Here is a 56,455-nt window from a genome sequence, read left to right on the forward strand (position 1 = left end):
GCCGTCCTGCGGTGGGGCGGGGCGGGGGGGGGGGGGCGCCGTCGGGGGGGGGGGGGGGGGGGCGGCCGCCCCCCCCCACCGCCGCCACCGGGCCGTCCGCCACGCAGATCCACACCGGTGTTCTCGACTCCACGGCCCTGTACTTCGTCTCCTACAACGGCCTGGTCAACAACAACGCCTTCCAGAAGAACGGCCTGCTCACCCACAACGGCTACCAGTACGCCGTCTGGTACGCCGCCGACCGCAACGCCACCGTCGCCCGCCGCGCCCTGGGCTCCACGACCTGGTCGAAGGTCACCGTCGGCCACACCCTCAGCACCGACGACTCCCACAACGTCATCTCGGCCGGCATCTCGCCGGGCGACGGCCGCCTCCACCTGCTGATGGACTCGCACAGCAGCGGCTACTCCTACGTCAAGTCGGTGGCGGGCCTGGTCACTTCACCGGCCTCCCACGCCTGGACCGCCGCACAGTTCGGCTCCGTACAGACCAGCCTCGACGGCGTCGCGCTCACCTCGACCTTCACCTACCCCCAGTTCATCGTCTCCCCGGCGAACAAGCTCCAGCTCAGCTACCGCACCGGCGTCTCCGGCAACGGCCAGGCCGCCCTCGCCGAGTACGACGGCAGCTCCTGGACCAACCTCGGCAACTGGACCAGCGCGACCGGCACCTACACCGACACCCACGGCTCCAGCACCGCCCGCAACCTCTACCTCCACGGCCTGGACTACGGCGCCGACGGCACGCTGCACATCTTCGGCACCTGGCGCGAGAACGCCGGCGCCGTCATGTGCAGCAGCGGCGGTCTCACCAACCACGACACCGTCTACGTCTCCAGCACCGACTACGGCCGCACCTGGAAGAACTCCGCCGGGACCACGGTCGGCACCACCGGCTCCGCGTTGGTCTCCGTCACCTCCACCGGCCTGGTCGTCGACTCCCTCAACCCCGACCACGCGCTGATGAACCAGGAGAGCCAGGCGGTCGACTCCGACAACCTTCCGCACGCACTGATCTCCTACGTACCCGGCCGCTTCACCCAGTGCGTCACCGACTACGTCGCCGGCCGCACCGCCTACGCCCGCCCCTTCCACGTCTGGAAGGACTCCGCCGGCACCTGGCACAAGACCGAGGTCCCGGTCGCCATGAGCTCCAGCCAGCGCTCCCAACTGGTCCTCGACGCCTACGACAACGCCTACGTCGTGATGCCCTACGGCCGCATCGTCGCCGCCTCGGCATCCTCCGCCTGGACCGACTGGACGGTGCTCTACGACGGCACCAGCACCCTCAACGCCTTCGGCGAGGTCGTCGTCGACCACACCCGGGTCGCCCAGGACGGCGTGCTGTCCTTCATGTACCAGGAGACCTCCACCGGGACGACCACACCCTCGCCCCTCCATGTCATCGACTTCCAACTGCCCGTCTGAGTGGAGGAAACCGCCATGACCCGCACCCCCGCCACCGCCCGCAAGCCGAAGATCGGCCTTGTGGCGGGGGGACTCGGGGCCTACTGGCCCCAGTTCCCCGACCTCCTCCCGCAACTCCAGCGCTCGGCGGCCCGCGTCACCGAGCGGATGCGGGAGTTCGACGCCGAGGTCGTCGACGTCGGCTTCATCTCCGACGCCCAGGAGGGCGCGGCCGCCGCCGAGAAGCTGCGCGCCGCCGGCTGCGACCTGATCGTCGGCTTCCTCACCACGTACATGACCGCCACCATGCTGGTCCCGATCGCCCAGCGTTCCGGCGCGCCCGTCCTGCTGATCAACCTCCAGCCCACCGAGGCGATGGACCACGCCACCTTCGACACCGGCCAGTGGCTCGCCTACTGCGGCGCCTGCCCGTTGCCCGAGATGGCCAACGCCTTCGAGCGCAGCGGCATCCCCTTCCGCTCCGTTTCCGGCCACCTGGAGGACGAGCGGGCCTGGGCCCGTATCGGCCGCTGGATCCGCGCCGCCGGAGTGCGGTCCGTGCTCCGGCACGGCAGGCACGGGCTGATGGGTCACCTCTACCCCGGGATGTACGACGTCTCCACCGACCTCACCATGGTCAGCGGCAACCTCGGCGGCCATGTCGAGGTCCTGGAGTTCGACGACCTGCGGGTACGGGTCGAGAAGGTCACCGACGCCGAGGTCGCGGGCAAGCTCGCCGACACCCGCAAGACCTTCGACATCGCCGACACCGTCGTTCCGGACGACCTGGAATGGGCGGCCAGGGTCTCCGTCGGCCTCGACCGGCTCGCCACCGACTTCGACCTCGATTCCCTCGCCTACTACCACCGCGGCCTGGACGGCGAGACCCACGAGCGGCTCGGCGCGGGCATGATCCTGGGCGCCTCGCTGCTCACCGCCCGCGGCATTCCGGCGGCCGGTGAGTACGAGCTGCGTACCTCGCTCGCCATGCTGATCACCGACCGGCTCGGTGCGGGCGGTTCCTTCACCGAGCTGCAGGCGCTCAACTTCCGTGACGGCGTGGTGGAGATGGGCCACGACGGGCCGGCCCACCTCGGCATCAGCGAACGCCGCCCGCTGCTGCGCGGCCTCGGGGTCTACCACGGCAAGCGCGGCTGGGGCGTGTCCGTCGAATTCGACGTGAAGCACGGCCCCGTCACGTTGGTCGGCCTCGGCCAGACGCGTGACGGCCGCTACAAGCTGGTCGCCTCCCAGGGCGAGGTGGTCGGCGGACCGCTCCTGGAGATCGGCAACACCACCTCCCGCGTCGACTTCCGAGCCGACCCGGGGGAGTGGACCGACGCCTGGAGCGCCACCGGCGTCGCCCACCACTGGGCCCTCGCCACCGGCCACGTCATCCCCGAACTGCGCGCGGTCGCGCAGCTGACGGGCCTGGAACTCGTCGAGGTCGGACCCTGAACAGACGCGGCCCGCACATCGGCATCAAGGACGTGGCCGAACAGGCGGGTGTCTCCCTCGGCACGGTCTCCAACGTCCTCAACCGTCCCGACACCGTGTCGGACCACACCCGCCAGCGCGTCCTCACCGTCATCGAACGGCTCGGTTACGTACGGCAGGAGTCGGCCCGCCATCTGCGGGCCGGCCGCAGCCGCATCATCGCGCTGCTCGTCCTCGACATGGCCAACCCCTTCTTCGTCGAGATGGCCCGCGGCGCCCAGCAGGCCGCCCGCGCCGCGGGACTGGCCGTCATGGTCTGCAACAGCGCCGCCGACCCGGCCGAAGAGGCCGACTACCTGGCGATGTTCGCCGAGCAGCAGGTGCGCGGCGTCCTGGTCACCCCCACCGACGGCGCCGGCGGGAACCTCCAGGCCGTACGACGCCGGGGCATTCCCTGCGTCTTCGCCGACCTCGCCCGGCCCGGCGCCGAGGCCTGCTCGGTCTCCGTCGACGACGTCGCCGGCGGCCAGCTCGCCGTGCGCCACCTCCTCGCCGAAGGCCACCGCCGGGTCGTCTACCTCAGCGGCCCCGCCCACCTCGCCCAGTCCCGCGACCGCCACCGCGGCGCCCTGACCGCCTTCGCCGAGGCCGGCCTGTCCCACGACCGGCTCACCGTCATCGCCGCCGCCCGCTTCGACGTCACCGCGGGCCGCGACGCCGCCGCCCTGCTGCTCGGCCTGCCGGACCGGCCCACGGCCGTCTTCTGCGCCAACGACCTGCTGGCGCTCGGCGTGCTCCAGGCGCTGTACGCGGCAGGCGTCCGGGTACCGGAGGAGATGGCCATCGTGGGCTACGACGACATCGACTTCGCGTCGGCCGCCGCCGTGCCGCTCACCTCCGTACGACAGCCCGCGCACCGCATCGGGCGTACGGCGGCAGAACTGCTCATCGCGGAAACGGGAGAGGAGGCGGCCACCCACGAACACCAGCGGATCGTGTACCAGCCCGAGCTGGTCGTCCGGGCCTCGTCGCTGACCACTCACGGCAGGCGCTGATCACACGCGGTATGCGTAGCATGTGGCTGCGGCCGCAGGAGCCGCGAAAGGCGGTGCAGCAGAGCTCGTGGCACGCATGGTGGGCATCAAGGATGTCGCACGACAGGCAGGCGTGTCGGTCGGCACGGTGTCGAACGTGATCAACCGTCCCGACATGGTCTCCGAGGACACACGCACCCGCGTGCTCAACGTCATCGACCAACTCGGTTACGTACGCAGCGAGTCGGCCCGCCAGCTGCGGGCCGGGCAGAGCCGCATCATCGCGCTGCTCGTCCTCGACATGGCCAACCCCTTCTTCGTCGAGGTCGCTTCCGGAGCCGAGCGCGCCGCCCGCGAGGCCGGCCTCGGCGTCATGCTCTGCAACAGCGCCGAGAGCCCCGCCGAAGAGGCCGACTACCTCGGCCTCTTCGCCGAACAGCGCGTACGCGGCGTCCTCGTCACCCCCGCCGACACCACCGGGCGCAACCTCGAGTCCTTCCGCCGGCACGGCATCCCCTACGTCTTCGTCGACCGCGTCGTCCCCAGCGCCGAGGCCTGCTCGGTCTCCGTCGACGACATCGCCGGCGGCACCCTCGCCGCCGAGCACCTCATCGAGCAGGGCCACGACCGCATCGCCTACATCAGCGGCCCCATGCACCTCACCCAATGCCTGGACCGCCGCACCGGCGCCCTCGCCGCCCTCGCCGCGGCCGGGCTCCCGCCCGAATCCCTCTCCCACATAGAGGCCGACCGTCTCGACGTCCCCTCCGGCCGCGACGCCGGCGCCCGCCTTCTCGGCATGTCCCGCCGCCCCACCGCCGTCTTCTGCGCCAACGACCTCCTCGCCCTCGGCGTCCTCCAGTCCCTCTACGCCGCCGGCGTCGCCGTCCCCCACGAGATCGCCCTCGTCGGCTACGACGACATCGAATTCGCCGCCGCCGCCGCCGTCCCCCTCACCTCCGTCCGCCAGCCCGCCTACCGCATGGGCCGCGCCGCCGCCGACCTCCTCATCGAGGAAACCGGCAACTCCGCGGACGACCACCACCACCGCCGCATCGTCTTCCAGCCCGAACTCGTGGTCCGCGGCTCCACGCTCAAGTCCCGCTAGGGGCGCCCCATCCTTCGGGGGTCCAGGGGGCCTGCCCCGTGGTTTTCGGGAAGGGGCGGGGTGGGGGACAGTCAGCCGACGGCCACAGCCCCGGCGGGCGCGCGCAGCAGTTGCCGCACTTCCCGGACCGCGCTGCGCCCCGCGCGGTTGGCTCCGACCGTGCTGGCCGAAGGCCCGTACCCGATCAGGTGCACCCGATGGTCCCGCGCCACGCGTGTGAGGCTGTCCAGCCGAACCCCACCCCCGGGCTCGCGCAGCCGAAGCGGTGACAGATGGTCGAGCGCGGCCCGAAAGCCGGTCGCCCAGAGCACGACGTCGGCGTCCACGCGCCGCCTGTCGTTCCAGACGGCGCCGCCGGGCGTCAGGCGGTCGAACATCGGCAACCGCTCCAGCACGCCGCGCGCCCGCGCGGCGGCCATGGCCTCGGTCATGGGCAACCCGGTCACGCTCACGACGCTCTGCGGGGGCAGCCCCTGCCGGACCCGCTCTTCCACGAGGGCGACGGCGGCGCGGCCCTGGTCCTCGCCGAACGGCCCGGTGTGGAAGACGGGGGGCCGCCGGGTCACCCAGGTCGTCGCGGCCGCCACGTCGGCGATCTCCAGCAGCAGCTGCACCGCCGAGGTGCCGCCGCCGACCACGATGACGCGCTTGCCGGCGAACTCCTCGCGCCCCCGGTATCCGGCGGTGTGCAACTGCCGCCCCGCAAACAGCTCCTGGCCAGGGTAGCGCGGCACGAAGGGCCGGTCCCACGTCCCGGTGGCGTTGACGAGCGCCCGGGCGGACCAGTCGCCGTCGTCCGTCCCGACGAGCAGCCGGTCGCCGTCGGCGGCGTCCCGTACGGCCGATACGTTCACCGGCCGGCGCACCCGCAGGTCGAACGCGCGCTCGTAGCGGTCGAAGTACTCCGCCACGACGTCCGCCGACGGCCGGTCCGGATCCGCATCCTCCAGGGGCATCCCGGGAAGTTCGTGGACGCGGTGCGCCCGGCCGTAGGTCAGGGAGGGCCAGCGGAACTGCCAGGCGCCGCCGGGGCCGGGGGAGTGGTCGAGTACGACGAAGTCCTGGCCCGGCAGCAGGCCGGCCCGCCGCAGGAAGTACGCCGCCGAGAGTCCGGCCTGGCCGGCTCCGACGACGGCGACGTCGATCTCGCGCGCTGCGTCCACATGGTTCACGGTTCTACCAACCGTGTCGTACGCCGTAACCTTCCCGGCTCAGCCGGCCGGGGTCGCCGGCCCAGCGGCGCAGCCGGGCGACGCGGTCGGCGGCCTCGGCGAGGCGTGCGACGGACAGGTCGCCGTCGGCCACCGCGCGGGCGGCGGCGGTGTGGACGGCCTGGTGGACGCCGGGACCGCAGCCGGGGCCGAGCTGGAGCAGGTCGAGCCCGGCGATCCAGGCGAGCACGGCCGCGCCGGGGATGCCCCAGCGGTCGACCACCGCGGGGGCGTCCAGTGGCTCGCTCACCGCCACGCCCTCGTAGCCCAGCTCCCCGCGCAGTACCTCCGGTACGCAGCCGCCGGCCAGCGCGGCGAGCGGGTCGACGGCGACCGCCATCACCCCCGCCGCGACGCCCTCCGCGAAGGGCCGTAGCGCGCCGTCCCCCGTGAAGGGGCCCAGCGCGGCCGCCACCCCGTGGCCCTGAAGTTCGGCGACGTACGAACCGGTGTCGCCGGCAGCCGCCCGTGGCCGTACGCCGAGATGCACATTGGCGCCCGCCGCCATCAGCTCCGCCGCGGCCGCTTCACCGCACGCGGCGCCGTCGCGCGGGGTGAGGCCGATCAGCGCATCGGGATACAGGGCCCGCAGATCGGCCGGGACGTCCCCGTGCAGAACGACGCCGGGCAGACCTTCGGTCAGGCCGCTCGCGATCCAGCCGGGCAGCCGCTCCCCGCCGCAGGACGGCAGCAGGCATGCGTCGACCAGGACGGCGACTGGGTGCGGCACAGACACGGATGGGTCCCCCTTGGATGCGCGACGGCAGACGGACCTTATCCCGGGAGCCCCCTATTGGTCCAGACCAATAGCCTCTCAGTGGGTGCGTGCGGCCGTGGCCGGCGGTGAGCGGTGCCACGCGGCCGCGCGCGAACCCGCGATCGGACGGCGGGGCGCGAGGCGGTCAGAGGCGAAAGGGGAAAAGCGGGTGAGAAGGCGTCAGCAGCCGCGAGGACACGCGGCGGAGGCCACCCGCAGCAGGTCGATGTGACCGCGCGTGGTGAGCAGAACGGGACGCAACATGCCGCCGAAGGTAGCCACGCCGTCAGACCCCGATCAATGCTGTCTCGTCACGCGGACACGAGCGTGGACCTGGATGTCCGAGGCGTGGGCGACCATGGACACATGGCCGACGCTTTCACCACCCGTACGATCGACATCACGACCGGCTCCGCCGAGACGGTCCACGACCTCACCGGCGCCTGTGCCGCCTTCCTGCGCGAAGCCGCGCACGGCCGCGACGGACTGCTCAACGTCTTCGTCCCGCACGCCACCGCAGGCGTGGCCGTCATCGAGACCGGCGCCGGCAGCGACGACGACCTGCTCGCCGCCCTCCGCGACCTCCTCCCCGCCGACAACCGCTGGCGGCACCGCCACGGCAGCCCCGGCCACGGCCGCGACCACGTCCTCCCCGCCCTCGTGCCGCCGCACGCCACTCTCCCCGTCGTCGGCGGCCAACTGGAGCTGGGCACCTGGCAGTCCGTCGTCCTGGTCGACACCAACGTCGACAACCCCCGCCGCCAGGTCCGGCTCAGCTTCCTCGGCTGACGGCCGCCGCCGCCCGGCCCACCGAGGCGACCAACGGTGTCATGCGGTACGGCACCCGCTCCCGCAGCGCCATCTCGGTGCGGGTCCGCACCACGCCGGGCACCTGGATGAGGCGCTGGATCACGTCCTCCAGGTGGGCGTTGTCGCGGGCGACCACACGGGTGAACAGATCGCCGCCGCCGGTGATCGAGAAAGCCTCGATGATCTCCGGGACCGCCGCCAGCGCGTCGCCGACGTCGTCCAGATGCCCCTGGGTGACCTCGATGTGGACGAAGGCCAGTACGGGATGGCCGAGGGCCGCCGGTGACAGGCTCGGGGCGTAGCCGGTGATGACGCCGTCGCGTTCCAGCCGGTCCAGGCGCGCCTGGAGCGTCCCGCGGGCGACGCCCAGGATGCGGGCGTACTCGCGCACGCTGGTGCGCGGCTGTTCCAGGAGGAGCGCCAGGATCCGCGCGTCCAGCTCGTCCGCCGGCATGAGCCACTGGCCTCCTCGTGGTAGCTGCAATGGCTTGTTGACTGTACCAACGGCCCAACGAGGAGGCCCTCACAGCGTGGCGGGCGTGCCGTGGTGGGTGAGGGGGAGGGCCTGTTGGGCCCAGATGACCTTGCCGGTGGGAGTCTGGCGGGTACCCCACTGGTCGGTGAGCTGGGCGACGAGCAACAGGCCGCGTCCGCCTTCGTCGTAGGTACGGGCACGGCGTAGGTGCGGTGCGGTGGCGCTGTGGTCGGAGACCTCGCAGATGAGTGCGGTGTTCTTGATGAGCCGCAGTTGGAGGGGGCCGCCCCCGTAGCGGACGGCGTTGGTGACGAGTTCGCTGACCACCAGTTCGGTGGTGAAGGCGATGTCGTCCAGGTCCCAGGCGGTCAGCTGGTCGGTGGTGTGCCGGCGGGCGTCGGCCACGATGGCGGGGTCGGCCGGCAGGTCCCATGCCGCGACCTGGCCGGCGTCGAGGGCGTGCGTACGGGCCAGGAGGAGGGCGATGTCGTCAACGGGGCGTCCGCGTCCGGGCAGCAGGGTGTCCAGCACGAGGGTGCAGGTCTCCTCCAGCGACTCGGAGGGCCGGCTGAGGACCTGGCCGAGGAGGGCGAGCCCGGTGTCGATATCGAGGTCGGGGGTCTCGATGAGGCCGTCGGTGAACAGGGCGAGCACGCTCCCCTCCGCCAGGTCGAACTCGGACGTCTCGAAGGGGAAGCCGCCCACGCCCAGAGGAGGGCCGACCGGCAGATCGAGGAAGTGGACGGCCCCGTCGGGGTCGGTCACGGCGGGCAGCACGTGCCCGGCGCTGGCGAGGGAACAACGCTGGGACACCGGGTCGTAGACGGCGTACAGGCAGGTGGCGCTGATCCCGTCGGCCGGCAGGGTCTCCTCGCCTTCCTGGCGGGTGACGACGTCGTCGAGGCAGGTCAGCAGTTCGTCCGGGGCCAGATCGACGTCGGCGAGAGTACGCACGGCTGTCCGCAGCCGGGCCATTGCCGCCGAGGCGTGCAGACCGTGGCCGACCACGTCGCCGACCACCAGGGCGACCCGGGCTCCGGAGAGCGGGATGACATCGAACCAGTCGCCGCCCACGCCCGCGCGGGATCCGGCGGGCAGGTAACGGGAGGCGACCTCCACAGCGGACTGCTCCGGCATGTGCTGCGGGAGCAGACTCTGCTGGAGGGTGATCGCGGTGGCGCGCTCGCGGGTGTAGCGGCGGGCGTTGTCGACACAGACGGCAGCCCGTGCGGTGATCTCCTTGGCGAGCAGCAGATCGTCGGCGTCGAAAGGGTCGTCCGTGCGGTGGCGGAAGAACTGTGCCAGTCCCAGTGTGGTCCCGCGGGCCAGCAGCGGCACGATCAGCATCGAGTGGATTCCGTACTTATCGATGCTTCGCACGCAGTCGCGGTTCGTCGTTGCCCACTCGGGGATCGATGTGCCGTCGGCGTTGTGCAGCGAGGAGCGTGCGCCGGCCAGCGCGAGGGCCGCACTCGAACCCTTGGGGTGCCGGTGGGTCTGCCCGACAGGGAGTGCGGCCTCCGGGCAGCCCTCCAGCACGGACTGCTGGGCGACCCGGCGAAGGAGCAGCGGCTCAGGCTCCGCTTCCTCGCCGCGCAGTGCGGAGTCCAGCAGATCGACGGTGACGAAGTCGGCGAAGCGGTCGGTGCCGACCTCCGCCAGTTCCTGGGCGGTGACAGAGACATCCAGGCTGCGCCCGATCCGCATGCTCGCCTCGTTCATCACCTCGAGCCGCCGACGCGCCCAGTACTGCTCGGTGGTGTCGTACAGGGTGGCGCCGACGCCTCGCACCCGGCCTGCCGCATCCTTCAGCGGGAAGATCGAGGTGGACCAGGAGTGTTCGCGGCTCTCGCCGGGGGCGTGAGCGTGCCGCTCGTGCTGCAGCGCCAGCCCCGTGCGCAGGACGTGCTCGGTGAAGCCAGGAATGTCCTCGGCCCCCACGAAGAGCCGTCCAGGCTCCCGCTCGCCCATCCGCAGCCCCAGGAGTTCGCTCTCCGCCGTCGCCGCCACGGCGGCGAACGCCTGGTTGACCCCCACGATCCGGGCCCGGCTGTCGCCGACCGCCAAGGCCATCGGGAGCTGGGCCAGCGCCCACTCCTTGAGCACCTCGGCGCCGGGCCCACCGTCCGGCTGCCCCGGGAGTTCGGCTGCCAGGATCCACAGGGAGTCACCGTCAGCGCCCTGGAGCGGTTGCGCGTGCATCACGACGTCCAGCCGCCGCCCGTCGCGGTGTCGCGCCACGACCGTTCCGCTCCACGCTTCCGAGGCGGCACAGGCCCGTCGGCCGGCGTCGGGCAACTCCGCCGCCAGCAGGTCCTGCACCTGCCGCCCCATCACCTCACCCGGGTCGTACCCGAGGAGCCGTACGGCAGCTGGGCCCCAGGCCGTGATCGTGCCGCGACTGTCAACCGCCGCCACCGTTTCAGGACCGGAGTGAAGCCTGGCGCGGCCCGCGCCTGCACCGGCGTCGTCGCGCTCGTCCACGGGTGTCTCTCTCGCACTCACCACAGGTGACTCCTACGGTCAGTCTTCCGCACGATCCCGGAGCAGACCACTGGGCCGCTGTGCCGGCCGGGCTCGCCGGCAGGCGTGGGCCACTGGCCTCTTCGTGGTCGCCGCAAGGGCCTCTCTGCTGTACCAATGGCTCAGCAAGATCAAGGTCGGTTGAGCCAGTGCCCTTGAAGATGCTTTGCTTGGGCCGACGATGGCGTTGCGGCGGACTCTCCGTCCCCGCAACGCCTTTTCCATGCCTGGAAGGGCCGAGGGGGGATCGGGCGATGAAGAGGATGTTCGCGGCGCCGGACCCGGGGCGGACGCGGCTTCGCTGGGCGGCCCGCGCCCTGCTCGGTATCGGTCTGGCCGTCGCCGTGACACTCGCCGCCGGGCTCCCGCTGCCCACCGTCGTCGCGGGCGGCCTGGCGGCGCTGCTGGCACTGTTCAGCGTGGCCGACCCCACCGTCGGCGGGCAGGCGGTCACCACCGCCCTGCTGCCCGTGGCCGGTCTGCCCGTACTGACGCTCGCGGCCTGGCTCCACCCGTATCCGGGGGCGCGCGACGTCGCGTTCCTCGCGGTGGTCTTCGCCGGGGTCTACGCCCGGCGCTGGGGACCGCGCGGCCACGCGCTCGGCGTGTTCGCCTTCATGATGTTCTTCGTCGCGCAGTTCCTGCATGCCGTACCCGGGTCGCTGCCCGAGCTGTACGTCGCGATCGGCCTCGCCCTCGCCGCGGCCGCGCTCGTCCGCTTCGGGTTGTGGTGCTACGAGCGTGGGGCGCCGCCCGTACCGGCCGTCGCCCTGCCGCAGCCGCGCGGGCTGCGCAGGCCGACCACCCGCCAGGCCGTCCAGGCGACCGTGGCGGCGGGTGTCGCGGTCGCCGTCGGCCAGGCCCTCTTCCCGGACCGCTGGTACTGGGCCGTGGCCACCGCCTGGTGGATCTTCGTCAACACCACCTCGCGCGGCGAGACCCTCATCCGGGGCTTCCGCCGTCTCCTGGGCACCGTCGCCGGTATCGCGGCCGGGCTCATGACGGCGCTTCCGCTGCACGGCGCCCCGGTCCCGACCGCCGTCCTGGTCGCCGCGTGCGTCTTCGGGATCTTCTACAGCGCCCCGGTCTCGTACAGCTGGATGATGTTCTTCGTGACGGTCATGGCCGGGCTGCTCTACGGGCTCCTGGGCGTCCTGCATCCCGGGCTGCTCGTCCTGCGCCTGGAGGAGACCGCCGTCGGCGCGTTCGGTGCGGCGGTCGCGGTGGCCGTGGTGCTGCCCGTCACCACGCATGCCGTCACGGACGCCTGGATCCAGCGGTCGCTGCACGCCGTACGGGACTTCACGGCCGAGGCTGCCCTGCACCTCGCCGGCGGCCCGGGTGACGGCCTGGCGCGCCATGTGGCCGAACTCGACCACCTCCTGGCCCGGGTACGCGTCTGCGTGGCGCCCCTCGTCCACCCGCTGAGCCCCATGCGCCACCGCAAGGCCCGCGCCCTCACCGTCCTCGCCCTTCTGGACGACTGCGCCGACCGGGTCCGCGCCCTGGCCGGCGTCGTGGCCGACCCGTCCGCGGGCCACGACGCCCGGCTGCTCGCCGCCTGCGCCCGCGTCGAGGCCGCCGTGGCGCGGCTCGTCGAGCCCGGCTCCCCGGCCGCCCACCCCGAGCCGTCGGGGCCTGGCGCGGACCACCCGCACGCCGACCGCGCCCTCGCCCATCTCGACGGCCTGGAGACGGCGCTCACGGACCTCGCGGTGCCGCTGCGGTCCGCCACACGCGCCTCACGCGCCGCCCTCGCCGCCTGAGCAGGCTTCGGGTGGCCGGTCACCACAGATCGTGGCGGTCCCAGATCGGGTCGGCGGCGTAGGGCCGGCATGCCGCGAGGTTGTCCCGTGCCGGGTGCCGTCGGCCGGCCGGGCCCTGGGCGAAGGCGCGCAGCAGGTTCTCCGTGACCCGGCGGGTGAAGCGGGCCGTGTCCGGGGGGATGCCGTGCGCGCCGTCGCCCTTCAGGGACTCGACCCAGCGCATGGTGCCGGTGTTGAACACCCCGGCGCCGCTCGCGGCCGTGTAGTAGGCCGAGTCCTGGTAGCTGCGCACGCCACGGCAGACCAGCGGGGAGTGGGCGACGACCTCGATCGGCCGGGGCGTACCGGTGCCGCCGGTGACCCGGTCGTATTCGGTGCCGACGAGATGGGGGAAGCGGCTGTCGCGCGTGACACCGGTCCCCGCGAACAGCCAGTGGCCCGGCTCGGCGACGGCGTAGTCGGCGCTCGTCCCGTTCGACTCGTACAGGGTGCCGGTCAGTGAGTTCTCCGGGCAGGCGTGCGGGGGCTCGCGCCAGTCGGCGGTGACGGCGGCCGGGTCGCTGCCGTACAGGGGGTCGTGCGGCCAGTCGGTCTTGTAGCAGACCACCCGGCGCCGGTCGCCGTGCGCGGTCGGCTCCAGGCGGATACGGCGGAAGCAGGCGTTCGCGCCGAGAAAGGCGAGATTGGCGCCGGCGTCCCGGGCGCCGGTCACGCGCTCGCGCATGGCCGGCGTCCAGTACTCGTCGTGTCCGAGGGAGATCACCGCGCGGGCGTCCGCCAGCAGGTGCGGCTCGCGGTCGAGGTCCGTGTTCGTCACGTAGGCCAGCGGCAGCCGCAGGCTCTCGGCCAGCGCGATGGCGGGTTGCTCGTACGTGAGGAACAGCGGAGCGCCGTCACCGTCGTAGGGGCGGTCGCAGCTGACCGCCAGCGAGCGGCCCGCGTAGTCGGCCTTGCCGCCCGGCCCGTGGTACAGGCTGCGACCGCCCCAGGCGTTGTACGCCTGCCAGGTCGCCACCGCGTTCACCAGGACCACGCGGCCCGCCGTCTCCGGGGACCGCACGGTGAGCGGTACGTACCGCTGCGCCCCGCCGTCGGCGGTGAGCCGGAAGAGGTACGCCCCCTCGGGCCAGCCCGTGGTGGATATCCCGGCGCCGGGCCGCCAGGCGGCGGCCGAGACCGTACGGGTCGGGCCCTGCGCCTGCGGCACGGGTTGTTCGTGCCCGGGCAGGCTCCCGGAGGCCCACACCCTGCGGGCCTGGGCGCCGCCATACCAGCCCATCCGGAAGGCCTCGACACGGAATGTCCGGCTGGTGGTGGATACGAACAGCCGGACCGGTTCGCCGGGCAGCACGCTCACCCGGTCCGCGTACCCCTCGACCGCACGGTCGTTCCCGTCCTCCCGCTGCCGCAGCCCCCAGTCGTGGTCGCCGGCGCGGTCGTTCTCCGCCGGGCCCGTCCCGTCGCCGCCGCCCTTCGGCCGTGGCGAGGCTCCGGTCGCCGAGCAGCCGGCCACCAGGCCGCCCGCACCTGCGCCGGCCACGGACCCGAGAAAGCGCCGCCGGTCCCACTGCGTGGTCACAGTGCGAGGCTAGGCGCGGCGACCGCACCGGGCCCGCCCGCGTAAGCCGACCGGAGGACGGCCCCGGTGGGAAGGCCGAGGCGGTCGCTCGCCGCCCAGAATCCACCCGCCGGTACGAACCCGCCAGGGAGGTACTACTCTCGGCCGCCGTACAGACAACAGGCGGAAGAGGTACGGCAGTGGCCGGGCACGCATACATCGGGTCGTTCACATCGGCGGGCGGCCGGGGACTGACCGCTGCCGCCGTCGACCCCGGCACCGGGGCGCTGACCGCGCTGCACTCGACGGACGCGGTGGACAACCCGTCCTTCCTCGCGCTGTCGCCGGACGGCCGACTGCTGTACGCGGTGAGCGAGAACCCCGAGGACGGCGGCGCCGCCGTCTTCTCGCTGGCCGACCCGGCGGAGCCCCGGCAGCTCGGCAAGACGGCGCCGGTGGGCGGCGGCGATCCCACCCACCTGAGCCTGCACCGGGGCCATCTGCTCACCGCCAACTACAAGACCGGCACGGTCAGCGTGCTCCCGCTCGGCGAGGACGGCGGCATCGGCGAGCCCGTCTTCGTACTGGAGCACGAGGGCGACGGCCCCCACCCGGAGCGCCAGACCGGCCCGCACGCCCACATGGTGCTGCCCGACCCGTCCGGGCGCTGGGTGCTGACGGTGGACCTCGGTACGGACTCGGTGCGGGTGTGCGAACTGGACCCGGCCGGCGGCGAGCTGGAGATCGAGCGGGAGCTGGGGCTGCGCTCCGGGATCGGCCCGCGCCATCTGACGTTCCACCCGCGGGGGGACCGGGCGTACATCGTCAACGAGCTCGACTCGGTCGTGACGGTCTGCCACTGGGACCCGGAGGTCGGGCGGCTGCGCCCGGTGGCCGAGGTGTCCGTGCTGCCGGAGGGCGCGCAGGGCACCAACCACCCGTCGGAGCTGGTGATCTCGGCGGACGGGCGGTACGCCTGGGTCGCCAACCGCGGGCACAACAGCATCGCGGTGCTGTCCCTCGACGAGTCCGGCGACCGGCTCGAGCTGCGGGGGACCGTCGGCTGCGGCGGCGACTGGCCGCGCCACCTCACCCTCGACCCCTCCGGCAGCCGCCTGTACGCCGCCAACGAGCGCTCCGGCGGCGTGGCGTGGTTCGACCTCGACCCGGAGAACGGAATGCCCGTACAGGCAGGCTCGGTCAACGTACCGGCCGCGTCCTGCGTCGTCTTCGGCTGACAGTCCTGACAGCTTCGGCTGACAGGCTTCGGCTCACGGCTGACATACGAACGCGCGGGCGGCAGGCCCCCGCTGAGGGCTGCCACCCGCGCGTCGCGCGTGGACGGGTTCAGTGGGCAGAGGCACCCTGCGAGGGCTGCTGGGCGATGCCGAGCGCGGTGGTGTACTTGCCGACGACCAGCTTGCCGATCGCCGGGTAGGGGCCGAGCGCGTCGGCGCCCAGGCAGCCGGCCTCCTTGGAGGCGTCGTGCAGCAGCTCGGGGGCGATCTCCGGGCCGATCAGGCAGGGCGCGAGGGCCAGGGTGGTCGAGCCGGAGGAACGCAGCTGGTCGGAGGCCTGCGCGATGGAGCCCTCGACATCCAGGGCGGCGGCCAGCACCGGCACCGCGAGCCGCGCGGCGAGCAGCAGACCCGTCACCCCGGCGGCCTGGACCGCCTCCTCGCCGCCGACGGTGGCGAGGATGATGCCGTCCGCCGCCGTCGCGACGGTGAACAGCCGGGCGCGGTCGGCGCGGGCCAGGCCGGCCTCGGAGAGCCGTACGTGCAGCGCCTCGGCGAGCAGCGGGTGCGGGCCGAGGACATCGGTCACCTCGGCGGCGGAACGGCTGTCCATGACGGCCTGGCGGATGCGGCGCATCACCGAGGCCTCGGGGCCGGCCAGCAGCGGTACGACGACGGCCGCGGGGCCGTCCTCCTTGCGCTCGGCGGCCGCCTGGGACAGTACGGTCTCCAGCGTCGGGAACTCGTCACCGTCGCCGTCGACGAAACCTATACGGGGGTCGAGGCCTGACAGCTCGGAACGGGCGATGCTGATGACTTCCTCCGCCAGACTCCGGGTCGCGGAGGACGGGGTGCCGGGCACGGCGAGGACAAGCGCCGGAGCGCCCTCGGGCGTGGTCAGCAGTTCCGGTCGCCGGTGCCGCCCGGGCTGGCGGGGGCGCGGCATTCGAACGGGCAGGCCGGATGCGGGGCCTTCGGCAGTGCTCATGGCGAGGCATGCTAGTGCCTCCGGCGGTTCTCATGTTCGGGAGGGTCCATCGGAGGGGTTACCTGTCCGGTTCCGTCCCGATACGGTGCCGGTCGGCCTGATCCGGCACCGTATCGAACGGATGGTGACTCACCCGAGGCCGCGGGCGTCCTGCTTGAGGGCGGTGTCCACGGTGAGCGCCGAGGCGACCACCATGCTCAGCAGTGGGTCCGGGAGCTGCCGGTGGATCTGCAGCACGTAGTTGTCCGCCGTGGTGAACATGGTCTTGGCCAGGCCCTCCCACGTCTTGGTGATCCGGCCGACCTCGGTCTCGGTGTGGTCGACGATCGCGAAGTTCCAGGCCCGCCAGTTCTCGGCCTTGATGGCGCCGATCTTCTGGCCGTTGACCTCGAACGAGAAGTTGATCTTCCCGATGGCGTTCTGCTGGACGATCTCACCGAGTGTCTGTCCGTCCGGACGCTGCACGATGACCTTGGACTTGATGAACTTCGCCGGCCGGGTGAGCAGCAACTGCGGCTGCCCGTACGCGTCGCGCACCTCGAGCCTGACCGGCAGGTACTGGTCGACACTGGACACGAAGCGCAGCACCTTGCGGGCCGTCGACTGGCCGACCTGGACCACCGAGCCGAGCTGGCGGCCGCCCTGGTCGAAGACGCTGTACTCGTTGTTGAGCTCGATCAGCTTGGCCTTCTGGTTCACCACGAGCACCGGCTCGCTGAACAGGGTGCCGCCGCCCGGTCCCGTCGGGGCGACACCGGCCTGCTGCTGCACCTGCCGCTGCACGCGGGACGGGTCGTGGCCGCCGTCCACGCCCAGCTCCCAGGGGTTGTCCTTCTGCTGCGGGGGCTGCTGCGGATACGCCTGCTGGCCGTACTGCTGCTGGGGCGCCGCCTGTTGCTGCGGCACGGCCTGCTGCTGGAACTGCCCCTGCTTCTGGTACTGGCCCTGCTGCGGAGCCTGCTGTTGCGGAGGTACCTGCGCCTGCGGCTGGCCGGCGTGCGTGTGCTCCGTCCACTGGGAACCGTCCCAGTAGCGCAGCAGGTTCGGAGTGCCGTGCGGGTCCGCGTACCAGCCCGCCGGGGTGTTCGAATGCGTCGTCACCCGGGCAGACTAACGGTTTCCGGCCCGTTCAGGGCAGCTGCCAGTCGACCGGGTCCGCTCCCTGCCGCACCAGCAGGTCGTTGGCCCGGCTGAACGGCCTGGAGCCGAAGAAGCCCCGGTCGGCCGACATGGGAGAGGGGTGGGAGGACTCGATGGCCGGCAACTCGCCCAGCAGAGGCCGCAGATTGCGCGCGTCGCGCCCCCACAGGACCGACACCAGCGGCCTGCCGCGCGCCGCCAGCGCCCGGATCGCCTGCTCGGTGACCTCCTCCCAGCCCTTGCCGCGATGGGCGGCCGGCTTGCGCGGGGCGGTGGTCAGCGCCCTGTTGAGCAGCAGCACGCCCTGCTGGGTCCACGGAGTGAGATCGCCGTTGGACGGCCGGGGGAGACCGAGGTCGCTGCCCAGCTCCCGGTAGATGTTCTCCAGGCTGCCGGGCAGCGGGCGCACGTCCGGCGCGACGGAGAAGCTGAGCCCCACCGCGTGTCCGGGAGTGGGGTACGGGTCCTGGCCGACGATCAGCACCCGCACCTCGTCGAAGGGCTGCTGGAAGGCTCGCAGCACATTCGTCCCGGCCGGCAGGTAGGTGCGCCCTGCGGCGATCTCGGTGCGCAGGAAGTCGCCCATCCCGGCGATCCGCTCGGCCACCGGTTCCAGGGCTTTCGCCCAGCCCGCTTCGACGATCTCGTTCAACGGTCGTGCTGCCACGGGCAGTCACTCTAGTGGCTCAGACGACCGCCGCCCGCACGCACAGCACATCCGGCAGATGCTCGGCCACCAGCTCCCAGCTGTCGCCCTCGTCCGCGCTCGCGTACACCTCCCCGTTGCGGTTGCCGAAGTACACCCCGGCCGGATCGGCGTCGTCCGTACGCAGGGCGTCCCTGAGCACCACCCCGTAGTGCTCGTCCCGCGGCAGGCCCGCGCTCAGCGGTGACCACGAGGCCCCGGCGTCCTCCGTGCGGTAGACCCGGCAGTGGTAGCCCGGGGGATAGCGGTCGCTGCCGTCGCTGACCGGGAAGACGTACGCCACGCCGCCGCGCCGGGGATGGGCGGCGACGGCGAAGCCGAAGTCGGCGGGCAGCCCCTTGCCGATCTCCGCCCAGCTCGCTCCGGAGTCGTCGCTGCGGTAGACGCCGCCGTGGTTCTGCAGGTACAGCCGGTCCGGGTCCACCGGATCCGCCGCGATCTTGTGCACGCACTGGCCGAACTCGGGGTAGGGGTCGGGCAGGAATTCCGCCTTGATCCCGGTGTTGGACGACGCCCAGCTCGCCCCGCCGTCCCTCGACCGGTACACCCCGCCCGACGACACGGCCACCGTCACCGCGTCCGGGTCGCGGGGATCGGTGACCACGGTGTGCACGGCCTGCCCGCCGAAACCCGCGCCCCACTGCTCGCGATGCGGGTGCTCCCACAGGCTGCGTACGAACTCGAAGGTCTCCCCGCCGTCGTCGGAGCGGAACAGCGCGCCCGGCTCGGTGCCCGCCCACACCACACCGGGCGCGCCCGGCCCGGCCGGCTGGAGCTGCCACACCCGCTCCAGCGAGGCACCGGTCCCCTCGGGGAACTTCACCGCCGGGCGCGCCGGTTCGTGCCAGCTGCGGCCCAGGTCGTCGGAGCGGAACACCGAGGGGCCCCAGTGCGAGCTGTCCGCACCGGCCAGGAGCCTGGGCACGGCGCGGCGGGTGTCGATGCCGACGGAGTACACCGCCTGCATCGGGAAGTGCGGCCCGGTCAGTTCCCAGCTCCCGCCACCGCCCCGGCGCCCGAGGAACAGGCCCTTGCGGGTGCCCACCGCGAGCAGTACGTCGTTTCTGGCCATGGTGCCTCTCCTCCGGGATGCGGAATGTGTCCGGCATCACAGAGTCTGCACCGCCCCACTGACAACGTCCCCTCCGGCGCGCGTACTGCCTGTTCAAAGGGCCCGCGCAGGGACGGCCTAGACGCGCTGCTCCCCGGCCTCCTGGACAGCGTCCTCATCGCCGGCGCCCGCCGGGACGGCCGGTCCATCGGCTGAATCCCGCTTCTCCGGCAGGTGGTTGAAGAGCAGGTTCAGGGCGATCGCGGTGATGCAGCCCGCGCTGATCCCGCTGTCCATCACCGTCTGGAACCAGTCGGGGAACCGGTCGTAGATGGTCGGCACACCCACCGGCAGCAGGCCGACCGCGAGTGACACCGCGACCACCGTCAGGTTGTGGTTGTCCTTGAACTCGACCGTGGCCAGCGTCCGCAGCCCGTTCGCCGCCACCGACCCGAACATCACCAGGCCCGCGCCGCCCAGCACCGGTGCCGGTATCGCGGCGACCACGGCGCCCAGCTTCGGCAGCAGGCCGAGCAGCACCAGGATGCCGCCCGCCGTCGCGACGACCCAGCGGCTGCGCACCCGGGTCATGCTGACCAGGCCGACGTTCTGCGCGTAGGCGGTGTACGGGAAGGTGTTGAAGATGCCGCCGAGGACCGTGGACACGCCGTCCGCGCGCAGGCCGTCCGCGAGCCGCCGCGGCTCGATCCTGCGGCCGGTCAGCTCGCCCACCGCGATGAAGTCACCCGTCGTCTCGGTCATCGTCACCAGCGCCACCACCAGCATCGACACGATCGCCGCGCCCTGGAAGGACGGGGTGCCGAAGTGGAACGGCGTGCTGATGCCGACCCAGTCCGCGGCGCCGACCCCGCCGAAGTCCGTGAAGCCCAGCGGCACGGCCGCCACCATGCCGAGCACGATGCCGGCCAGCACCGCGATCCGGCTCAGGAACGGCGGCGCGAAGCGCTGGATCACCAGCACCGCCACCAGCACCCCGGCCGCCAGCGCGATGTTCTTCGGCTCCCCGAAGTCCTTGGCGCCCTGGCCGCCGGCCGCCCAGTTGCCGGCCACCGGCAGCAGGCTCAGCCCGATGACCAGGATCACGGTGCCGGTCACCAGCGGCGGGAAGAACCGCAGCAGCCGCCCGAACACCGGGGCCAGCAGGATCATCGCCAGCCCCGCCACGATGACCGAGCCGTAGATCGCCGGTAGTCCGCCGTCCTTGCCGATCAGCACCATCGGCGTCACCGCCGCGAACGTACAGCCCTGCATGATCGGCAGGCGTACGCCGAACCGCCACCACCCGACGCACTGCAACAGCGTCGCGACGCCGCACAGCAGCAGGTCGGCGGTGATCAGATACGCCAGGTCGGCGCCCTTCAGCCCCAGTGAGCCACCGACGATCAGCGGCACCGCCACCGCGCCCGCGTACATGGCCAGCACATGCTGGAGGCCGAATGCCCCCAGCTGCGCGGCCGGCAGGACTTCGTCCACCGGGTGGACGGACTTCTCTACAGTCGCCATTGGCTCTCCTCGACACCACGCGTGCGGGTGGAACAGCCTCAGACCGTAGACGCCTTGAACAGTTTGTTGATTTCGAGAAGGTTTCAGATGTGTGTCACAGGATCGGGCGAGCCGCGGTCAACAGTCCGTCCCAGTCCGGAATCTTCACCGTCGCACGATCCAGCGAGCGGCCCAGCTCCGCCTCCGCCGCCTCGATCGCCTCCCATCCCGACCACTCCACCGGCTCGGCGCCCAGTGCCCGCAGCCCCTCCAGCGGATCCGCCGGCAGCGCCCGGGCCTGCAGCAGCGGCGCGTCGGCGACGAGGGCGGCGGCCGTCTGCTTGGCGCAGGGGCGGTTGGTGCCGATCACCCCGGTCGGCCCGCGCTTGATCCACCCGGCGACGTACTCGCCCGGCGACGGCTGCCCGTCACGCAGCACCCGGCCCTCGTCATTGGGTACGATCCCGGCGCTCGCGTCGAACGGCAGCCCGGCCAGCGGCACCCCCCGGTAGCCCACGCTGCGCAGCACCAGCTGCGCGTCGATCTCCTCCAGCCGGCCGGTGCCGGCCACCCCGCCCAGTCCGTCGGGCGCCGTCCGCTCGAAACGCACCCCCGCCACCGCGTCCTCGCCCAGCAGCTCCACCGGCCGCAGGAAGAACCGCAGATGGATCCGCCGGGGCCGCCCCGAGGCCGGCCGCTCGGCCCAGCCCCGTAGCACTTCCACATTGCGCCGTGCCGCCGGCGGCAGCCCGGAAGGGTCCGCGTAGGCCGGGTCCAGGGCCAGCTCATCGGACCGTACGACCACCTCGGCGCCCGGCAGGTCGCCCAGCTCGCGCAGCTCCTTGGTGGTGAACTTCGCCTGCGACGGGCCGCGCCGGCCCACCACGTGAACATCGGTGACCCGGCTGTCCTGCAAGGCGTGCAGCGCCGCGTCGGGCACATCGGTGCGCCGCAACTCCTCCCCGCCCCTGGCCAGGATCCGGGCCACGTCCACCGCCACGTTGCCGACGCCGATCACAACCGCGGAGCGCGCCCGCAGCACGAACTCGTCCGGGTCCTCATCCGGGTGCGCGCTGTACCAGGAGACGAACCGGGTCGCGGAATGGCTGCCGGGCAGATCCTCGCCGGGGATCCCGAGCCTGCGGTCGGTCGCCGCGCCCACGCAGTAGACCACCGCGTGGTAGAGCGAGAGCAGCGCCTGCGGATCCAGGGCGCCGCCGACGGTCACATGGCCCAGGAAGCGGATCCGCGGGTCCTCCAGGACGCGCCGCAGATTCCCCTGCAGGGACTTGATCTTCTCGTGGTCGGGCGCGACCCCGTACCGCACGAGCCCGTACGGGCACGGCAGCCGGTCCACGACATCGACCGCCACGTCCGGGACGGCGTCCTGCCGGGCCAGCGCCTCAGCCGTGTAGACACCGCTGGGACCTGATCCGATCACTGCGATACGAAGCACGAGCAGGCTCCTTCCCGCGGGGCAGGTGCGGGTACGTCCAGCATCGCACCGGTCCGCGCTCACCGGCAGAGGACACGACTCAGGTGAGCGACGGAACCTCGTCGGCCTGGTCCGGCGGGACGCCCTGCTCCCACCGCAGCCCGTAGCGCTGGAACAGCTCCGCCCGCAGCCGGGACAGCGGCATCGGTGCCCCCGGGATGAGCTGGGCGAACACCGCGCCCATCAGCAGCGCCCGCAGCATCCGGTAGTCCTGTTCCGGGTCCGCGGAGCCCCAGGCCACCATGGAATCGCGCAGCAGGAACGCCAGCCGCTGCTGCTCGGGGCACTCGACGAAACCTTCCGCCTGGAGTATTCCGGCCATGTGGGCACGCATCAGCACCGGATGCCTGACCGGCAGCCCCAGAACGCAGTCCACGGCCCGGGCGAGCAGCTCGCCCCCGTCGGCGGCGCGCGGCTCGCGCTCGAGCGCTGCGGCCAGTTCCCGATGCATCAGCCGGTGTGTCGCCGACTGCAGCAGCTGCCGCTTGCCCGGGAAGTAGTACGACACCAGGCCGCGCGCCGTCCCGGCCCGCTCGGCGATCTCGGCCAGCGTCGTGGCCTCGTAACCGCGCTCCTCGACCAGCTCGACCGTCGCGCGCAGCAGCCGCTCGCGGGAACGCCGCCGCATCTCCTCGTTGACCGATGGACGCCGCGGGGACATGCTGGACTCCTGCGTTGACTGGTTCACAACCAATATACTCAGACACGGGTACCCGGCGGCGCGGGGGACTGCCGGGTACCCGCCTGTCAGCCTGCCCGACCGAAGGCCCCGAGGACCGGCAGCAGCCCGTCCGGCCGCAGCTCCACCGGCAGATGCTCCACCAGACGCACCGGGCAGCCCAGAGCCGCCGCACCACCGTCCGCGCGCGCGTCGTCGCCGACCATCGCCACCACCTCCGGCTCCAGACCGAGCGCATCGCAGGCGATGCGGAACAGCCGCGGATCCGGCTTCTGGACACCGTGCTCAAAGCTCAGGACGAAGGCATCGACACAACCATCGAGCCCGTGGTCGCGAAAGACCGGCCGCAGGTCCCAGCCGATGTTGCTCACCACCGCCACCGGAATCCCCCGCCCGCGCAGCTCCCCGAGCACCTTGGCGGTATCGGGATACGGCGCCCACGCGGCCGCTGTCATGTGCCGGTCGTACAGCGCGTCGTACAGCCCCTCCCACGGCAGCTCCGCCCGCCGGGCCAGCCCGGTGAACGCCGCCCGGTGGTGCTCGGCGCTCAGGTCCCGCTCCCGCCACAGCCGCTCCAGCCGGTCCGGCACCACCTCGGGCAGCGCCCCGCCGGGCTGACCGCCGGTCCGGCTCAACTTCTGTGCGTACGACGCCAGTTCCTCGTCCGGCAGCGTGATGCCGGCCTCGGCCAGCACCGAACGCAGCCAGAGCTCGGGCGGCTCGATACGGAACAGGGTCCCTGAGAAGTCGAACATGAAGCCTTGGGGTGTGATCGTCATGGTCGCCATCCTCGTCCATCCGCCGATCCGCCGGTCACGGAGCCCCGGGGCTACGCCAGCGCCTTGAGCCCCGGCCCGAAGGCCACCAGCAGCGGGATGACCGGCACCAGCGTCGCGAGTGCCGTGACCCGGGCACGATGCGCCCGACTCAGCCGGGGACCCGGGTCGAGCAGCCGGTTCACCCGCCCGGGCATCTGCGCCAGCGGCATGGGAGAGGGGCCGAACACGCCACGGTCCTCGTTGAGTTCGACCAGGGCGAGGGCAGTCGTCAGGCCGCCGAAGCGGCGTGAGGCGATGTCGTCGGCGGCCAGTTCGACCAGCCGGTGCACCTGGTTGCGGAAGCCCGCGAAGACCGGTACCTGCGGGAAGCCGGCGGCGAGCGCGCCCGCGCAGTGCAGCAGCACATCATGCCGCGCTCGTGCGTGACCCTGCTCATGCGCGAGCACCGCGTCCAGCTGACGGCCCTTCAACCGGCGCAGCGCGGCGGTGGTGATGACCAGCTGCGGGTGGGCCCCGGCCAGCCACCACGCGTCGGGCCGGCCGCTCTCCAGTACGACGAGCCGCTGGTCGGCCGGAAGATCGAGGCCCAGGCCCTCGCCGGGCAGCCGGGGCGCCCGAACCAGAAGCTCGGCGCGCCGCTGCCGCTGCCGGGCGCGCGCGGCCCGCACCTCACGGGTGAGCATCGCGGCGGTCCAGGCTCCGCCGCACGCCAGCAGGGCGGCCAGCACCCCGGCCCACGGCCCGTAACCCGGAAGCCCGTACGCGTCCACCACGCCATGCGGTGCGAAGGCGAAGACATGGCCGCGCACCGCCGCCCAGGCCGCCGACGCGGTGAGGGCCATCGCCAGGACGCAGCACAGCAGGACGGCGGCGACCACGCACTGCCAGACCCACAGGGCCAGCACGGGCTCGCGTTCCGGCCAGTCGGCGCGGGCCAGCAGTCGCGGCGCCGTCGCCGCGGCCATCGCGCCGAGCAGAAGCAGCACGAAGGGGACCGTCATGGCGCTCAGACTATGAGGGTGTCGCTACCCTCCGGTACGCGGTCGCGCTCAAAAGTGACGCACGCCTCACACATGTCACAGGGTGAGCAGCATCGCGAGCATCCCGATCGCCATCGAGACCCGGCAGGCCGCCGCCATCTCCGGCGCCCTCAGGCCCCGCCCCACCGCCGCGACCGCCGGCGGCCGCGGGAGTTCCCCCGCGGTGCCGCCCCCCGCCCGCGCCACCGAGGGCACCGACGCCAGCCGCACCCCCGTCGCCAGCACATACGCCGCGAAGTACGCCAGCAGCAGCCCCGTCAGCAGTGGCGCGCCGCCCGGCAGGTGTCCATCGTGCGACGCCGTGCCGCCCGGCACCATCGCCACCGCCATGTACGCCATCGCCCCGGCGCCCACCGCGTGGTGGGCGTGATGTGCGTGCCGGCCGTCGCGCCGGGCGAGCAGGAGTGCCCGTACGGCGGCCGCGCCGAAGACCACGGCGAACAGCGGCGGCCCCCAGGGCCTGGGGTCCAGTGCGGAAACGGGCACGGCCATGACCGCCATGCCGAGCCCCATCAGCCCCTCGTCCCGGGCGGCGTGCCGGTCAGCGCCCCCCGCGCAGCCCGGCCTCGTACGCAGCAGGCACAGGAGCCCCGTGGACGCCCCGAGAACGACGAGCAGCCACCCCACCAGTGCTGGTCCGTGCATGTCCGGCCTCCCCGCCTCGGCGCCCTCGGCCGCCGTACGCAGGATGCCCGCGCCCGGCGGCGCATACCCGAGCGCACGGACGTATCCGGGGCGCGCGTGGGGAGGCTCAGGCGGCCGTGCGCTGGGTGACCGCGACGCAGACCAGCACCGCCAGGGCGGCCGGCGGTGTCCAGGCGCCGAGGTGTTCGCCGAGCAGGGCCGCCGACCAGACCAGGGTGAGCAGTGGCTGGGCGAGCTGGGGCTGACTGGCGCGCGGGACCCCGATCGCGGGTCGTCGACAGCTTCTTCGTCCCCCGCCCCCTCCAGGAGGCCACCCTGGAACTCGTCGGCGCCCCCGCCTGGCCCCGCCACCTGCGCGCCGTCTCCGCCGGCCCGGCCGAACGCCGCGACGCCACGCTCGCCGCCCTCCACCGCGAACTCCCGGCCCTGGCCCCCGCCCGCGCCCCGGCCGGCGGCTACCAGCTCTGGCTGCGCCTCCCCGACGGCGCCGACGAGACCGCCCTCGCCGGCGCCGCCCTGCGCTCCGGGTAGCCGTCGCCCCTGGCCGCCCCTACTTCGCAGCCGAGGCCCCGGCCCCGTACATGCGCGTGAGCTTCGCCGACACCGCCGGCCCGGCCGAGGCCACCGAGGGCGTCCGCCGCCGGGCCGCCGCCTGCGCGGAGACCGGGATCACGGCCGCTACCGGATCGGACGGGCCTCCGGCCGGCTGATCCGGTACGCCTCCAGCCGCTCGACGAGTTCGCGGGGACGGGCCAGCGCCGGCAGATGACCGCCGTCCATCTCGTCCGGGGTGAAGCCGAGCCGTTCCCGGACGACCCGCCGCTGGAAGTCCGCCGGGAAGAGGCGGTCCTGACGGCAGAGGAGGAACCGGGTCGGCACCTGCGGCCAGCTCTGCAGCGGCCAGGGCTTGAGGAAGGGGGCCCCAGCCTGGTTGAGCACGGGCCTCGCCGTCATCTCGGCGAGCATATCGGCGGGAAGGTCGTGAAAGAAGGTGACGAGCGGGTCGAACTCGGCGTCCGGATCGCGTCCCTCGCGCTCGTCCAGCTCCCGCCTGGCGGCGGGCTGGCCGGTATTGGCCCACCAGTCCGCGGGCGACTCCCCTGGTGCCGGGACCATGGCCGCGACCAGCACCATCAGCTCGACCGGCACCCGCGTGCAGACCAGTGGAGCGGTGAACCCGGCCATCGACTGGGCCACGAGCACCGGATCGGTCCGGCCACCGATGGCGTCCACGACCACATCGGTGTACTCCGCCAGACCCGCTTCCTCGTCCTCGCACGGCAGGTCCGGAGTCACCACCTCGTGTCCGCGGGCGCGCAGCAGCGGCACCACCCGGTGCCAGTACCAGGAGTCGGAGCCGGCACCGTGGATCAGCACATAGGTCGCCATCGTCAGTCCTCACCGAGCCGGCGGCGCGCGGGTCGAGCCGCCTGTGAGTGTCGACGTCGCGGCGCCCCGAAACTCATCGCCCAGGGGGCGGCCCGGACAGCCGTCAGCGGCGATACCTCAGCGGGTGATCTTCAGGCACCTCCACCATGACGATCTTGCAACCGTCCGGATCCTCGATCCACATCTCGATCAGCCCCCACGGCTCCTGCCGCGGCTCGCGCAGCACCTTCACCTCACGGTCGAGCAGCCGCTCGTGCAGCGCTCCCACGTCCTCCACCTGGAGCCACAGCTCAAGCCCGGGGTTCAGCGGGCCCTCCGAGCGGCCCGAGACCTCCAGAAAACCGCCGCCGAGGAAGAAGACCGTCCCGCGCTCGGGCCACTCCCCGAACTCCCGGTAGACGGCCAGCCCGAGATCGTCCCGGTAGAAGGCCCGCGACCGCTCCAGATCGGCCGGCCGCAGCAGGATCCTGCTGCTCAGTACGTTGACCATGCCACCGACCGTAGAGGAGCATGCCCCGATGGACACCACGAACCACACCGCCCAGCACGTCTTCCGCACCGCCGTCCCCGCCGACGTCCCCGCCCTGGTCGCCCTCATCGAGTCGGCGTACCGGGGTGACTCCAGCCGGGCCGGCTGGACCACCGAGGCGGACCTGCTGGAGGGGCGGCGCACCGACGCCGAAAGCGTGGCGGCCGTGGTCGGCGGTACGGCGAGCCGGATGGTGGTCGTCGAGTCCGACGGCGGGATCGTCGCCTGCTGCCAGCTCGAGAAGCGCGACGGGCACGCCTACTTCGGCATGTTCGCCGTCCGCCCCTCCCTCCAGGGCGCGGGCCTCGGCAGGGTCGTCCTGGCCGAGGCCGAGCGCTTCGCCCACGAGGAGTGGGACGCGGACCAGATGCACATGACGGTGATCTCCGCGCGCGAGGACCTCATCGCCTGGTACGAGCGCCGGGGCTACGCCCGCACCGGCGAGATGACCCCGTTCCCCTACGGCCAGGCCCGGTTCGGCCTGCCCACCCGCAACGACCTGCAGTTCGAGCTGCTGGTCAAGAAGCTCGGCCAGAGCTAGGGCCTGTCTTGTGGATCTCCGCGGCGTCGCGTGCCCTGGCACCAGCGCTCGCGGCGTTGTCGTCAGTCAACGACGTCCCCCAGCCTGGCGGCTGGGAGGTGCCCCCACCGCGTCGCTTCCTTCCTCCGCCTTGCGATCACAGGCGCCAGACCCCGCTCCTTCTCCCACGGAGATCCACAAGACAGGCCCTAGGAAGCCGCCGGCGGCCGGAGCCGGAGGCCCTGCATGCCGCCGTCGACGGCGATCGAGGTGCCGGTGACCGAGGCGGCGGCGGGGCCGGCGAGGTAGGCGATGGCGGCGGCCACCTCGTCGGCGGTGACCAGGCGGCCCATGGGCTGGCGGGCGTCGAGGGCGGCGCGTTCGGCCTCGGGGTCGTCGGCGGCGTCGAGCAGCCGGGTCACCCACGGGGTGTCGGCGGTGCCGGGGTTGACGCAGTTGACCCGGATGCCCTCGCGGACGTGGTCGGCGGCCATCGCGAGGGTCAGCGACAGCACCGCGCCCTTGGTGGCGCTGTAGAGGGCGCGCTGGGGCAGTCCGGCGGTAGCGGCGATGGAGCAGGTGTTGACGATCGCGGCGTGCGCCGACCGCCTCAGGTGGGGCAGGGCTGCCCGGGTGGTCCGTACGATGCCCAGCACGTTGACGTCGAGGACGCGGTGCCACTGCTCGTCGGGGTTGTCCTCCACTGTGCCGATGGCTCCCATCCCGGCGTTGTTGACCAGGATGTCGAGGCCGCCCAGTTCCTCTGCCGCCGATTCGACGGCCGACCGTACGGTCGCGTCGTCGCAGACGTCGGCCTTGAACGGCACCAGGGGGGCGGGGAGTCCGTCGGGGGCGAGGTCCAGGACGGCGACGCGGGCGCCACGGTCCGCGAGGAGCCGGGCGGTGGCCAGGCCGATGCCCGATGCGCCACCGGTGACCAGGGCGCTGAGGCCGTTCAGGTCGCTGCTCATGCTGTTCATACCTCCTGCGTCGTGCGGTCGGCGACCCAGAACGTACCGTCGGGGTAGCTGTACTCGGCGATCGATTCCGGGTGCATCCGCGCGGAGAAGCCGGGCGCGGTCGGTGCGCTGTAGTGGCCCCCGGAGATCACCACGGGGGTGACGAAGTGCTCGTGCAGATGGTCGACGTACTCGATGACGCGGTCCTGCGTGGTGCCGGACAGCGCCACGAAGTCGAACATCGACAGGTGCTGGACCAGCTCGCACAGCCCGACGCCGCCCGCGTGCGGGCAGACGGGCACCCCGAAGTGGGCGGCGAGCAACAGGATGGCCAGGTTCTCGTTGACACCGCCGACGCGGGCCGCGTCGATCTGCAGGACGTCGATCGCGCCGGCCTGCAGCAGTTGCTTGAAGACGATGCGGTTCTGCACGTGCTCGCCGGTGGCGACCTTCACCGGTGCGACAGCCTTGCGGATGGTCGCGTGCCCGAGGATGTCGTCGGGCGAGGTCGGTTCCTCGATCCAGTACGGGTCGAACTCACCGAGGGCCTTGGTCCATTCGACCGCTTCGTCGACGTTCCACCGCTGGTTGGCGTCGATCGCCACCCGGATGCCGGGGCCGACGGCGGCACGGGCGGCGCGCAGCCGCCGGATGTCGTCCTCCAGGTCGGCGCCGACCTTGAGCTTGATCTGGGTGAAGCCGTCGGCGACCGCCTGCTTCGCCAGCCGGGTGAGCTTCTCGTCGGAGTAGCCGAGCCAGCCGGGTGAGGTGGTGTAGCCGGGAAAGCCCCGTTCCAGCAGCACGGCCTCGCGCTCCGCCGCGCCCTGCCTGCCCTGCCGGAGGAGTTCCAGGGCCCGCTCCGGGCTGAGCGTGTCCGCGATGTAGCGGAAGTCGACCTGGGAGACCAGCCACTCCGGATCGGCGTGGGCCAGCAGCTGCCACAGCGGCTTGCCCTCGCGCTTGGCGGCCAGATCCCAGACCGCGTTGACGACGGCGCCGATCGCCATGTGCATCACGCCCTTCTCCGGGCCCAGCCAGCGCAGCTGGCTGTCCCCGATCAGGTCGCGGTTGAGCGAGCCGGGGTCGGCGCACAGGCTGTCCACCGCCCGTCCCAGCAGGTGCGGCCGCAGCGCTTGGATCGCCGCGACTTGCACGTCGTTGCCGCGACCGATGGTGAAGACGAAGCCGTGGCCTTCGAGCCCGTCACCGGCATCGGTACGCAGTACCACGTAGGCGGCGGAGTAGTCGGGGTCGGGGTTCATCGCGTCCGAGCCGTCGAGTTCCCGTGAGGTGGGAAACCGGATGTCGTACGTGTCGACCGCGGTGATACGGGCGGGGGTTGCGGGCATGGCGGACAAGGGGAGGCCTTTCAAGCTCGGACGAAGGTCTGGCGCACGGGGCAAGTCCCCCTGTCGTGGACGGACGCGGAACGGCGAGCCTCACGACTCCAAGAGACATCGGAGGTCTTCGCCAACGAGACCTTAAGGCGCGATACCGCCGATGGCAATGCATTCCTCGGAGGTCTGACCCCGCCGGGACTCCGGAGAGCCACCGAACCCGCCCCCCTGATCGCTCCCACCCGATGTCCGGGGTCTTCGAGGGTGTCGTCCGGCGGCGTCACGGCGGTGAGTCAGGTCGCCCGGAACGCAAACGCCGTATTACGCCTATACATTGACACGCCGCGCAGCCGACGCACGTCACCGGCACCCGCTCCGTCGCGGAATTGTGATGTGGCGCGGACATCCGGAGCGGTCATCAGGAAAGCCGTGTTTACACAGGTCACTGGCCATGCGATGACGTCCGGACCAGCAGCAGGGGCCACTCGGTCATCTCCGCCGGCCCACGCGGTACAGACCAGTGCGGGCAGGGGGCTTGTCAACCGAGGCAATGCGGTCGTAACGTCCTCGACGTCCAGCAGACCTCGGATGAATTATCGAAGCGCTCCGAGCAACCTCGCCGGTTGTCTCCTCCTCGCCCCACGTGACGTGAGACCCACAACCGACAACAACGACGTTCACGGTTGCCCGGCCGCAGGACCCGACGCGGTCCTGCGGCCAGGCCTGAATCAAGCCTCCGCCGCAGTTGCTTCCGGACCAGGAGAGAACACCGCCATGCAGATCGCCCGCCTCCGCTCCACCGCCGCCGTCGCAGCCACCGCGCTCGCACTGGTCGCCTTCGCCACCGCCTGCAACCGGGGCAGCAACACCGCATCGGGGTCGGGCGGCAGCAAGCCCGCCATCGGCATCGACCTGCCGCGCTCGGACTCCGACTTCTGGAACTCGTACGCGCAGTACCTGAACAAGGACATCAAGTCGGACGGCACGAACACCCTGCCGCTGAGCAACTCGCAGAACGACATCACCAAGCTGGTCGCCAACGTCCAGGTGTTTGAGAACACCGGGGCCAAGGCCATTGTCATGGCCCCCCAGGACACCGGCGCCATCGCCTCGACCCTCGACACGCTGGAATCCAAGAAGATACCCGTGGTCAGCGTCGACACCCGGCCGGACAAGGGCAACGTGTACATGGTCGTGCGCGCCGACAACAAGGCCTACGGCACCAAGGCCTGCGATTACCTCGGCAAGCAGCTGGGCGGCAAGGGCAAGGTCGCCGAGTTCCAGGGCGCACTGGACTCCGTCAACGGCCGTGACCGCTCGGAGGCGTTCTCCGCCTGCATGAAGACGAAGTACCCGAACATCACGTTCTACGAGCTGCCGACCGACTGGAAGGGCGACGTCGCCTCGGCGAAGCTGCAGAGCCTGCTCGCCCAGCACCCCGACCTGAACGGCATCTACATGCAGGCCGGCGGCGTCTTCCTGCAGCCGACCCTCGCGCTGCTCAAGCAGAAGGGCCTGCTCAAGCCGACCGGTACCAAGGGCCACATCACCATCGTGTCCAACGACGGCATTCCGCAGGAGTTCGACGCGATCCGCAAGGGCGAGATCGACGCGACCATCTCCCAGCCGGCCGACCTCTACGCCAAGTACGCGCTGTACTACGCCGAGGCCGCAGCCGCGGGCAAGACGTTCAAGCCGGGGGCGACCGACCACGACTCCACCATCATCAAGCTGCCCAACGGGCTGGAGGACCAGCTCCCGGCACCGCTGGTGACCAAGGCCAACGTGGACGACAAGTCGCTGTGGGGCAACAACATCGGCTGACCGCCGCCGCGGGGAGGGGGCGGCCACCGCTCCCTCCCCTCCGCGCCTTCCATCCGCAGCCAAAGGATCCAAAGGACGGTATCCACCATGGCGGACACCGCGACCGCCCCGCCGGCCGACGCCGGGCGACCGGTCCCCGTAGCCGAGGCGACCGGCATCAGCAAACGGTTCGGCGCCACCGTCGCGCTGCGCGACGCCCGGATCACGATCAACCCCGGTGAGGCGCATGCCCTCGTCGGCCGCAACGGCGCCGGCAAGTCGACGCTCGTGTCCATCCTCACCGGCCTCCAGCAGCCGGACACCGGCTCGCTGAGCTTCTCCGGAGAGCCGGCGCCGGGCTTCGGGGACACCGACGCCTGGCGGTCGCGCGTCGCCTGTGTCTACCAGCGGTCCACGATCATCACCGAACTGACCGTCGCCGAGAACCTCTTCCTGGGCCGCCAGAGCACCGGCGCCCTGCGGCCGATCCGCTGGAAGGAGCTGCGGCAGCGCGCCGGAGAGCTGCTCGGCGAGTACGGCGTGGACATCGACCCCACCGCCCGTGCCCGGGATCTCACCGTGGAGCAGCGGCAGTTCGTCGAGATCGCGCGCGCCCTGTCCTTCGGCGCGCGCTTCATCATCCTTGACGAGCCGACCGCCAAGCTCGACGCGAACGGCATCCTCCGCCTCTTCGGCAAGCTCCGCGACCTGCAACGGCAGGGCGTCGCCTTCCTGTTCATCTCCCACCACCTGCAGGAGGTCTACGACCTCTGCGGGACCGTCACCGTCTACCGCGACGCCCGCCATGTCCTCACCGCCCCCGTGGCCGACCTCGACCACGAAGCGCTGGTGGAGGCCATGACCGGCGAGAGCGCCACCACCGGCGCCGCCACGTCGGCCACGGCACCGACCGCCGACGGCACAGCGCGGGAACTGCTGGCCATCGACGGCCTGACGCTCTCCGGCGCCTACCAGGACCTGTCGCTGTCGGTCCGCGCCGGCGAAGTGGTGGGCCTGGCCGGGGCCACCGCCAGCGGCAACGTACGGCTGGGCGAGACCGTCGCGGGGCTGCACCGCCCCGACGCCGGGCGGATCACGGTGGCCGGCCGGGAGGTACGTGCCGGCAGTGTGCCCGCGGCCCTGGCGGCCGGGGTGGGCCTGGTCCCCGAGGACCGCCACGTCCAGGGCCTGGTCGGCAACCGCAGCGTGGCCGAGAACGCGACCCTCACCGTGACCGACCAGCTCGGGCCGTTCGGCACCGTACTGCCCTCCCGGACCAGGGTGTTCGCCGAGCGCATGATCAAGGACCTGGACATCAAGACGCCGAGCCCGGCCACCCCGGTCTCCGCGCTGTCCGGCGGCAACCAGCAGAAGGTCGTCATCGCCCGCGCGCTGGCGACCGACCCCCAGGTGCTGGTGACCGTACGGCCGACCAACGGCGTCGACGTGAAGTCCAAGGAGTTCCTGCTCGCCAGGATCCGCCAGGCCGCCGACGACGGCCGGGCCGCCCTGATCATCTCCGACGAGCTGGACGACCTCAAGGTGTGCGACCGCGTCGTGGCGATGTTCCACGGCCGGGTCGTGGCGCAGTTCGCCCCGGGCTGGCGCGACGAGCAGCTGGTCGCGGCCATGGAGGGCATCGGCGGCCCGCCCGCCGGATCCGACACCAGCGAGACCGACAGCACGGTCGGTACCGCCGACACCGAAGCGCACGGAAGGTAGCCATGCCCGCCCCCACAGATGTCACCGAAACCGCGGCGCCCGCGGCCGGCACCACCCCGGCGGCCGGCCCGCGCCTGCGTGTCGAGCTCGGCCGCTTCCGTGAGCTGTCCCTGGTCCCGGTCATCGCCGTACTCGGCCTGATCGGCTTCATCGTCTCCCCGGCGTTCCTCACCTCCACCAACCTCCTCGGCGTGGCCCAGCAGTCCACCGAACTGAGCCTGCTGGTTCTCGCCGAGGCCCTGATCCTCATCGTCGGCCGGATGGACCTCTCGCTGGAGTCCACCATCGGCGTGGCTCCCGTGATCGCCGTCTGGCTGGTCCTGCCCACCAGCGGCGGCCGCTTCACCGGCCTGGGACTTCTCCCGGCCTGGACGGCCATCCCGGCGTGCCTGGTGATCGGGGCGCTGATCGGCGCCTTCAACGGCTTCCTGATCCTCAAGCTCCGGCTCAACGGATTCATCGTCACGCTCGGCGGGCTCACCATGCTGCGCGGTCTGCAGGTCGCCATCTCCAAGGGCCAGTCGATCGTCGACCTGCCCTCCTCCTTCACCTACCTCGGCCACACCTCCTGGCTCGGCGCCCCCGCCGCCATCTGGGTCTGCGCCGTGCTCTTCTGCATCGGCGGCTTCGCCCTGGCCTGGCTGCGGCACGGCCGGGCGCTGTACGCGATCGGCGGCAACCCCGAGGCGGCGCGCACCGCGGGCATCCGGGTGGACCGGATCACCTGGATCGTCCTCATCGTCGGCGGTCTGCTCGCCGCGTTCGCCGGCGTGCTGTACGCCGGCCACTACGGCTCCATCTCCGCGGACCAGGGCAGCGGCTGGATCTTCCAGGTCTTCGCCGCCACCGTCATCGGCGGCGTGAGCCTCAACGGCGGCTGGGGAACCCTCTTCGGCGCCCTGACCGGTGTCCTCACCCTGCAGCTGGTGGTCAACGTCATGACCCTGGCCGGTGTGCCGCCGCTGTGGAACCAGTTCCTCAACGGCGCCATCATCATCGTCGCCCTGATCATCTCCCGCTTCGCCTCCGGCGAGAAGCAGGAGTGACACCGCCTTGGCCGTGACCGATGAGGCGATAGCCAGTATCAAGACCATGATTCTGGCCGGTGACCTGGCGCCCGGTTCCCGCCTCCCCCGGGAGGAGGATCTCGCCGTGCAGCTGGGGCTCTCCCGCAACTCCCTGCGCGAGGCCGTCCGGGCGCTCACCGCCATGCGCATCCTCGTCGTCCGTCAGGGTGACGGCACCTACGTCTCCAGCCTCGAACCCGAGATCCTGCTCGAGACCCTGGCCTTCGCCGCCGACGTCTCCCAGGGCCGTACCGCCCTGCAACTGCTCCAGGTACGACGACTGCTGGAGCCCCCGGCGACCGAGTGGGCGGCCGCGCTGCTCATGCCGGACGACCTGCTGGCACTGCGCGACATACTCGACCGCTCCCGGTCCGCCGACACCGTGGAGGAATTCGTCGCCCTGGACATCGAGTTCCACCTGCGGATCGTCGAAGCCGTCGGCAACCCCGTGCTGTCCATGCTCCTGCGCGTGCTCTCCACCCGTACGCAGCGGGTACGCATCGTGCGCGGCAACCGGATCCGGCGGTCCCTGGACAGCGTCCACCAGGAACACGAGGACATTCTGCGCGCCCTCGAAGCCCGCGATCCGCATCTGGCCGGATCCACCGCCGCCGTGCACGTGGCCGCTGTCGAACGCTGGCTGGAGACCAACCCGGCCGACGCGGAGAGCGGCATCGGCGAAAGCGACAGGGCGCGCTGAACGGGTCGCTCAGCCGGTCGAAAAGCGGCAAAGCACGCCTCCTCGTACTTTGTCCTTGGTGAAGAGCAGACGTCGCGTTCGCTGTGCATTCATTCGCGCGCCCGTCCCGGTACGCCCGGTGCCGTTCTGATGGCTGCGGGCACCCGCCGCCCGTGCACAGCGAGCACACAGGAGTTTTCATGTCCCTTCGTTCTTCCAGGGTTGCGGCCGTTCTCGGGGCCGCCGGTATCCTGGCCGGCGCGACAGCCGCCCAGGGTTTCGCCTCAGCCGCCCCGCAGCACCGGGCCGCCGCCGCCAAGCATGTGCTGCTGATATCGGTGGACGGGCTGCACCAGTCGGACCTGGCCTGGTACACCGCCGCGCACCCGGAGTCGGCGCTGGCGCGTCTGGTCAACGGCGGCGTCGAGTACACCCACGCCAAGACCACGACGCCCTCGGACTCCTTCCCCGGCATGGTCGCGCAGGCGACCGGGGGCAGCCCCGGGACGACGGGGGTGTACTACGACGACACGTACGACGCGGCGCTGCTGCCGGCCGGGACCACCAGTTGCAAGGGCGTCAAGCCCGGTGTCGAGGTGGACCTCACCGAGGACCTGGACACGAACCAGGCGTCCATCGACGCAGGGCAGGGTCTCCAGGGCCTGCCGGACAGCATCCTGTCGATGACCGGCAACCCGGTGAGCCTGATCGACCCCGCAAAACTGCCGGTCGACCCCACGACCTGCAAGCCGGTCTACCCGCACTCGTACCTCAAGGTGAACACCATCTTCGAGGTGGCCCGCAAGGCGGGCCTGCGGACGGCGTGGTCGGACAAGCACGCCGCGTACGACATCCTCAGCGGCCCGTCGGGCACCGGCATCCAGGACCTGTTCACGCCGGAGATCAACAGCGACGCCCTCGGCTACGCCGCCGGGAACGACTGGACGACGGACAACAAGGCCACCGAGCAGTACGACGGCTACAAGGTGAAGGCCGTCCTCAACGAGATCGACGGGTACGACCACAGCCGCGCCCACAAGGCCGGCACCCCGGCGATCTTCGGTCTGAACTTCCAGTCGGTCTCCACCGCGCAGAAGCTGCCCACCTCGGAAGGCCTCAAGGGCGGCTACACGTCCAAGAACGTCCCCGGGCCGCTCCTGGCGAAGAACCTGGACTTCGTCAACGCCGAGATCGGCGCGCTGACTGCCGAGATCAGCAAGCAGCACCTGGCCGGCAGCACCACGGTCATCCTCTCGGCGAAGCACGGCCAGTCCCCCACCGACCCCGCCGCGCTGACCCGGGTCGACGACGGTCCGCTGCTGGACGGCCTCAACGCCGCCTGGAAGAAGGCCCATCCCGCAGCCGGTGACCTGGTGGCGCACGCCGTGGACGACGACGGCATGCTGCTGTGGCTGAACGACCGGTCCAAGGCCGCCACCGACTTCGCCAAGACGTACCTGCTCGCGCAGAGCGGCACCGGCACCGACATCGACGCCAAGCCCAAGGCCTTCACCCACGGCGGCCTGAGCAAGGTCTACGCCGGTAAGGCCGCGGCCGACTACTTCGGCGTCAAGGCCGGCGACGCCCGGGTCCCGGACGTCTTCGGCCTCGCGCAGTACGGCGTCGTCTACACCGGCGGCACCAAGAAGGTCGCCGAGCACGGCGGCGCCCACTCCGACGACCTGAACGTCCCCCTGGTCGTCTCCGGCGCCTCGGCTCCGCACGGGGTGCGCGACTCCTCGGCCGTTCAGACCAAGCAGATCGCGCCGACGATCCTGAAGCTGCTCGGGCTCAACCCCCGCTCGCTGCAGGCCGTTCGTGATGAGCACACCCAGGTGCTGCCGGTCCGCTGACGCTGTGGCACGACGGCGTCTCGGCGGGCAGGTCCAGCATGGGGTTGCCGTCGAAGAAGCCGAACGGCTTGAGGTGGAAGCCCACCCGGGTCACCGGCATCACCGGCCAGTCCTCGGGGCGCACCACGTGGTGCGCCCCGATGGTGTACCAGAGGACGAGGTCGGCGTCGGTCAGCGGGCGGTCGCCGGCGGTGTAGGCGACCAGCCCGTCGGGGCCGGGGTTCTGCGCGACGTAGTCACCGGCCGCGTACCGCTCGGCCGGGTCGTAGGGCGTGGCCCACAGCTGGCGGGTGGCGAAGCCGCCGCGGGACGCCTGCTGGGATCCGTCCTGCCAGAGCGGCGCGGTGTAGGCGCCGGGCTCGATCTTGTACGCCGGTGCGGTGCCCAGTGCGGTGGTGGTGTCGGCACTGGCGATCAGCCAGGCGCGCCCGCGCAGCGGGTCGGGGAGCCGTTGCGCCTCCGCCTCGGAGGTCAGGTGCGTCCTGCGGGTGCGCCAGGCGTTGCCGTACGGATTGGTCGGGCCGGCGGGTTCGGCCACGGACTCGACCTCGTAGAGATTGTTGCGGTCGGAGTCGACCCGGGTGTCCATGCGGACGCTGAAGTAGTGCTCGTGGTTGGGCGCGTAGAGCCCCGGGGCGAGCAGGGTGCCGAACTCGGGCTGTGTCACGCCGTCGGCGAGCGCCCCGACGGACAGAACGCCGGTCAGCTTGATCTCGAACTCGATCGAGCCGTCGAGGTAGAGGTGCCAGTAGAAGCCGTACTCGTAGTTGCCGACAGTGGCGACGAAGGAGATGACCAGCCGCCTGTTGCGCCGCACCTCGCCGCGTTCGGTGCGGAAGTCGGTGTGCTTCCAGCCGATCGAGGCGTCCTCTTCGTGCATGCAGATCGCGTTGCCGATCCGGACCGGCGCTCCGTCCTGGTCGTTGACGTATCCGTCGAAGTAGTGGATCTCGCCGAGGCAGTCGCAGCCGAGTTCGAGGGAGTTGGCCAGCCAGCCGAGGCCGTACTCGCCCTCGTCGAAGACGTTCTTGTTCCAGTGGGTCGGTGCGGGGTCGCCGTACGGTACGTACATCTCGGACAGCGAGACCCGGTACAGGACGGGCCGCAACACGCCCTTGTCCACGTAGCCGATGTCGTGCAGGACGAGGCCTTCGCGCGGGGTGAAGCCGATGCGCAGCCGCCAGTTGGCCCACTCGACGGAGTGCCCGTCGACCCGGAAGGACGGCCCTTCGGGCTGGGTGATCGAGATCGGCTTCAGCGGCGCGCGCACCTGGTCGAAGGCGGGGACATTGCCGGGGGCTTTCATCAACTCCGGGTAGTAGTTGCCCGGTTGCGGGGGCAGCGGGACGACTCCGTGGTCGACGACCTCGATGACGGTCATGGTGTCCAGATCGACGGTGACGATCAGGCCCTCGACCGGGCGGGCGTATCCGTTGTCGTCGGGTCCGGAGCGGACGAAGGTCAGCGGGCGGGCGATGCGGCGCAGCGACGGGTCGTCCTCGGGGCCGGTGTACCCGCCGGCCCACGGGTCGATCATGGCGAGCGAGAAGTCCTCGACGCCCCGCAGCCGCATCGCCGCCTGCCATCGCTCGTCCGCGCTGACCAGCTTCTCGCAGGCCATGAACTCCTCGGACATCATGGGCGGCTGGACGCCCTCCACCGTCCGCAGGGACACCACCTCGCCACGCGTGAGCGAGACGACGGCCTCGTACGTGGCCCGCAGACTCGGGTGGCGCAGCAGCGCGGCCGCCTGCCGGTCCCAGCCGGCGCCGGGACTCCAGCCGTGGACGACGTCCTTGGCCGGCTCGGCCAGCTCGACGTACACGAAGCGGGTTCCGGCGGGCAGCCGGCCGCTCGCGCCGAGCACCGCGCTGGTGCGGGCGATCTCGTCGGCGGTCAGGGGCTCCAGGGGGTGAGCTGCCGGTGGTGTCGACGGCTGGGCGGTGCCGGGGTGTTCTGCTGCGACGGTCATGGCTGTCCTGCCCTTCGCCGTGGGTCATCAGGTCCGTGCGGCGATGCTAGGAAGTTCCTATTTCGGGCGATCGCAGGTTGTTGTTTCCGATTCCGGCAAGCGCGGGGACCTTGCGTGCTTCGTCGTGGGCGGTGAGGTTGACGCGGCTGTGCCGGTCGGCGCGGTCGCCTGCACCGCCGGGGGTCTGAGCCGGCTGGGTGATCTTTAAACTGCTTGGGCAATTCCCCGCGCCGTGTGCCGCCGCGGTCAGGGGCGGGCCTTGCCGAAGTACATGAGCTCCCACAGCGCGTGGTCGGTGTAGCTCTCCGCCAGCTCGTCCTCCTCGTAGCGCTCGATGCGCAGCTCGCCGGCGAACCGCAGGTAGGCGCCGTCGAAACCGACGAGCCTGGCGGCGGCCTTCTTGAGGCCCTTGAGGTCGTCGACGAACTTGTTGGCGGCGAGGTCGGTGTGGCGGGTGCAGGTGATGACGTACCGCTCGTCGCCGTCGGTGTACGTGTAGCGGGTGATGTTGTCCACCGGCTTGCCGGTCTTCGTGTCGGTGTAGCGGCCCAGCGCCTCGAAGGTGACCTGGCCTGCGTCGTCGGCGATCAGCTTTCCGTCGCGGGCCAGCATGAACACCGGCAGCGCCGAGTATCCGAAGCGCTTCTGCGCGGTGATGTACGAGGCGATCACGGAGTAGGGGCCGGCCGCGCCACGCGCCCAGTACCAGTGGTGCATGAGGTCGAGCATGGAGGCGTTGCCCCAGTTGTGGTCGTGGTAGCCGACGCCCGTGACGGTGTGGCTGTCGCCGCCTGCGCCGTACGTCACCTCGACCACTCCCTGCGGTACCGCCGGCAGCCACGCGAAGTAGCTCTCGCCCTCCTCGCCGAAGAGCCAGTGGCCGGTCTCGGGACGCCAGGCCGGCACCTGCCCGGTCAGCGTGAGGTCGACCTCGACGTCCTCGACGCGGGCACGGACGGTGTACGTGTGCAGGTCGCCCGCGAACACGTTGTCGCCGATGCGGACGTCGCAGGTCCGGGTGGAGGCGGAGAAGGACTCGGCGGGCAGCTCGGCGAGCTTGTCGACCTGGGTGCCGTCGGGCAGGGTCAGGTCGATCCGGATCACCGGGCTGAGCGGCTTGGCGAGGTCGGTGAACTCCTTGGTCATGAAGACCACGACGAGCTTCGCGCCGTCGTCCAGCTGCGCGTCGAAGTACCACCACTCGTACGTGCCCTGGGAACCGTCGGTGCGCATGCCGTCCTCCGACGGCTTGATCACGCGGGGCTCGATGCCGAGCCGCGCGTACTCCTCGGGAGTGCTGCCCACACGAGCCGGGACGGGCGTGGCCGCGCTGGTGCGGGACATGGGGGTCACGCTCCTCTCGAGGGCGACACCGGGGCACTAATTAGCCAGATGTCTATTTTTAGCCCTTGGGTATTCTGCGGGCATTTACCCCACTCAGGCAACAAGAAGGACGTCATGGCCCGGGCCGCAGCGGCCCCACGCCGTCCGAGGCGTCAGGGGTGCACAGGCGCCGGCGTGAAAGCCGTCGTCCGGAAACGGGCCCGGTACGCGGTGGGCGAGATCCCCAGGCTGTGCTGAAAGGCGCGGCGCATGGATTCCGCCGACCCGAATCCCGACTTCTCCGCGACGGTGTCGACCGCTTCGCTGCCGGCTTCGAGGAGTGCTTGGGCGGCTTCGAGCCGTACGGATTCGAGGTACTGCCACACGGTCATGCCGGTCTCCGTGCGGAACAGCCTGGTGAGATGGCGCGCGCTGACGCCGGCCTGCTGCGCCAGGGTCTCCAGGCTCTGCAAGGTGCCGGGGTCGGCGCCGACGGTGTCCATGATGTGCCGGACCGCCGGGTGGGCCGCCTCAGGGGAGTTGAGGCGGGCGCTGAACTGGGACTGTCCTCCCGGGCGGGCCATGAAGACCACGAGTTCCCGGGCGACGCTGCGCGCGACGTCCGCGCCGTAGTCCTCCTCGACCAGGGCCAGTGAGAGATCGATTCCCGCTGTGACACCGGCGGAGGAGATGACCTTGCCATCCCGTACGAAGATCGGGTCCTCTTCGACCCTGACCAGGGGATAAGCGGTGGCCAGGTCCCTCGCGAGCTGCCAGTGGGTTACCGCTCGACGGCCGTCCAGGACCCCGGTCTCCGCCACGAGGAAGGCTCCCGCGCACACCGACGCGATCCGCCTGGAACGCCCCGCCAGCCGCGCCACCTCGGCCACGAGGCCGCGATCGGTCACAGCCTGTCGCCAGTCCTTCCTCCCCGGTACGAGCAGAGTCCCCAGCCGCGGCGGCAGATCCTGCCACCCGCCCTCCACCCCGAGGCGCACTCCGGAGGAGGTGCGGACGTCCTCGCCCGTAGGGGACACGAGGCGTACGTCATAGCGGGCGCCGTAGGAATTGGCCGTCGTGAACACTTCGACGGGCCCGGTCACATCGAGCAGCTGGGCCCCGTCGAAGGCCACGACCGCCACCACGTGCGCCGGGCCGGTTCCGGAGGTCACTCGGGCCACGGCGAGTCCAGGATGGTGCGGACGAAGTCCCCACGTTCGAAGCCCGGCACGTAGTGCTCCAGTACGTCCGCCTTGACGTTGCCGAACGTCGTTTCCGGCTTCGGGCGGATCCCGTCGGTGAAGGCGCCGAGGATCCGCTGCTTGAAGTCCGGACGAGGATGCAGAGCCACGATCTCCGCACGGTCGGCGTCGGAGACGTCGTGGTACCCGATGCCGAGTACGTCGTACTCCACGCCGGCGGTCACCAGCGCCACTTCGGGCTCCATGTACTCGGGGATCCCCGGCGTGGTGTGCAAAGCGATGGCGGTCCACACCCTGCGGACGCTGTCCTCGGGGACATGGTGGGCCTGCAGGAAGCGCCGCGCCTCGTCCGCGCTGTCGACCTCGAAGCGGCGGCCACTGGAGCGGAAGCGCTCGCCCAGTCCGAGGTCGTGGAACATGGCGCCGACGTAGAGCAGCTCGGGGTCGAAGCTCAGGTCGCGGTTTCGGCCCTGCAGGGAACCGAACCAGTAGACGCGGCGGGAGTGGTTGTAGACGAGTTCGCTGGTCGTGTCCCGGACCAGCTGGGTCACGTCCTGGGCGAGCTTCGTGTCGGGCGCGCTCACTCCGGCTATCTGGTCTGAGGAGGTGGTCATCACGTTCACCCACGCTTCCGGTCGGAAATCGGGCCGGGCTTTCCGGCCACTCAGACCAGCTTCTGCCTGTGGGACCCGCCTCACCATGGCTCAAAGGCCGGGTAGCCCACAGATACGGACACCGCGAGCTGCGCCGCTCCTCAGCCCTGGCGGGCCTTGAACCGCGGGTCCTTCTTGTTGATGACGAACACCCTGCCGCGCCGGCGCACGATCTGCGCCCCCGGCTTGGCCTTCAACGCACGTAGCGACTGTCGGACCTTCATGGTGGTGCCTCTCTCTCCGCGGCGCGCAAGCGCCACGGTCATGACAACCCACCCGCGGCCTCGTTGATTCCCCGGGTCACCGGAGCCGGAGGGGCGACATCACTCCCGCGCCCCACCGCCGCCGCGCCTGGCCTTCTCCAGGCCGTCGAGTACGAGACCCAGCCCGAACCGGAACTCCCCTTCGACCGGCACACCGGTGAGGTCGTCGGCGGCGGCTGTCGTGGCCGGGTAGGTCGCCGGGTCGAGTGAACGGTAGTAATCGCGCAGCAATGCCTCGTCCTCCGGGCGGGGCGCACCCGGCCCGTGCTGCTGAATGGCGAACCCGATGACGTAGTGACCGATCGCGGTGAAGGCTCGCGCGGCCAGGTCCACCGGGAATCCATAGCCGAGCAGAAGGCTCAGGGTCCGCTCCCGGTTGACCAGGCCGTGCGGGCCGACGGGCACCTGGGCCACCAGAAGGGGCAGCACATGGGGATGCCGGCGCACGGTGCGGTAAAAGGCCTCCGCTCCCATCTCGACGGCTTCCCGCCAGGACAGCCCGTCGGGGACTTCGGAGGGCACCGGCACCTCACCGAGGACGCGGTCCGCTACGTGGGCGAGCAGTTCGTCCTTGCCGGCGAAGTGCCGGTACAGGGTCGCCGTGCCCGAATCCAGGGCATCGGCCAGCATGCGCAGGGTCAGCGCCTGCACTCCGACCTCGTCGACGAGCTTCAGAGCCATGTCGACGATCCGGCCGACATCGACGGGCGGGCGACCTCGGCGGTAGGCAGGAGCGGGCGCCTGACTGGCCCACCAGGCGGGAGTGCCCGGGGCGGCTGACGGCTCTGGGGTCACGGCGATTGTCTCCTCGGCCCACTCATACGGAGTCGATGCATCCAAAATAGTCTTTTCGGTGCTAGCGTAGCCGTTACGCCGACCAGCTCGGCGCTCACGTACGCGCCCAGCGCTTTCGGATGAGCGGCACTTCACCGCGGCCGGTAGCGGACCTCGAGCATCACGCACCCGGTGCTCGTACGGTAGGGGCCGTGCGGCATGCCGGGCGGCCGGGACGCGTAGTGGCCGGCGGTGAAGGTCCTGCCCAGCGTGAGATCCTCCAATTCGCCTTCGAGCAGGAAGACCTCCTCGTAGTACGCGTGCCGGATCACCCCGGCGGCCGAGGTGTCGAGTCCGGGCGCCCAGCGGGCCAGCCGGGTGAGTTCGGCCCCGTCGCCGGAGGGGGCCGAGCTGAGGAGGCGTTCCGAGACGCCGGGCGCCCCCTCGGCGTCCGACCAGGGCACCTCGTCCGCGTCGAAGAACTCGTGCTCGTCCTTCAGGTCAGGCTGCGCGTCGGATTCCATTCGGCACTTCCTTCCGTGATCCGCTGTCCATTCCAGCAGGGCCTGCCGTCACCCCGCCAGTTCCTCGGTGATCGCCGCGATCGCGCGCCAGGCGTCCTCGGGCAGGTCCGTCGTGGCCCAGGCCGCGGCGGACTCCGCCTGGGCGGGCGAACGGACACCGGCGACGACGCAGGCCACGGCCGGGTGGCGCAGCGGGAACCGCATCGCGGCGTGCGGGAGGGTGACCCCCTGCCGCTCGCAGACCTCGGCAAGGGCCCGGGCGTGCCGCAGGACCGGCGCGGGCGCCGGGCCGTAGTCGAAATGGGCGTCGCCGGGGGGCCAGGGCTGGGCCAGCAGGCCTGAGTTGAACGGCGCGGCGGCGACCACCGACACGCCCCGCTCGGCGCAGGCGTCGAGCAAGGGGCCGGCGGTGCGGTCGACCAGGGTCCAGCGCCCGGCCACCATGACGGCGTCCACGTCCGCCTCGGTCACGATCCGCAGCAGCGGTGCGACGGAGTTCATGCCCGCCCCGATCGCGCCGATGACGCCTTGGTCGCGCAGTTCCGCCAGGGCCGGGAGCGCCTCGCCGATCGCGGCGTCGAGGTGGTCGTCCGGGTCGTGGACGTAGACGATGTCGACACGGTCCAGGCCGAGCCGCCCCAGGCTGGCCTCCAGGCTGCGCCGGACACCGTCGCCGGAGTAGTCCGGCCGCCGGACCAGCGTGTCGGGGACCGCGAATCCCCCGGCCGCCAGGTCCGATCCGGTGGGGGCGGGATTGGGCTCCAGCAGTCGGCCGACCTTGGTCGAGACGGTGAACTCCGCGCGGGGCCGGCCGGCGATCGCCGCGCCCAGCCGTCGTTCGGACAGGCCGAGGCCGTAGTGCGGGGCGGTGTCGAAGTAGCGGACACCGCTGTCCCAGGCGGCGTCGATGGTGGCACGGGCCTCGTCGTCACCGAGCGGGCTGTAGAGGTTGCCGATCGGTGCCGCGCCGAAGCCGAGGGCGCTCGTCCGAGCCGAAGTGCGGCCGAGCCAACGCGCGATCATGCGGTGATCCCGTACCAGTCGGCCGCGGTGCTGCCGAATACCGCGGCCCGCTCCGACGGGCTCAGCGCCGCGGTGAGCTTCTCGGCGACGCCGATCACCTCGTCGTAGCCGGCCGCGAGCAAGCACACCGGCCAGTCCGACCCGTACATCAGGCGGTCGGGGCCCAGAGCATCCAACAGGACATCGGCGTACGGGCGCAGAGCCGCCGCGCCCAACGGCAACGGCGCGGTCCTGGTCACCAGGCCGGAGAACTTCACCGCGGCGTTCGGGCACGCGGCGAGCGCGGTCAGCTGGGCGGCCCACGGCGAGAGCGCGTCGGGCCGGATCTCGGGGTTGCCCGCGTGGTCGAGGACGAACCGTACGTCGGGCAGGTCCGCGACGGTCCGTACGGCGGCGGCCAACTGGTCAGGGCGGACCAGCAGTTCGTACACGAGTCCCGCAGCACCGGCCGACGCGATGCCCCGGCGGACCTCGGGGCGCAGCAGCCAGTCCGGGTCGGCCTCGTCCTGCACGCCGTGCCGGACGCCGACGAGCGCTTCGCCGCCGGGCAGTTCGCGCAGCCGGGCGAGCCGGTCGCCGACATCCGGTGCGGTCAGCTCGACCCAGCCGACGACGGCGGCCACGAGGGGATCTGCCGCCGCCAGCCGGAGCAGCTCCGGCGTCTCCGGCTCGACGGGGAGGGTCTGGACCACCACGGTGGCGTCGATCCGGTGCTCGCGCAGGGCCGGCCGCAGCTCGTCGACGGTGAACGTCCTTCGCAGCAGCGGGATGTCCGTGGTCCACGGCTGCTCCCGCACGGCGAGGTCCCAGACGTGGTGATGGGCGTCGATGCGCACGGCTGCGCCTTTCGCTCGGGGTGGTGGAGGGGAACGGAGAGGCGGTGCGGCCGGCCGGGGCGTCAGTCGAGGTGGAAGACCTCTTCGGCGGGCGCCCACCACTCCCCCGCGGCGGCGCTGTCCACCGGCTGCTGGCAGGGGTCAGTCCGCGCCCACCACTCCCGCGTGACCGGGTCGGCGGCGATCGAGGCGGTGTCGGCGGCGTAGTCGTCGCCGGTGTACTCCAGGTAGCTGAAGAGCAGGCCGTCACGCAGATAGATCGAGTAGTTGCCGATGTTGGCCCGCTTCAGCGCGGCGAGCACACCAGGCCAGGCGTCGGCGTGCAGGGCGCGGTACTCGGCCTCTTTCTCCGGACGCAGTCGGATCACCGCCGCGAATCGCTTCATCCCCTCAACCCTTCGCCCCGGGGCGTGGTCCTGGGGCGAGCCGTGCGCCGCCTGGATCGCCCGCTTCAGAAGCATCTGTTCAATCCGGCTGGATGGACCATATGTATCGGAGGATCCCTACGCAATGCCCGGCCTTGCGATGGGCCGTTTTGTCCCCTTGTTTCCACAGGATTACGCGCTCGACCGGCAAAGTTCGCCGCGGCTCTTCCCTCCCGGATGCGCCGGTGCCATAGTGGCGGCGCAAATAGATCTGATTCATCTGAGCAACGAGGAGGTTGCCCGGTGCCAGGCACAGCCAACGCCGAATCCGGAGGACCGGACGACGCGTCAGATCGATACCGCCCGGGCTACGAACTGGTCGCGGAGCGGCTGCTGAACTACATCGCCGAGCAGAACCTGCTCCCCGGCGACCGGCTGCCGACCGAGCAGGGACTCGCGGAAATCCTCGGTGCGACCCGCAACGTCACCCGTGAAGCGGTCAAGGTCCTGGCGGCGATCGGCCGGCTGAGCGTCCGCAAGGGCGCGGGCATCTTCGTCTCCGCGTCGCCCGGCGCGCTGGCCGACGACCAGCTCGCGCACTTCCAGCCGACCAGCATGGAGCACCTCCTGATGCTCCTGGACTACCGTCGCCTGATCGAGTCCGAGACGGCGCGGCGCGCCGCGACCCTCGCCACCCCGATCGAGGTCCGGGCGATGCGGGAGAGCGCCGAGGCCTCACTCGAGGCCGGGAAGGCGGGAGACGCCGAGGCGTTCGCCCGCGCCGACGCGCTGTTCCACGATTCCGTCAGCGTCGCCGCCCACAACGTGTTCCTGCGGTCGAGCGTCGCCAACATCCGGCGTTTAATCTCCCAGTCGGACGTGCTGCTCTTCCACGGCGACGTACCCGGCTCGCTGGAGGTCGCAGGCAACCAGCACCTCGGCATCGTCGAGGCCATCGCCGCAGGTGAGGTGGACACCGCCGCGGAGCTGATGACGGCGCACATCGACACCACGCAGCACCAGTTCGAACGCAAGATCCGGGACCGGCTCTTCAACCTGGCCCGGCGCACCGACGCGCAGTCCGCGACCGCGTCGAAGCAGCAGGCACCGGAGACGTCCGCTTCGTAGCGAACGCCCGTGCATTGCCCCGGGGCCGCCCGCACCAGCGGACGCCCCCGGGGCGCACTGAGCCCGCGTCGCGGGCTGACTCAACCGCCTCCCCCGGCAGTCCGATTGGAATTTCAGTGTCGAAATTTCCTGCCCTGCTCCGCGTCCGTATGCGGAGAACCGCCATAATCGCCGGATTGGCCCTCGCCGCAACGGCGATGGCGCCGATCGGTGTCGCCGCGGCAAAGTCCGCAACCTCGGCTCCCCCGGCCCTGAACGTCTACGTCTCCCCCACCCAGGGCAACGACACCGGGGCCGGCACCGCCTCGCACCCGTTCAAGACGCTGACGAAGGCCAGGGACTTCGTCCGCACGATCAACCGCAATATGCAGCGGGACATCCATGTCGAGCTGCTGAGCGGTACGTACACGCTGACCGACACCTTCAAGCTGACCAGCGCGGACTCCGGCACCAACGGCCACCGCATCGTCTACGAGGCCGCACCCGGCGCGAAGCCGGTCGTCAGCGGCGGCTCGTCCGTCACGGGATGGACCCTGGCCGATTCCGCGCACAACGTCTACAAGGCCCACGTCGGGAACATCGACACCCGCCAGCTGTACGTCAACGGCGAGCTGGAGACGCGCGCCCGAGGCGCGAAGGACCCCTCCGGCTTCACCAAGACCTCGACCGGCTACACGATCACCGACACCAGCCTGGACAACTACAAGAACCAGTCGGACATGGAGGTCGTCAGCCGCTGGGGCTGGATGCTCATGCGGTGCCCGGTCCAGTCGATCGTCGGCACCACGATGACGGTGCAGCAGCCGTGCTTCCACAACGCCAACCTGCACCAGGGTGAGGAGATCCAGAACCCGACCTGGCTGGAGAACGCCCGCGAGCTGCTGGACACCCCCGGCGAGTGGTACCTCGACAAGAGCGCGGGCGATCTGTACTACATGCCCAAGTCCGGCCAGAACCTCGCGACCGCGACGGTGACCGTGCCGCGCGTCCAGGACCTGGTGGACCTGAACGGCACCATCTCCGCCCCGGTGAGCAACGTCTCGTTCCAGGGCATCACCTTCTCCTACTCGACCTGGCTCGCGCCCAGCTCCAGCGACGGCCTGATCGAGGGCCAGGCGGGCTTCCGCATCGTCGGCTCCGACAACCCGGACTTCGACTCCACCCGGCTGAACTGGGTCAAGACGCCCGGCGCGGTCAATGTGAGCTACGGCCACGATGTGTCGTTCCAGGACAACACCTTCACCCACCTCGGCGCGGTCGGGCTGAACCTCAACACCGGCACCCAGGGCACCACGATCAACGGCAACGTCTTCAAGGAGATAGCCGCGACCGGCATCCAGGTCGGCGGCACCGACGTCATCGACCACCACCCCACCGACCCCCGGTCGATCACCAAGGACACCACGGTCAGCAACAACGTCGTCACCAACGTGGCCGACCAGTACACCGGCTCACTGGGCATCATGGCCGCCTACACCGACCACACCGTCATCACCCACAACAAGGTCTACGACCTCCCCTACAGCGGCATCTCCGTCGGCTGGGGCTGGGGTCTCACCGACAAGGGCGGCGACACCAACTACCCCGGCAACTCGGGCGTCCCGGTCTACGACACGCCGACCACCAGCCAGAACAACGTGATCAGCGACAACGAGATCAGCGACATCATGAAGCTCCAGGCGGACGGCGGAGCCATCTACACGCTGAGCTCCAACCCCGGCGGCGTCGTGTCCGGCAACTACATCAGCGACATCCCCTCCCCTGCCTACGGCGCCATCTACCAGGACGAGGGCAGCCGGTACTGGCACCTCACGGACAACGCCTTCTGCGACGTGTCCTACCAGTGGCTGCTGATGAACCACGGCATGGACAACACGGTCGACTACAACTTCACCTCCCAGCCCAAGTTCTCCACGCAGTTCAACAGCACCGGCGACACGATCACCAACAACACCACCGTGGACGGCTGCAACCAGCTGCCCGCCTCGATCGTCGACAACGCCGGCCTCCAGCCGCAGTACCAGCACCTCGACCCCGACCCGGTGAGCAGCGACACGACGGCGCCCACCGCCCCCGGCAAGCCTGACGCGGTGACGAACTTCCCGACCGTCGCCGACCTCAGCTGGGCCGCCTCCCAGGACAGCACCGGCGTCACCGGATACGCGATCTACCGCGACGGCAAGCTGGTCAGCGCCTCCACCGACCCGAAGGTACGTATCCCCGGCCTGAAGGCAGGCTCGACGTACAGCTTCACGGTCACCGCGCGTGACGCGGCCGGTAACGAGTCCGCGCCCGGCCCGGCGGTCTCGGTGACCATGCCGTCCGGTGGCGACCTCGCCCTGAACAAGCCGGTCACCGTCTCCTCGTACTCCGACCCCAACACCCCCGACCTCGCGGTGGACGGCGATCTGTCCACCCGCTGGGCCCAGGGCCTCGGCCTGCCGGACCCGTCCTGGATCCAGGTGGACCTCGGCGCCCGGTACGACGTGACCGGCGCCATCACCACCTTCGAGAAGGCCGGCGGCTACAAGTACCGGCTCGAGGTGTCGTCGGACCAGGACCACTGGACGACGCTGGAGGACCACACCGGCTCGGCCACCACCGAGGCCACCAACTACTCCTCGGCCGCCGAGCCGGTCACCGGACGCTATCTGCGGCTCACCGTCACGGGCTCGAACTACAACGGCGGCAGCATCTACGAGCTCGGGGCCTACGGCACCCCCGCGGCGCCGAACACCGACACCCAGGCCCCCGACGCCCCCGGCAAGCCGACCGTCACCCCGCTGCTGCCCGGCGTCGCCGACGTCAGCTGGCCCGCCGCCACGGACAACGTCGGCGTCACCAACTACGACGTCTACCAGGACGGCAAGCGGATCGCGACCACCGACAAGACCACCACGCGGGTCACCGGCCTGAAGGCGCAGACCGCCTACAGCTTCACCGTCGTGGCCCTGGACGCGGCACTCAACGCGTCCGACCCCAGCCCGGCCGCGAACATCACCATGCCGGCCGACAACGACCTCGCCCTGAACAAGCCGGTCACCGTCTCCTCCTACTCCGACCCCAACACCCCCGACCTCGCGGTGGACGGCGATCTGTCCACCCGCTGGGCCCAGGGCCTCGGCCTGCCGGACCCGTCCTGGATCCAGGTGGACCTCGGCAAGGTCTCATCGCTCTCCAGCGTGGTCACCACCTTCGAGAAGTCGAGCGGCTACAAGTACCTCCTGGAGTACTCCAGCGACGGCCTTAACTGGTCCGCCCTGGACGACCACACCGCCACCGACACCTCCTCGTCGGCGAACTACTCCATCGCCCCCTCGCCGGTCTCCGCCCGCTTCGTGCGGCTCACCGTCACCGGGTCGAACTACAACGGCGGCAGCATCTACGAACTCCAGGCGTACGGCGACTTCTGACCCGCGCCCGCACGGCCGGACAGCCTGTCCGATCAACAGAAACAGAAAGTCAGCATGAAGATCACCCATGTGGAAGTCCACCGGATCGACGTTCCGGCAGCCAATCCTCCGTTCCGCTGGCGGCACGGACTGGGCGGCAGCGCTCCGGCGGGCCATGGCGCGGTCCTGCGGATCGGCACCGACGAGGGCGCCGAAGGCGTGGCGCTGTTCGCCCGGCCGGGGGCGGCGGCCATGCTCGAGGACCTGGTGGAACGGGTCTTCCGCGAGGAGCTGATCGGACAGGACCCCTTCCAGCGCGAATGGCTCTGGCACCGGGTATGGGAACTCGACCGCATCCAGGAGCTTCCGCTCCCCACGTTCGGTCTCATCGACACCGCCCTGTGGGACCTCGCCGCACGGGTGGCCGGCCGGCCCGTCTGGCAGGTCCTCGGCGGATTCCGCAGGGAGATACCGGCCTACGCCTCCACCTCGACCTTCGCGACGACCGAGGAGTTCCTCGACGTCGCGGACCAGTGCCTCGCCCTCGGCTACCGGGGCATCAAGCTCCACGCCTGGGGCGATGCCCGCAAGGACGCGGAGCTCTGCCTCGCCCTGCGGAAGCACGTCGGCCCCGACGTGCCCCTGATGTACGACGGCTCGGCCGGCTTCGACCTGCCGGACGCCATCTACCTGGGCCGGGCGCTCGCCGAGGCGGACTACCTCTGGTACGAGGAGCCGATGCGCGAGTTCAGCATCAGCGCCTACCAGAAACTCGCCGAATCCGTGTCCATCCCCCTCCTGGTCGCCGAGACCTCGGACGGCGCCCACATGAACTCCGCCGACTTCATCAAGGCGGGCGCCGCCACCTTCGGCGTACGGGTAAGCACCAACCTGCGCGGCGGGATCACCGGAGCCATGCGCACCGCCCACCTCGCCGACGCCTACCGGATCCGCGCCGAGGTGCACGGCTCCGACATCCCCAACCACCACCTGTGCATGGCGATCTCCAACACCACCTATTACGAGTCCCTGGTGACCGCGACCACGGTCCGCCGGGAGCGGCACGTGGACGACCAGGGCCTCGTGCACGCACCCACCGAGCCGGGGATCGCCCTGCCACACGATTTCGAGTACGGCAAGGAACTCCAGCCGTTCATCGAGGGAGCCTCCGGCTGACGGTGCCGCCAGACCGCCGCTTCCCGCAACACCATCGGCACCTCACCCGCTTCACCCGCACGTGAGAACAGAAAGGCCCAACCATGAGGTCTCCCAGATTCCTGAAGAGCGGTACCGGCCGCAGAACGGCGCGGAACGCCGCCGCGGTCCTGTCCCTCTGCGCCGTCACCGCTCTCGCCGGCTGCGCCAGCGCCACCTCGTCGACCGACTCTGGCGGCGGGACCGCCTTCAAGCCGGTCAAGCAGGACAACGCTTCGAAGATCACCGTCTGGACCGACTCGACCCGGCTTCCGCAGGTGCAGGCGTACCAGAAGGCGCACCCCGACGTGAAGATGAACGTCGTCACCTATGACGGCGGCGCCGACGGGTCGACGTACCTCCAGACGAAGGTGCAGCTCTTCGACCGCACCGGCAAGGGCTGGCCGGACGTCGTCTTCGGCTCGCCCACCGACGTCACCTGGGCGTCGCAGCCGACCAAGCCCGGCGCGACCGCGTTCGCCGCCCCGCTGGACCAGAACCTGGTCCCGCAGACGACACTGGACAACTTCGCCAAGGGATCGCTCGCCCCCTGTCAGTACAACGGCCACACCTACTGCATGCGCAACGACATAGCGCAGGTGGTGCTCTGGTACAACAAGTCCCTCATGGACAAGTGGCACTACCAGGTGCCCACCACCTGGGAGCAGTACGAGGCGCTCGGCAAGAAGGTCGCCAAGGAGCACCCCGGCTACCTCGTCGGCTCGGTCGGTGACACCAACTCGCAGGAGTCGTACTTCTGGTCCAGCCAGTGCCCGGCCTTCCAGCTGACGAAGCCCGACACGCTCCGCACCGCCCTCTCGGACCCGAAGTGCACGCGGATGTCCAAGCTGCTCGACTCCCTCATCTCCGCCAAGGCCGTCACCACCCAGGGCTTCTTCAGCCAGGGATTCGCCAAGAGCAGCGGCAGCAAGGTCCTGATGGCCAACGGCCCCTCCTGGTACGGCCAGTACCTGTTCAACACGGCCTTCAAGACGCCGGCCGGGCAGATCAGCGCCGCCGGCCCGCTGACCTGGAGCGGTGAGAACACCGTCGCCACCGGCAACGTCGGCGGCGGCCTGTGGATGGTGTCGTCGCACAGCACCAACCTCAAGGCGGCCACCGATCTGACCACCTGGCTGACCACGTCGAGCGCCAACCAGTCGAAGGCGCCGACCTACCCGGCGTACGTGCCGGCGGCCAAGGACTGGCTGGCCAACCCGGACAACAGCAAGTACTTCGCCACCGACATCAGCGGCGTCTTCCAGAAGGCGGCCGGCGACGTGTGGACCGGCTGGTCGAACACCAAGTTCAGCGACGCCACCGCCTGGTCCAGCGTGGTGCTGCCCGCACTGACGGCCGGCAAGTCGCTGACCGCGACGCTCCCCGCCTGGCAGAGCGCGATCGCTGACGAGGCCAAGGCCAACGGATACACGGTGACCACGAAATGACAGTGCTGGACACCCGGCACGCCACCGTTTCCCCTCCCCGTCGCGGCATCACGCCGCGGCGGGGCGGTGGCGGCGGGGCGGCCGGCTATCTCTTCGTCGCCGGATACACGATTCTGCTGCTCGCCTTCGGCGTCTTCCCCACCGGCTACGCGTTCTACCTGGCGCTGACCAACGACAAGGGCCAGTTCACCGGCGTCAACCAGTTCGTCAAGGTCGCCCAGGACTACCGGTTCGTCCCCGCCTTCACCAACATCCTGGTCTACCTGGTGATGTGGCTGGTCATCCTGGTCGTGCTCACGGTCCTGGTGGCGGTGGTGCTGCGCAGCCGCATGCGGCCGGGTCTCTCGGCGCTCTTCCGCTTCCTCTACTACATTCCCGGCGCGCTCGCCGGGGTGGCCAGCGTGCTGGTGTGGCTGTTCATGCTCGACCCGGACGTCAGCCCGGCCTCCTGGCTGCTGAACTCACTGGGTTTCCACAGCTTCGCCGCGGTGCTGGCGCCGGGCAACCTTTCGGTGGTCTTCGTCCTGATCGCCTTCTGGACCGGGGCCGGCGGCTGGATCGTGGTGATGTACGGAGCGCTGAACAACATCCCGGACGAGGTCCTCGAAGCGGCCAGGATGGACGGGGCAGGGCCCTGGAAGACCGCCTGGCACATCCAGATCCCGATGATCAGACAGTGGATCGCCTATATGACGATCCTCGCCTTCGCCGCCGGCACCCAGCTGTTCGTCGAGCCGCAACTGCTCCAGACGGCCAGCCTGGGCCGGGTCAGCCCGACGTGGTCACCCAACCAGCTGGCGTACGTCTTCGCCTTCCAGCAGGGCGACTTCAACGGCGCCGCCGCGATCTCGGTCTTCCTGCTGGCCCTCGGCCTCATCTGCGCCGGTCTGCTCGTGGCCCGCTCGAACCTGTTCACGTTGGATGAGAAATGACAAACACCGCAATCGCCTCGCCCGCGACGGTCCGGCGCGGCGCGCCCTCGCGGGCCGTCTCGCTCCTCATCATCTGCGTACTTCTCGCGGTGCTGCTGGTCTTCTTCATCCTGCCGGTCGTCTGGCTGCTGCTCGCGCCGTCGAAGACCGCCGACCAGATGGTCCACGACTCGCCGTTGTCGTTCGGCTCCTTCGGCCAGATCGGCGCGGCCTGGAAGCACCTCTTCTCGTTCCAGAACGGCGCGCTGCTGGTGTGGCTGCGCAACTCCGCGGTCTACTCCGGCGGCTCCCTGCTGCTCACCCTGCTCACCAGCATTCCGGCTGGTTACGGGCTGGCGCTGACGAAGTTCCGCGGACGCAAGACGCTGCTCGCGATCACGCTGGTCACCATGATCATGCCCTCGGCGACGCTGGTTCTGCCGATCTTCCTGGAACTCAACCAGTTCCACCTGATCGGCACGGCCTGGTCGGTCATCCTGCCGTTCTCGTTCTACCCGTTCGGCGTGTACCTCGTGTACATCTACTTCGCGACCAGCCTGCCCAAGGAGATTCTCCAGGCCGCCCGCATCGACGGCTGCTCGCAGTGGCAGATCTTCATCCGTATCGCCCTGCCGCTGGCGAAGCCCGTCGTGGGGCTTGTCGCCTTCTTCAGCTTCGTCGGCAACTGGAACAACTTCTTCCTGCCCTACCTGGTGCTGCCCAACAGCGACGAATTCCCCGTCCAGGTGGGACTGAACCAACTGCTGTCATCCACACCGTCGTTCAACCCCGTGGCCGGCGCGGGACTCAACATCACCATCCCGGAACTCGCGCTGGCGATCATCGTCGCCATCCTCCCCGTGCTGGTGCTGTTCCTCTTCTCGCAGCGCACGCTCGTCTCCGGGATGCTCGCCGGATCGACCAAGGAGTGAGCGGCCGCGCAGCAAGGAGGGGTTCGCCGGCGGGCGGTGAGCCCCTCCTTGTGCGGGACCGTGGCTACGACGCGCTCGCGGTGGGCGTGGGCCGGCCCGAGGGCCGCTGAGGAAGCAGAGCCTGGCAGGACGTGTACGCCTGGGCGGTCTTGGTGTCGGCCGTGTTGAGGCCGCGCATGACATTGCCCTGGGAGCCGGGTGACGCGGAGGGCAGCACGACTCCGTGGTCCTTCATGCAGCTGGTGAACGCGCTGATGGCCGACGCATTCGCGCCGCCGCCCCCACCGCCCCCGTTGCCCCCCGGACGCAGGCTCGCGCACGCCTGCGCCGCCTTCTGGAACGCCGGATCGGCCGACTGGCCCCCGCCGAAGCCGCCACCGAAGCCACCGCCGCCGCTGGGCTGACCGCTCGGACGGCCGCTCGGGCGACCGCTCGGGGCCTTGGCTCCGTGCTGCGTGAGGCACTGCCGGTAGGCATCGGCCTGTTGCGAACCACCGGACGCGGCCGGCGCGGCGTTGGTCGACGTACCGGGCGAAGAAGAGGACGAGCAGCCGAAGAGCATCAGTCCGCCGGTGGCGATGATCGCGGCGGACAATGCGGCACGATGAGTAGTGCGGAACATGGCCGGTCTCCTCAGGGAGCGGTAACGGACGGGTGGCGTACCACCGCCGCGATACTCAACCGCAGCCGCTTGGCAGAGGGCTGGAAGTAAACCGGGAGTTCCCTGGGAACGCGGATCCACCGCATGGGCACCGCCTGTGCCGTTTCGCACCCTTGCGCGGCACTTCGTCCCGGGTCACGGACGGCCGAGGTGGGTGGCCGCGCCCAGGAAACTCCAGGAAAGCTGCCAGCGGTTCGACAAGCCGGGCGGTCACTCTCGCTGCCATGAGAGTGCTTCCACGACGGCGCAAGGCCGTCCTGATGAACTCGGTGCTCGGCGTCGTGCTCGTGGCAGCCGCCACCGGTGCCTACGCGGCCGTCAACAGTGACAGCACCGCCAAGGCCCCGACAGGCTCACGTACCGTCACGGTCGCCAAGGGCACCGTCCTGGCAACGGTCTCCGGCTCGGGATCACTGATCTCCCCCAGTGACGCCTCAGCCGACTTCACCACCGGCGGCACCCTGACGAAGGTGGAGGTCAAGCCTGGTGACAAGGTCACCAAGGGGCAGGTGCTGGCGAAGGTCGACAAGACCGCGGCCGACCAGACCCTCACCGAGGCGGAGGCGTCCCTGACCGCTGCCGAGGCCAGCCTGACCAAGGCCGAGGAAGGCCAGGCGCCCGCCGCCACCCAGACCGATCCCTCACCG

51 protein-coding genes and 2 pseudogenes (1 of these 53 only partly in view) are annotated in these 56,455 nt (G+C 71.0%); 21 read left to right on the plus strand and 32 right to left on the minus strand.

What is annotated here, in order from left to right:
- Positions 1-11 precede the first annotated feature (11 nt).
- The 4 genes from ACFXJ5_RS18910 (at position 12) to ACFXJ5_RS18925 (ending at position 4,985) form a co-directional block, all read left to right on the plus strand.
- A complete protein-coding gene (locus ACFXJ5_RS18910) occupies positions 12-1,427 on the plus strand; it encodes a BNR repeat-containing protein (RefSeq protein WP_384631899.1) in 1,416 nt (471 codons plus the stop codon).
- 15 nt (positions 1,428-1,442) lie between these two features.
- Complete coding sequence (locus ACFXJ5_RS18915) at positions 1,443-2,864, plus strand: arabinose isomerase (RefSeq protein WP_384631762.1); 1,422 nt, start codon at positions 1,443-1,445, stop codon at positions 2,862-2,864.
- A gap of 32 nt (positions 2,865-2,896) precedes the next feature.
- Positions 2,897-3,898 carry a LacI family DNA-binding transcriptional regulator gene (locus ACFXJ5_RS18920; RefSeq protein WP_384631764.1) on the plus strand — a complete coding sequence of 334 codons (1,002 nt, stop codon included), beginning with the start codon at positions 2,897-2,899 and terminating at the stop codon, positions 3,896-3,898.
- 76 nt (positions 3,899-3,974) lie between these two features.
- Positions 3,975-4,985: a LacI family DNA-binding transcriptional regulator gene (locus ACFXJ5_RS18925; protein WP_384631902.1), complete on the plus strand. Its 1,011-nt coding sequence runs from the start codon at positions 3,975-3,977 to the stop codon at positions 4,983-4,985.
- Positions 4,986-5,056: 71 nt separating this feature from the next.
- Here the strand turns inward: ACFXJ5_RS18925 and ACFXJ5_RS18930 are convergent, their stop codons facing one another.
- The 3 genes from ACFXJ5_RS18930 to ACFXJ5_RS18940 form a co-directional block, all read right to left on the minus strand.
- Complete coding sequence (locus ACFXJ5_RS18930) at positions 5,057-6,148, minus strand: NAD(P)-binding domain-containing protein (RefSeq protein ID WP_384631766.1); 1,092 nt, start codon at positions 6,146-6,148, stop codon at positions 5,057-5,059.
- A 13-nt stretch (positions 6,149-6,161) separates the two neighbouring features.
- On the minus strand, positions 6,162-6,932 hold the full coding sequence (locus ACFXJ5_RS18935; protein WP_384631767.1) for a hypothetical protein: 771 nt from the start codon (positions 6,930-6,932) through the stop codon (positions 6,162-6,164).
- A gap of 201 nt (positions 6,933-7,133) precedes the next feature.
- Positions 7,134-7,217 carry a putative leader peptide gene (locus tag ACFXJ5_RS18940; protein ID WP_384631905.1) on the minus strand — a complete coding sequence of 28 codons (84 nt, stop codon included), beginning with the start codon at positions 7,215-7,217 and terminating at the stop codon, positions 7,134-7,136.
- A gap of 102 nt (positions 7,218-7,319) precedes the next feature.
- On the opposite strand from ACFXJ5_RS18940, the gene ACFXJ5_RS18945 reads away from it, so the two are divergent.
- Positions 7,320-7,742, plus strand: a complete 423-nt coding sequence (locus tag ACFXJ5_RS18945) for a YjbQ family protein (RefSeq protein WP_384631768.1) — start codon at positions 7,320-7,322, stop codon at positions 7,740-7,742.
- Here ACFXJ5_RS18945 and ACFXJ5_RS18950 read toward each other — a convergent pair.
- Positions 7,726-8,217: an Lrp/AsnC family transcriptional regulator gene (locus ACFXJ5_RS18950; RefSeq protein WP_384631769.1), complete on the minus strand. Its 492-nt coding sequence runs from the start codon at positions 8,215-8,217 to the stop codon at positions 7,726-7,728. The genes ACFXJ5_RS18945 and ACFXJ5_RS18950 overlap by 17 nt on opposite strands.
- Positions 8,218-8,286: 69 nt before the next feature.
- Entirely contained in the window at positions 8,287-10,743 is a 2,457-nt protein-coding gene (locus tag ACFXJ5_RS18955; RefSeq protein ID WP_384631770.1) for a SpoIIE family protein phosphatase, read from the minus strand.
- A 272-nt stretch (positions 10,744-11,015) separates the two neighbouring features.
- On the opposite strand from ACFXJ5_RS18955, the gene ACFXJ5_RS18960 reads away from it, so the two are divergent.
- The gene (locus ACFXJ5_RS18960) at positions 11,016-12,527 is read left to right on the plus strand and encodes an FUSC family protein (protein WP_384631771.1); all 1,512 of its coding nucleotides are present in this window, start codon (positions 11,016-11,018) and stop codon (positions 12,525-12,527) included.
- A gap of 19 nt (positions 12,528-12,546) precedes the next feature.
- On the opposite strand, the gene ACFXJ5_RS18965 is transcribed toward ACFXJ5_RS18960, so the two are convergent.
- Positions 12,547-14,106, minus strand: coding sequence for a N,N-dimethylformamidase beta subunit family domain-containing protein (locus ACFXJ5_RS18965; RefSeq protein WP_384631772.1), 1,560 nt, complete (start codon positions 14,104-14,106; stop codon positions 12,547-12,549).
- A 179-nt stretch (positions 14,107-14,285) separates the two neighbouring features.
- Between ACFXJ5_RS18965 and ACFXJ5_RS18970 the strand changes: the two genes are divergently transcribed.
- Positions 14,286-15,323, plus strand: a complete 1,038-nt coding sequence (locus tag ACFXJ5_RS18970) for a lactonase family protein (RefSeq protein ID WP_384631773.1) — start codon at positions 14,286-14,288, stop codon at positions 15,321-15,323.
- Positions 15,324-15,432: 109 nt separating this feature from the next.
- Here the strand turns inward: ACFXJ5_RS18970 and ACFXJ5_RS18975 are convergent, their stop codons facing one another.
- The 11 genes and pseudogenes from ACFXJ5_RS18975 to ACFXJ5_RS19025 all read right to left on the minus strand — a co-directional run.
- Entirely contained in the window at positions 15,433-16,311 is an 879-nt protein-coding gene (locus ACFXJ5_RS18975; protein ID WP_384631775.1) for a sirohydrochlorin chelatase, read from the minus strand.
- A gap of 129 nt (positions 16,312-16,440) precedes the next feature.
- Positions 16,441-17,412, minus strand: a complete 972-nt coding sequence (locus ACFXJ5_RS18980; RefSeq protein WP_384631777.1) for a phospholipid scramblase-related protein — start codon at positions 17,410-17,412, stop codon at positions 16,441-16,443.
- Positions 17,413-17,440: 28 nt separating this feature from the next.
- On the minus strand, positions 17,441-18,118 hold the full coding sequence (locus tag ACFXJ5_RS18985; protein WP_384631779.1) for a uracil-DNA glycosylase: 678 nt from the start codon (positions 18,116-18,118) through the stop codon (positions 17,441-17,443).
- A 19-nt stretch (positions 18,119-18,137) separates the two neighbouring features.
- On the minus strand, positions 18,138-19,229 hold the full coding sequence (locus tag ACFXJ5_RS18990; protein ID WP_384631781.1) for a WD40/YVTN/BNR-like repeat-containing protein: 1,092 nt from the start codon (positions 19,227-19,229) through the stop codon (positions 18,138-18,140).
- A gap of 117 nt (positions 19,230-19,346) precedes the next feature.
- Positions 19,347-20,732, minus strand: a complete 1,386-nt coding sequence (locus ACFXJ5_RS18995; RefSeq protein ID WP_384631783.1) for a nucleobase:cation symporter-2 family protein — start codon at positions 20,730-20,732, stop codon at positions 19,347-19,349.
- A 94-nt stretch (positions 20,733-20,826) separates the two neighbouring features.
- A complete protein-coding gene (locus ACFXJ5_RS19000) occupies positions 20,827-22,167 on the minus strand; it encodes an FAD-dependent oxidoreductase (RefSeq protein ID WP_384631785.1) in 1,341 nt (446 codons plus the stop codon).
- 79 nt (positions 22,168-22,246) lie between these two features.
- Positions 22,247-22,867 carry a TetR/AcrR family transcriptional regulator gene (locus ACFXJ5_RS19005; protein WP_384631787.1) on the minus strand — a complete coding sequence of 207 codons (621 nt, stop codon included), beginning with the start codon at positions 22,865-22,867 and terminating at the stop codon, positions 22,247-22,249.
- A gap of 86 nt (positions 22,868-22,953) precedes the next feature.
- Complete coding sequence (locus ACFXJ5_RS19010) at positions 22,954-23,658, minus strand: HAD family hydrolase (RefSeq protein ID WP_384631908.1); 705 nt, start codon at positions 23,656-23,658, stop codon at positions 22,954-22,956.
- A gap of 56 nt (positions 23,659-23,714) precedes the next feature.
- Positions 23,715-24,665, minus strand: a complete 951-nt coding sequence (locus tag ACFXJ5_RS19015; protein WP_384631789.1) for a M56 family metallopeptidase — start codon at positions 24,663-24,665, stop codon at positions 23,715-23,717.
- A gap of 75 nt (positions 24,666-24,740) precedes the next feature.
- The gene (locus ACFXJ5_RS19020; protein ID WP_384631791.1) at positions 24,741-25,349 is read right to left on the minus strand and encodes a DUF5134 domain-containing protein; all 609 of its coding nucleotides are present in this window, start codon (positions 25,347-25,349) and stop codon (positions 24,741-24,743) included.
- Positions 25,350-25,455: 106 nt separating this feature from the next.
- Positions 25,456-25,617: pseudogene (locus ACFXJ5_RS19025) on the minus strand (EamA family transporter); the annotation flags it as partial.
- On the opposite strand from ACFXJ5_RS19025, the pseudogene ACFXJ5_RS19030 reads away from it, so the two are divergent.
- Positions 25,617-26,059: pseudogene (locus ACFXJ5_RS19030) on the plus strand (PLP-dependent aminotransferase family protein); the annotation flags it as partial. The pseudogenes ACFXJ5_RS19025 and ACFXJ5_RS19030 sit on opposite strands and share 1 nt — an antisense overlap.
- On the opposite strand, the gene ACFXJ5_RS19035 reads toward ACFXJ5_RS19030, so the two are convergent.
- On the minus strand, positions 26,028-26,738 hold the full coding sequence (locus ACFXJ5_RS19035) for an alpha/beta fold hydrolase (protein ID WP_384631792.1): 711 nt from the start codon (positions 26,736-26,738) through the stop codon (positions 26,028-26,030). The pseudogene ACFXJ5_RS19030 and the gene ACFXJ5_RS19035 sit on opposite strands and share 32 nt — an antisense overlap.
- 103 nt (positions 26,739-26,841) lie before the next feature.
- Entirely contained in the window at positions 26,842-27,228 is a 387-nt protein-coding gene (locus ACFXJ5_RS19040) for a VOC family protein (RefSeq protein ID WP_384631794.1), read from the minus strand.
- 28 nt (positions 27,229-27,256) lie between these two features.
- Between ACFXJ5_RS19040 and ACFXJ5_RS19045 the strand changes: the two genes are divergently transcribed.
- Positions 27,257-27,808 carry a GNAT family N-acetyltransferase gene (locus ACFXJ5_RS19045; RefSeq protein ID WP_384631796.1) on the plus strand — a complete coding sequence of 184 codons (552 nt, stop codon included), beginning with the start codon at positions 27,257-27,259 and terminating at the stop codon, positions 27,806-27,808.
- 188 nt (positions 27,809-27,996) lie between these two features.
- On the opposite strand, the gene ACFXJ5_RS19050 is transcribed toward ACFXJ5_RS19045, so the two are convergent.
- A complete protein-coding gene (locus tag ACFXJ5_RS19050; protein ID WP_384631797.1) occupies positions 27,997-28,767 on the minus strand; it encodes an SDR family NAD(P)-dependent oxidoreductase in 771 nt (256 codons plus the stop codon).
- Positions 28,764-30,095 carry an L-fuconate dehydratase gene (locus ACFXJ5_RS19055; RefSeq protein WP_384631799.1) on the minus strand — a complete coding sequence of 444 codons (1,332 nt, stop codon included), beginning with the start codon at positions 30,093-30,095 and terminating at the stop codon, positions 28,764-28,766. The genes ACFXJ5_RS19050 and ACFXJ5_RS19055 overlap by 4 nt, the downstream gene beginning before the upstream one ends.
- Positions 30,096-30,857: 762 nt before the next feature.
- Here ACFXJ5_RS19055 and ACFXJ5_RS19060 point away from each other — a divergent pair.
- From ACFXJ5_RS19060 to ACFXJ5_RS19080, 5 genes are all read left to right on the plus strand, one after another.
- A complete protein-coding gene (locus ACFXJ5_RS19060; RefSeq protein WP_384631801.1) occupies positions 30,858-31,907 on the plus strand; it encodes a sugar ABC transporter substrate-binding protein in 1,050 nt (349 codons plus the stop codon).
- 87 nt (positions 31,908-31,994) lie between these two features.
- Complete coding sequence (locus ACFXJ5_RS19065) at positions 31,995-33,608, plus strand: sugar ABC transporter ATP-binding protein (RefSeq protein WP_384631803.1); 1,614 nt, start codon at positions 31,995-31,997, stop codon at positions 33,606-33,608.
- A 2-nt stretch (positions 33,609-33,610) separates the two neighbouring features.
- Positions 33,611-34,654: an ABC transporter permease gene (locus ACFXJ5_RS19070; RefSeq protein WP_384631805.1), complete on the plus strand. Its 1,044-nt coding sequence runs from the start codon at positions 33,611-33,613 to the stop codon at positions 34,652-34,654.
- 7 nt (positions 34,655-34,661) lie between these two features.
- Positions 34,662-35,375, plus strand: a complete 714-nt coding sequence (locus tag ACFXJ5_RS19075) for a FadR/GntR family transcriptional regulator (protein ID WP_384631807.1) — start codon at positions 34,662-34,664, stop codon at positions 35,373-35,375.
- A gap of 179 nt (positions 35,376-35,554) precedes the next feature.
- Positions 35,555-37,207, plus strand: coding sequence for an alkaline phosphatase family protein (locus ACFXJ5_RS19080; protein ID WP_384631809.1), 1,653 nt, complete (start codon positions 35,555-35,557; stop codon positions 37,205-37,207).
- Here the strand turns inward: ACFXJ5_RS19080 and ACFXJ5_RS19085 are convergent.
- The 10 genes from ACFXJ5_RS19085 to ACFXJ5_RS19130 all read right to left on the minus strand — a co-directional run bounded on the left by ACFXJ5_RS19085 (position 37,146) and on the right by ACFXJ5_RS19130 (position 46,163).
- Positions 37,146-39,179: a primary-amine oxidase gene (locus ACFXJ5_RS19085; protein WP_384631811.1), complete on the minus strand. Its 2,034-nt coding sequence runs from the start codon at positions 39,177-39,179 to the stop codon at positions 37,146-37,148. The two genes, ACFXJ5_RS19080 and ACFXJ5_RS19085, sit on opposite strands and share 62 nt — an antisense overlap.
- A gap of 246 nt (positions 39,180-39,425) precedes the next feature.
- Positions 39,426-40,523: a hydroxyneurosporene dehydrogenase gene (locus ACFXJ5_RS19090; protein ID WP_384631813.1), complete on the minus strand. Its 1,098-nt coding sequence runs from the start codon at positions 40,521-40,523 to the stop codon at positions 39,426-39,428.
- Between the two features lie 152 nt (positions 40,524-40,675).
- Positions 40,676-41,674 carry a GlxA family transcriptional regulator gene (locus ACFXJ5_RS19095; protein ID WP_384631814.1) on the minus strand — a complete coding sequence of 333 codons (999 nt, stop codon included), beginning with the start codon at positions 41,672-41,674 and terminating at the stop codon, positions 40,676-40,678.
- The gene (locus ACFXJ5_RS19100) at positions 41,671-42,318 is read right to left on the minus strand and encodes an HD domain-containing protein (protein ID WP_384631816.1); all 648 of its coding nucleotides are present in this window, start codon (positions 42,316-42,318) and stop codon (positions 41,671-41,673) included. Before ACFXJ5_RS19100 ends, ACFXJ5_RS19095 begins: the two co-directional genes overlap by 4 nt.
- A 140-nt stretch (positions 42,319-42,458) precedes the next feature.
- Positions 42,459-42,581 (minus strand): type B 50S ribosomal protein L36, encoded by a 123-nt coding sequence (ykgO, locus tag ACFXJ5_RS19105; protein ID WP_384631817.1) that lies wholly within the window; start codon positions 42,579-42,581, stop codon positions 42,459-42,461.
- A gap of 99 nt (positions 42,582-42,680) precedes the next feature.
- A complete protein-coding gene (locus ACFXJ5_RS19110; RefSeq protein ID WP_384631818.1) occupies positions 42,681-43,301 on the minus strand; it encodes a TetR/AcrR family transcriptional regulator in 621 nt (206 codons plus the stop codon).
- A gap of 245 nt (positions 43,302-43,546) precedes the next feature.
- Positions 43,547-43,918 (minus strand): cupin domain-containing protein, encoded by a 372-nt coding sequence (locus tag ACFXJ5_RS19115; RefSeq protein ID WP_384631819.1) that lies wholly within the window; start codon positions 43,916-43,918, stop codon positions 43,547-43,549.
- A gap of 48 nt (positions 43,919-43,966) precedes the next feature.
- Positions 43,967-44,941, minus strand: a complete 975-nt coding sequence (locus tag ACFXJ5_RS19120; protein ID WP_384631821.1) for an aldo/keto reductase — start codon at positions 44,939-44,941, stop codon at positions 43,967-43,969.
- Positions 44,938-45,777: an amidohydrolase family protein gene (locus tag ACFXJ5_RS19125; protein ID WP_384631823.1), complete on the minus strand. Its 840-nt coding sequence runs from the start codon at positions 45,775-45,777 to the stop codon at positions 44,938-44,940. Before ACFXJ5_RS19125 ends, ACFXJ5_RS19120 begins: the two co-directional genes overlap by 4 nt.
- 62 nt (positions 45,778-45,839) lie before the next feature.
- Positions 45,840-46,163 (minus strand): L-rhamnose mutarotase, encoded by a 324-nt coding sequence (locus tag ACFXJ5_RS19130; protein ID WP_384631825.1) that lies wholly within the window; start codon positions 46,161-46,163, stop codon positions 45,840-45,842.
- A gap of 282 nt (positions 46,164-46,445) precedes the next feature.
- Here ACFXJ5_RS19130 and ACFXJ5_RS19135 point away from each other — a divergent pair, with 282 nt between their 5' ends.
- The 6 genes from ACFXJ5_RS19135 (at position 46,446) to ACFXJ5_RS19160 (ending at position 55,147) form a co-directional block, all read left to right on the plus strand.
- Positions 46,446-47,270 (plus strand): FadR/GntR family transcriptional regulator, encoded by an 825-nt coding sequence (locus ACFXJ5_RS19135; RefSeq protein WP_384631828.1) that lies wholly within the window; start codon positions 46,446-46,448, stop codon positions 47,268-47,270.
- Between the two features lie 197 nt (positions 47,271-47,467).
- Entirely contained in the window at positions 47,468-50,683 is a 3,216-nt protein-coding gene (locus ACFXJ5_RS19140) for a discoidin domain-containing protein (protein WP_384631911.1), read from the plus strand.
- A 54-nt stretch (positions 50,684-50,737) separates the two neighbouring features.
- Complete coding sequence (locus ACFXJ5_RS19145) at positions 50,738-51,838, plus strand: enolase C-terminal domain-like protein (RefSeq protein ID WP_384631830.1); 1,101 nt, start codon at positions 50,738-50,740, stop codon at positions 51,836-51,838.
- Between the two features lie 83 nt (positions 51,839-51,921).
- Positions 51,922-53,304, plus strand: coding sequence for an ABC transporter substrate-binding protein (locus ACFXJ5_RS19150; RefSeq protein ID WP_384631833.1), 1,383 nt, complete (start codon positions 51,922-51,924; stop codon positions 53,302-53,304).
- Positions 53,301-54,236, plus strand: a complete 936-nt coding sequence (locus ACFXJ5_RS19155) for a carbohydrate ABC transporter permease (RefSeq protein ID WP_384631836.1) — start codon at positions 53,301-53,303, stop codon at positions 54,234-54,236. Before ACFXJ5_RS19150 ends, ACFXJ5_RS19155 begins: the two co-directional genes overlap by 4 nt.
- Positions 54,233-55,147, plus strand: coding sequence for a carbohydrate ABC transporter permease (locus ACFXJ5_RS19160; protein WP_384631839.1), 915 nt, complete (start codon positions 54,233-54,235; stop codon positions 55,145-55,147). Before ACFXJ5_RS19155 ends, ACFXJ5_RS19160 begins: the two co-directional genes overlap by 4 nt.
- Positions 55,148-55,211: 64 nt before the next feature.
- Here ACFXJ5_RS19160 and ACFXJ5_RS19165 read toward each other — a convergent pair whose 3' ends face one another.
- The gene (locus ACFXJ5_RS19165) at positions 55,212-55,769 is read right to left on the minus strand and encodes a hypothetical protein (protein ID WP_384631842.1); all 558 of its coding nucleotides are present in this window, start codon (positions 55,767-55,769) and stop codon (positions 55,212-55,214) included.
- A gap of 263 nt (positions 55,770-56,032) precedes the next feature.
- Here ACFXJ5_RS19165 and ACFXJ5_RS19170 point away from each other — a divergent pair, with 263 nt between their 5' ends.
- A protein-coding gene (locus ACFXJ5_RS19170; protein ID WP_384631845.1) for an efflux RND transporter periplasmic adaptor subunit crosses the window boundary here: on the plus strand, positions 56,033-56,455 show its start. Its footprint extends 834 nt past the window's final position; only the first 423 of its 1,257 coding nucleotides appear in the window; it begins with the start codon at positions 56,033-56,035; its stop codon lies beyond the right edge, outside the window.

Origin of the sequence: Streptomyces sp. NPDC059373, from assembly GCF_042751495.1 — a bacterium.
Lineage (GTDB): Bacteria > Actinomycetota > Actinomycetes > Streptomycetales > Streptomycetaceae > Actinacidiphila.

Bases quoted from the DNA above. Each gene is read 5' to 3' on its own strand.
- ACFXJ5_RS18915 (WP_384631762.1), top strand. From the start codon at position 1,443: ATGACCCGCACCCCCGCCACCGCCCGCAAGCCGAAGATCGGCCTTGTG.
- ACFXJ5_RS18925 (WP_384631902.1), top strand. From the start codon at position 3,975: ATGGTGGGCATCAAGGATGTCGCACGACAGGCAGGCGTGTCGGTCGGC.
- ACFXJ5_RS18940 (WP_384631905.1), bottom strand. From the start codon at position 7,217: ATGTTGCGTCCCGTTCTGCTCACCACGCGCGGTCACATCGACCTGCTG.
- ACFXJ5_RS18945 (WP_384631768.1), top strand. From the start codon at position 7,320: ATGGCCGACGCTTTCACCACCCGTACGATCGACATCACGACCGGCTCC.
- ACFXJ5_RS18950 (WP_384631769.1), bottom strand. From the start codon at position 8,217: ATGCCGGCGGACGAGCTGGACGCGCGGATCCTGGCGCTCCTCCTGGAA.
- ACFXJ5_RS18960 (WP_384631771.1), top strand. From the start codon at position 11,016: ATGAAGAGGATGTTCGCGGCGCCGGACCCGGGGCGGACGCGGCTTCGC.
- ACFXJ5_RS18975 (WP_384631775.1), bottom strand. From the start codon at position 16,311: ATGAGCACTGCCGAAGGCCCCGCATCCGGCCTGCCCGTTCGAATGCCG.
- ACFXJ5_RS18990 (WP_384631781.1), bottom strand. From the start codon at position 19,229: ATGGCCAGAAACGACGTACTGCTCGCGGTGGGCACCCGCAAGGGCCTG.
- ACFXJ5_RS18995 (WP_384631783.1), bottom strand. From the start codon at position 20,732: ATGGCGACTGTAGAGAAGTCCGTCCACCCGGTGGACGAAGTCCTGCCG.
- ACFXJ5_RS19005 (WP_384631787.1), bottom strand. From the start codon at position 22,867: ATGTCCCCGCGGCGTCCATCGGTCAACGAGGAGATGCGGCGGCGTTCC.
- ACFXJ5_RS19015 (WP_384631789.1), bottom strand. From the start codon at position 24,665: ATGACGGTCCCCTTCGTGCTGCTTCTGCTCGGCGCGATGGCCGCGGCG.
- ACFXJ5_RS19020 (WP_384631791.1), bottom strand. From the start codon at position 25,349: ATGCACGGACCAGCACTGGTGGGGTGGCTGCTCGTCGTTCTCGGGGCG.
- ACFXJ5_RS19035 (WP_384631792.1), bottom strand. From the start codon at position 26,738: ATGGCGACCTATGTGCTGATCCACGGTGCCGGCTCCGACTCCTGGTAC.
- ACFXJ5_RS19040 (WP_384631794.1), bottom strand. From the start codon at position 27,228: ATGGTCAACGTACTGAGCAGCAGGATCCTGCTGCGGCCGGCCGATCTG.
- ACFXJ5_RS19045 (WP_384631796.1), top strand. From the start codon at position 27,257: ATGGACACCACGAACCACACCGCCCAGCACGTCTTCCGCACCGCCGTC.
- ACFXJ5_RS19050 (WP_384631797.1), bottom strand. From the start codon at position 28,767: ATGAACAGCATGAGCAGCGACCTGAACGGCCTCAGCGCCCTGGTCACC.
- ACFXJ5_RS19055 (WP_384631799.1), bottom strand. From the start codon at position 30,095: ATGCCCGCAACCCCCGCCCGTATCACCGCGGTCGACACGTACGACATC.
- ACFXJ5_RS19060 (WP_384631801.1), top strand. From the start codon at position 30,858: ATGCAGATCGCCCGCCTCCGCTCCACCGCCGCCGTCGCAGCCACCGCG.
- ACFXJ5_RS19065 (WP_384631803.1), top strand. From the start codon at position 31,995: ATGGCGGACACCGCGACCGCCCCGCCGGCCGACGCCGGGCGACCGGTC.
- ACFXJ5_RS19070 (WP_384631805.1), top strand. From the start codon at position 33,611: ATGCCCGCCCCCACAGATGTCACCGAAACCGCGGCGCCCGCGGCCGGC.
- ACFXJ5_RS19080 (WP_384631809.1), top strand. From the start codon at position 35,555: ATGTCCCTTCGTTCTTCCAGGGTTGCGGCCGTTCTCGGGGCCGCCGGT.
- ACFXJ5_RS19085 (WP_384631811.1), bottom strand. From the start codon at position 39,179: ATGACCGTCGCAGCAGAACACCCCGGCACCGCCCAGCCGTCGACACCA.
- ACFXJ5_RS19090 (WP_384631813.1), bottom strand. From the start codon at position 40,523: ATGTCCCGCACCAGCGCGGCCACGCCCGTCCCGGCTCGTGTGGGCAGC.
- ACFXJ5_RS19100 (WP_384631816.1), bottom strand. From the start codon at position 42,318: ATGACCACCTCCTCAGACCAGATAGCCGGAGTGAGCGCGCCCGACACG.
- ykgO (WP_384631817.1), bottom strand. From the start codon at position 42,581: ATGAAGGTCCGACAGTCGCTACGTGCGTTGAAGGCCAAGCCGGGGGCG.
- ACFXJ5_RS19110 (WP_384631818.1), bottom strand. From the start codon at position 43,301: ATGGCTCTGAAGCTCGTCGACGAGGTCGGAGTGCAGGCGCTGACCCTG.
- ACFXJ5_RS19115 (WP_384631819.1), bottom strand. From the start codon at position 43,918: ATGGAATCCGACGCGCAGCCTGACCTGAAGGACGAGCACGAGTTCTTC.
- ACFXJ5_RS19120 (WP_384631821.1), bottom strand. From the start codon at position 44,941: ATGATCGCGCGTTGGCTCGGCCGCACTTCGGCTCGGACGAGCGCCCTC.
- ACFXJ5_RS19130 (WP_384631825.1), bottom strand. From the start codon at position 46,163: ATGAAGCGATTCGCGGCGGTGATCCGACTGCGTCCGGAGAAAGAGGCC.
- ACFXJ5_RS19140 (WP_384631911.1), top strand. From the start codon at position 47,468: ATGGCGCCGATCGGTGTCGCCGCGGCAAAGTCCGCAACCTCGGCTCCC.
- ACFXJ5_RS19145 (WP_384631830.1), top strand. From the start codon at position 50,738: ATGAAGATCACCCATGTGGAAGTCCACCGGATCGACGTTCCGGCAGCC.
- ACFXJ5_RS19150 (WP_384631833.1), top strand. From the start codon at position 51,922: ATGAGGTCTCCCAGATTCCTGAAGAGCGGTACCGGCCGCAGAACGGCG.
- ACFXJ5_RS19155 (WP_384631836.1), top strand. From the start codon at position 53,301: ATGACAGTGCTGGACACCCGGCACGCCACCGTTTCCCCTCCCCGTCGC.
- ACFXJ5_RS19160 (WP_384631839.1), top strand. From the start codon at position 54,233: ATGACAAACACCGCAATCGCCTCGCCCGCGACGGTCCGGCGCGGCGCG.
- ACFXJ5_RS19165 (WP_384631842.1), bottom strand. From the start codon at position 55,769: ATGTTCCGCACTACTCATCGTGCCGCATTGTCCGCCGCGATCATCGCC.